The following is a 55718-nucleotide window of genomic DNA, read 5'->3' on the forward strand; positions in this document are numbered from 1 at the left end:
TTCGGCTGGATGGCGCTCGGCGTGTTCGGCGTCGTGCTTCAGCTGCTGATCAACATTCAGCGTCTGATCGGCAAGGAAGGCGTCGCCCTCCTGACCGAGTAATCCGAGACTTCGCCGCCCGCTTCGCGGCGGGCGGCGTCACAAAAAACCGGGAGAAACTCCTATGGTGATCGTCATGCTACTGCTGGCCGCGGCGCTGTCGCCGCTCTGTTTCCTATATGCCGCGCCGCATCGTATCCCGCAGCGCGCCCGCTGCGAGGTCGCGCCGTCGCGCCGCCGTCGCGAAAACTAATGTCTGATGAAAGGCTGGCCCGCCAGCGTCGCTGTGGAGGCGATGAAGGCGGCGTCCGCCGACCGCCGTTCGGTCTATTCATTCCGCCTCCGCCGTTCACCGGCGCATTGTCTTGCTTTTTTTACTGAACTAGATCGTCAATGGCGGCGCGCGAGATCCGCGCGCAGAACAGGAGAGGCCAATGAACGATCTTCTCGTGATTGCGTTTCCGTCGGAAGAAAAGGCCGAAGAAGTTCGGCAGAAGCTCTTCACCATGCAAAAGGAATATTTGATCGAACTCGGCGACGCGGTCGTCGCCGTAAAGAATGCCGATGGCGCGATAAAGCTCAATCAGCTTTTCAACACAACGGCCCTTGGCGGAGTCTCCGGCGCCTTTTGGGGCGCTCTGATCGGATTGATCTTCATGATGCCTCTTGCAGGCGCCGCGATCGGCGCCGGCGCCGGCGCCGTCTCCGGCGCGCTGACCGACTTCGGCATTGACGACAAATTCATGAAGGACGTGGCGGCCGCGGTTCCGCCCGGCGGCGCCGCACTGTTCCTGCTCGTGCGCAAGATGACGACCGACAAGGTTCTCGAAGGACTGAAAGGCGTCGGCGGCGTAGTGCTGCGGACGTCCTTCGACAAGTCTAAGGAAGACGCCATCCGCGCCGCGCTGGCGGCGCAGCCGACCTCCGCCTGATCGGACTGCGCGCCGAATGGCTCTTCGGCGCGCAATTCTTTGGAGCGCTTATCGGCACATGGACTCATGTGATCGATAAGGAATCGCTCAAAATCAAAATGTTGGAGCAGGTTCTCATCGAAAAAGTCCGGCAACTTTTTCGGAACCGGCTCTAGACGGTCTCCTCCGCCTCGCGAGCTTTTCGGCGATGGGAGTGCAGCGTGATGTAGATGCTGGCGGCGATGAAGGATATGCCGAGAACGGAAACCAAAATGAACAGCGACGAGCGCTGAACGATCGCCACCGCAGGGACGAAAATTCCGAGAATAATGCCGACGACGCAGATCTGCCATGCGGCCGCGTGAACGCCCGCGACGAAGGTTGCGACAGCGAGCAGCACCATCAGATTGAGCCCGGCCGCGTTGACGTCGATCAGCTTTCGCAGCGGCGGCGAATAGATCAGCCACATGCCGAAGAGAAACGCCGCCCAGTGCAGTATTTGGGTCCAGACCAGCCGCGTGCGTTCACGCGTCGTTTCGGTGTGCCGCCAACCGACATAAATGCAGATCGCACAATAGACCGGCGTCAGGAACTCCCAGTAGTAAGCGACCGGCTGTCCCGTGAACGTGACGATGCCGATGCCGAGCACGGCCGTCGACAGCATCACGATATAGGGCAGGTCGATCTTGATGACGTCGAGGAAGAGAACGCCGGCGGACTGGGTCCTGATTTCTTCGAAGCCGTGCTCGAGCGTCGTCGCCCAGCTCTCCGGCTCCGGCGAGACATCGGGCAATTTGGGTTCGGCCGGGTCGGAGCTATTGGACATGAGCAATCCTTACTGGTTCGGGCGCGAATGACGCTGCGGCGACTATCCCCGCTTGTCCCTCGCGCCTGTTGGCCGAATTAGAAGGTCAAGATAGTTCGTGCGCGGGGACCGAGCAACCGGTGAGATGGGAATTGGGCCGGCTCGTCCGGCTGCTGGTAAACTCGGGCTCCAGGCTCGCGTGAGGCGGTTGAAGTCACGGGGAAAGACGATAAGCGCGTGATGCGGGACGTCGGCCGAATGTCATCCTCGCGTCACAAGGGCGCCGGCAAAGGCTAAACTTGACGAAACATCCGGCGTGGTTCGATTTGATATTGGCGGGCAGGAAGCCGGGTTAGGAGCGCTCATGGCCAAAGCCGACGAAGCGGCGGCGATCATCACGGTCGAGGGCCTGCAAGCCTTGCTGCGGGCGATCCGGGCGGGCGGCTATCGCGCCATCGGCCCCACCGTGCAAAATCAGGCGATCGTTTACGACGATATCGAATCCGTCGATGATCTGCCCCGCGGGTTGACGGATGAGCAGGACGGCGGTCGCTACAGATTGGCCCGTCGCGATGACGGAGCGCTCTTTGGATATTCCGTCGGGCCGCAGTCGTGGAAGGCGTATCTGCACGCGCCGAAGCTGCGGCTGTGGACGGCCGAGCGCGATGGCGCGAACGCCAGCGTTACGCCCGAAGCGCCGCCGACCGATCGTCTCGCCTTTATCGGCGTGCGGGCGTGTGAAATTCGCGCGATCGAGATCCAGGACAGGGTTCTCGTCAGCGACATGTACGTCGACCCGCACTACCAGGCCTTGCGCGAGCGCGCGCTGATCGTGGCCGTCAATTGCGGCAAGGCGGGAGGCACGTGCTTCTGCGTTTCGATGCGCGCGGGTCCGCGCGTCGAGCAGGGGTTCGACATCGCCCTGACCGAGCTTCTCGACGGGACCGAGCACATCTTTCTCGTCGAGACCGGCAGCGACGAGGGGCGCGCGCTCCTGGCGCAGGTTCCGCATCGGCTTGCGTCGAGCCGCGACCTCGAAGCCGGTGAGGCTGTCATCGAAGGCGCCGCATCCTCGATGGGACGGCACATGCGTTCGGACGATCTCAACGAACTGCTGATGAGCAATCTCGAACATCCGCGCTGGGACGAGGTGGCGACGCGCTGTCTGAGCTGTACAAATTGCACCTTGGTTTGTCCGACCTGCTTCTGCACGTCGGTGGAAGACACATCCGATCTTACCGGAGCGCGCGCCGAACGCTGGCGCCGCTGGGATTCCTGCTTCACCATGGATTTTTCCTACATTCACGGTGGCAGCGTGCGCGCCAGCGCAAAATCGCGCTACCGCCAATGGATGACTCACAAGCTTGCGACCTGGATCGACCAGTTCGGCTCATCGGGGTGCGTGGGGTGCGGGCGCTGCATCACCTGGTGTCCGGTGGGCATCGACATCACCGAGGAGGTGCGCGCCATCCGTGGCGGCGACGCCTGCGCCGAGGAATCGCGATGAAGGATATTGCCGATCTGCTGCGTCATCATCCCTTCGCTGAGGGGCTCGATGAAGAGACATTGGCGCTTGTCGCCGGATGCGCCAAAAATGTCGTCCTGCAGCCAGGCGATTATCTGCATCGCGAGGGCGCCGCGGCGGATTCCTTTTATCTCGTGCGACACGGCGCCGTGGCGCTGGAGACTTTCGTGCCGGGGCGCGGGGCTTTCACCTTTCTCACCGTCAAGAGCGGAGAAATCCTCGGCGCCGACTGGCTCATTCCGCCCTATCGGTCGTCCTTCGACGCGCGCGCCATCGAACTGACGCGCGCTATCGTTTTCGACGGGAAGTGTCTGCGCGGCAAATGCGAGGCGGATCCGCGCGTCGGCTATGAAATGATGAAGCGCTTCATTCCGCCGCTCGTCAGACGTCTGCAGTCGGCGCGCATGCAGGCGCTCGGGATGTATGATGCCGCAAACGCTTAAAGCCTGCGCGTCGCCGCCCTATCCGATGGCGCCGACGATGACGCCTGTGACCCGCTTCATACGCGAGTCGGCGGAGGTGTTCACCTTCGATCTCGCCCCCGAACGCCCCGCGCCGTTCACGCCGGGACAGTTCAATATGCTTTACGCATTCGGCGTCGGCGAAATACCGATCAGCATCAGCGGCGACTCGCACGCGCCAGAGCGGCTCACCCATACGATCCGCGCCGTCGGGCCGGTGAGCGCGGCGCTCGGCAGATTGAAGGCTGGCGATCAGGTCGGCTTGCGCGGCCCCTTCGGGGTCGGCTGGCCGGTCGAAGAAGCCAAAGGCTCCGATGTTTTGCTGATTGGCGGCGGCATTGGTCTGGCGCCGCTTCGGCCGGCGATCTACTGGCTGTTGCGCCATCGCGCCGCCTACGGCCGCGTCGGCGTTCTCTATGGCGCGCGCACGCCGGACGACCTCATCTTCAGCGGCGAACTTGAAGAATGGCGGCGGACGCCCGATTTCCAGCTGCGCGTCGCTGTGGAGCGCGCCGGACCAGATTGGACCGGGGACGTCGGCTATGTGACGCCTTTGCTGTCCAAGCTCCGCTACGATCCGGCGGACGCCATCGCCATGATCTGCGGACCGGAAGTGATGATCCGGGCGACGGCGCTCGCGCTCGAAGACGCGGGCGTCGCAGATTCGCGCATTTTCGTCTCGATGGAGCGCAATATGAAATGCGCCATCGGCCATTGCGGCCACTGCCAATTCGGTCCGCTGTTCATCTGCAAGGACGGACCGGTGCATCGCTACGATCGCGTGCGCGACCTTCTCGCCTATCGGGAGCTTTGACGTGGAGCGTATTCGACCAAAGCTCGCTGTCTGGAAATTCGCCTCATGCGACGGTTGCCAGCTCAGCCTCCTCGATTGCGAGGACGAATTGCTAGAGATCGCCGGTGAAATCGAGGTCGCGCATTTTCTCGAAGCGACGCGCGCCACGGTCGAAGGCCCGTACGATCTCTCGCTCGTCGAAGGTTCGGTGACGACGGCGCATGATGCGGCGCGCATCCAGGAGGTCCGTAAACAGTCGCGGTTCCTCGTAACGATTGGCGCCTGCGCCACCGCAGGCGGCATACAGGCGCTGCGCAACTTCGCCGACGTGCGCGAATATGCGGCGATCGTCTATGCGCGGCCGGATTATATCCAAACGCTGGCGACGTCGACCGCCATCGCCGATCACGTGAAGGTCGACTTCGAACTGCGCGGCTGTCCGATCAGCACGCGGCAACTCGTCGAAACAATTTCGGCGTTCCTCGCCGGGCGCAAGCCGCAAACGCCGCCGCATAGCGTCTGCGTCGAGTGCAAGATCGCCGGCAATCTCTGCGTCATGGTCGGTCACGGAACGCCGTGTCTGGGACCTGTCACCCATGCGGGCTGCGGCGCGCTCTGTCCCTCCTATAATCGCGGCTGCTATGGCTGCTACGGCCCGATGGAGACGCCCAACGCGCCGTCGCTGTCGGCATGGTTGGGCAAGCTCGGCATGGATGAGGATGCGCTGAAGCGCGTCTATCGTACTTTCAACGCCAATGCCGACGCCTTCCGCGAGGAAAGCGAACGTCATGAGCGTTAAGACGATCAAGGTCGAGCAGCTTGCCCGCGTGGAAGGCGAGGGCGCGCTCAAGGTCGTCGCGCGCGACGGCGTCGTGCAATCGGCGGAACTCAATATTTTCGAACCGCCGCGCTTCTTCGAGGCCTTCCTGCGCGACCGCATGTATAGCGAGGCGCCCGATATCACCGCGCGCATTTGCGGCATTTGTCCGGTCGCCTATCAGATGAGCGCGATACACGCGATGGAGAACGCGCTCGGCGTCGTCGTCGATGGACCCTTACGCGACCTGCGACGGCTCCTCTATTGCGGCGAGTGGATCGAGAGCCACACGCTGCACGTATACATGCTGCACGCGCCGGATTTCCTCGGCTATGCGGGCGCAATCGAGATGGCGCGCGACCACGCCGACATCGTTCGCCGCGGGCTCGATCTCAAAAAGGCCGGCAATGCGATCATCGCGCTACTCGGTGGCCGCGAGATTCATCCGATCAATGTCCGCGTCGGCGGCTTTTATCGTGCGCCGCGCCGGCGCGAACTTCAGCCGCTCGCTGAAGAGTTAAAGCGTGCGCGAGACGGGGCGCTCGCGACCGTGCGCTGGACGGCTGGCTTCGATTTCCCGGATGTTGAACGCGATTATGAATTCGTCGCCTTGCGTGGCGACGGCGAATATCCCTTCAACCAGGGCCGCATTGTCTCAAGCTGCGGGCTCGACATCGCCGCCGCGGAATATGATGAACATTTCGAAGAGAGCCACGTCGAACATTCGACCGCGCTGCACGCGCACCTCAAGGCGCGCGGGCCCTATCTCACCGGGCCCTTGGCGCGTTACGCGCTGAACGCCGCGTCGCTCTCGCCGATCGCGCGCGAGGCGGCGCGCGAAGCGGGACTTGGGCCCGTCTGCGCCAATCCTTTCCGCAGCATTATCGTTCGCGCCGTCGAAGTTCTTTACGCCTGCGACGAGGCGCTACGGATCATCGAACAATATGAAGAGCCTGACCGCCCGGCGGTCGATATCGAGGCACGCGCGGGAATCGGCTTTGCCGCGACCGAGGCGCCGCGCGGCATGCTGTATCATCGCTACAGCCTCAATGCCGATGGAAAGATCGCCGACGCCCGCATCGTGCCGCCGACGTCGCAGAACCAGCCGAGCATCGAACAGGATCTGAAGATTTTCGCGAACGCTTGGCTCGATCTGCCGGACGATGCTTTGCGCCATCGATGCGAACAGACCATTCGCAATCACGACCCCTGCATTTCCTGCGCGACGCATTTTCTGCGGCTCGATGTCGACCGGGGCGGATAGCGCGCGCGAAGCGCCGCGCATCATTGTGCTCTGTATCGGCAATCCCGATCGCGGCGACGACGCGGCGGGCCGCGCGGTCGCGCGAGCGCTGAGAGCGTTGCTGGCCGACTCCGAAATCATCGAGGAGGAGGGCGAGGCGACGCGCGTGCTGGCGCGGCTCGACGGCGCGGACGCCGCCTACATTGTCGACGCCTGCGTTTGCGGGGCGGAGCCTGGCGAAGTCCGCCGCTTTGACGCCAGCGCAGGCCCGCTTCCGCGAGCGGCTTTTGGCGCATCGACGCATGGCTTCGGTCTCGTCGAAGCTCTGGAGCTCGCCCGCGCGCTGGGCGTATTGCCCGCGCGCTGCATTGTTTATGCGATCGAAGGCGGAACCTTCGATATCGGCGCGCCGATGTCGCCGGCGGTCGCGGCGGCGGTCGATATCGTCGCCGGCCGATTGCGGACGGACATTCTCGGCAAATAACCGAAGCGGGGCGGTGCGCCGCACAAATTCGCCCCAAGCCCGAAACAACCGGCAACATTGCGGCAACCCGGCCGAAACGCTGGCATGTTTAAAGTATGCGCTCGCAATACCTCAGGATCGCACGCTCAGCGCCGCCGAACGCCTCCCCGCATCGCAGCGCCGCGCAGACCAAGTATGGAGAGCCGAATGCAGCGTCTCGTTTCCGCGTCGAAAGTCATCGCCACCGTCTCGACCGTTCGGATGCTCGTCCAACTGCCGATGCTTATCGTTCGACGCATTGCCGCTTCGCCGGAGGCGTTTATCAACGCCATAGAGCGTCTTGCAAAACATTAAGCTTTGCGATTGCCTCGGCCGCGCAAGCTTAGGGTTGAAGTATAAGCTGCGTCGGATACGTTTGACTGCGTAGCGTTCGCCGGCAGGTTGAATGATCTTGCGCCTGTCCCAGTTGAACTGGCTAACAGCCAATCAATCTGGAGGAAAAAATGCGCAAGCTCGTGCTATTGATCATCGGGGCGACTTTGGCTTTCGCTCCGTTGGCTCAAGCGCAGCGATCTTACCCTGATGGCAACGTCCAGTCCTACGGGGGGCTCTGGCGCTATCAGAAGAGGGATTGGAGCACGCCCTGGCGGCCTCTTAACCCTGGCGTGTGCTGGCAATGGAGCGATTACGTCGGCAACTGGGTATGGGTGTGCTGAGAAACACGCCAGTTCGTTGAGATGCAGGAAACGCCCCGCTGCGACGCCTCAGTCGGGCGTTTCTTTTGTACGCTCATGACCTCGCGCCGCCACCACGTCCAAGATCGCCGGAATTCGCGATCTGGCTTTCGAGCAAAACAAACTTAGAAATCCTCCAACGCCGCTTTGAGCGGCTTTTGAGCGGCAGGGACCGGGAGCGCTCGTCGTTCGATCACGCCTTGTGCCTAGGTGGGGCCGCATGTCGGCCATATTGGCGTTCCCAATTCAAGGTAGAGGAACGACACCTCCACCTATGAAGGGCAGGCATGGGCTTTCCACGGGCGCCTTCATCTGTCGGGCTGTCGCCCGGAAAAAAAGAGATCGCCTTCTCTTCGGCGAATGCAATTGCTGCTCGGACGGCTCGTCCGCTCGGCAAGTTGGTCTGCATGGCTAGAGCAAACCGCATTTTTGCCGTCTCGGAAATCTGCAAGGGACTCGCGATACTCACAATCGGCGACATGGTGATCGCAGATGGTGTCGGCGAATTTGTGTGCATCGCGGCGCTGACGATCGAGGCGCCGCCTTTCTTACGATGGCGTGCATCGGAATATGCCAATTCAATCGTGTTGCCGTCTCTATGATCCAAGGCCACTGACAGCACTCCGAGACGATTGGGTGAATGAAGCCGCGCTAAACGCCGCCAAACAGTTTATTAGAACAAGCGTTCTAACGACATTTAAGCTCAAATTGCTCAAGCATATGAGTGCGCGGTTTGCCTATCATTCATGACGTCGGAGCTGGCGCGGGCTCTCAGCCTTTAAGCGAATGATCGACCTTGGCGGAACGATGATGCGGATTGGCGCGCAAGTGACTTTGACGATGCGCCGCTCAGGGGTCCGAGCGGCTGCGCTGCTGTTTTTGCTTCTTGCGGGCGCAGAAGCGCATGCGCGGGGCGCCAAGGTGGCGGCTGAACCAATTCCGGATGCGGTATGGGCTTACATGCAGGGAAGATCGTGGCGGGCGGAGCTTCGATGTCCGGGACGCGACGAACTTATTCTGTTGAGGGTTCCTTACCGGGATTTCGACGGTAACGCGCAGACCGGCTCGCTGATCGTCGCAAGAAGGGTCGCAAAAGCGGTCGCAGCCGCCTTTCAGGACATTTACGACAGCGGGAAATTTCGAATCTATCGAATGTCGCTGATCGATGAATTCGGCGGCGACGACGCGCGATCGATGGCGGCGAATAATACGAGCGCCTTTAACTGCCGAACGACCGATCGAGGCGCGATGTCGCGACACGCCTATGGCATGGCCGTCGACATCAATCCCGTTCAAAATCCCTACCGGGAAGGAAACCTAACCGAGCCTGAAGCCGGGCGCGCCTATGACGAGCCCTCCAAGCGTAGGAGAGATATCGTCGGGATCATCGTCGACGGCGACGTCGTCACCAGGGCTTTCGCGCGACAGGGCTGGCGCTGGGGCGGACATTGGAAAAGAAGCATCGACTATCAGCACTTTTCCAACGACGGACACTGAGGCGTCAAGGTCGGGGCGGCGTGAGCGGTGCGCCGGCCTTCTGTCGATCATTTCCGATCGGTGAGAGTCCCGCCGAAGCCATCTCCTCCGTCACGACGAGCTGCTTTTATATCGGCAATGTGCGCGGCGACCATTGACGCGTCGGGTCGGGGAGCCAAATGACGCCTCATCCAAAACTGCGCGAGCGCAGCACGCGGCCCTCCGATGGGCTGAGGGCAACTCGCAAAAATGGAGGATCCGCTATGACTGATCAAAGGCCATCTGGGGAAAAGGAGTGGGAAATCACGCCCAACACTTACATTTTCGCCGGCGTCGGCGCGGTCATTTTGGGAGGCCTCGCCTATGCAGCCCTCGGCGGCATTCCGAACACCATCGCTGCAGCCGTTGTGGGCGCGCTAGCGGGCGGCAGTTTGGGACTTTTCTTCTAATCAGCGATCGAATCGGCGCGGGCCGGACTTGGGCTCGGCTCGCGCCCCACTCGCCGACGCTCAGCGTGTCGACCGGCCACGGCGGGTTCGATAAACGTCGATCTGCCGACAGCGCTGTCATCGTGATGAAAGCGGCTCACCAGGCGTCCCATTTACGGAGCCACAGAGACCTCGACCGATGATCCATCGGCCGGGCGTTTTTTTGCGGATCTCTGCGCTGTGGCGCCCCCGCCACAGTCGCCCGGAAAGCGTATGGGGAGGGCCGAATAGCCTATTAATTGCTTTGACTGTGCAAGGGTTTGCGATTTCCTTGCCTTCTATCGCCTTAGGCGCAAGGGATTCGGCCCAAGGCGTCTTTAACCTTTAGGAGAAGGTATAATGAATAAGGCAACTTTTGCCGCTTTGGCCCTCGCGCTGACGGCAGGGTCGGCGATGGCCGCCGACCTTCCGTCCTATAAGGCGCCGCCGCCACCGCCCCCGCCGCCGATCATGACCTGGACGGGCTTTTATGCCGGTCTCAACTTCGGCGTCGGCTTTTACGCCCAAAATTCGTCCAACGCTTGGGGGTGGGGCGTAAACAATCACGGCGGTAGCCGGGCGGGCGTCGTCGGCGGCGGTCAAATTGGCTATAATTACCAGATCACGCCCATGTTCGTCGTCGGCGTCGAGACCGATTTCCAGGGCACCAGCATCGGCTCTGGCGCCGGCGGCAACAGCTTCGCCTGGCTCTTTGGCCTCCCTCCGGTAACCACCGCGACTCTGAACTGGTTCGGCACCGTGCGTGGCCGCGTCGGCATCAACCTGCTGAGCCCGCAACTGCTGGTCTATGGCACAGGCGGATTCGCTTACGGCGAGGTGAAACGCAACGGCTGGTTGAACCAGAACAGCACGGTGCAGACGGGCTGGACCGCCGGCGGCGGCGCCGAGTATATGTTCGTTGCGCTGCCGAACTGGTCGGTCAAGGCCGAGTATCTCTATACGCAGCTCAGCGGCAACAACAACAACAACGGCTTCAATTTCGGCTTGGGGTTGAACAACGTCAACAACCGCACCCGCTTCCATACGATCCGCTTTGGCGTGAACTACCACTTCCACTTCGGCTCTTCGGCGCCGGTGTTGGCGAAATACTGATCGATCGTTCGAGCCAGATGCATCCAGGAAAGCCCAGCCCTCGTGGCTGGGCTTTCTTTTTCTCAGCGCGTGGATTGGCGGCGGCAGTCCGCGACGCAATCGGACGTCGGCCCGGCCCGAGCGACGGGCAATTGTAAGACTAATTGTAAGTCCGCCTGCGAGATGTCGCCGCAAACTGATTTGTGAAAGTCTGAGTAATGGTCGGAGTGAGAGGATTCGAACCTCCGACCCCCTCGTCCCGAACGAGGTGCGCTACCAGGCTGCGCTACACTCCGACAGAAATGGCCGAAGCCGCTTTCGAGGCGTTTTATATCGATAGCCGCATTGCGCCGCAACTGGTTTCAGGCGCCTTGGCCACGGCGCCGTTCAAGCGTGACAAAAGCGAAGTCCGCTTCGTCCTTCGGCCCCCGCGGCGGCGTTTCGCGCGCGATCTCACGCCAGTCTTTGGGGTCGAGCGCCGGGAAATGCGCGTCGCCAGCGATATCGAGCGCGACCTCCGTCAGTTCAATCACGTCGGTGAGATCGAGAAAAGCGCGATAGATGTCCTCGCCGCCCGCGATGATGATCTCGTCGACGCTAAGCAGCGCCGCCAGCCGACGCGCCATCGCCAAGGCTTCCGGCGGACTCGCCGCGACATGCACGCCCTCGGCCCTGAAATGGGGATCACGCGTAAGCACGACGCTTTCGCGCCCCGGCAGCGGCCGTCCGATCGATTCGTAAGTGCGCCGTCCCATGATCATCGGCTTGCCCCAGGTGCGCGCCTTGTAGCGCTTGAGATCGCTCGAGAGCCGCCAGGGAAGGCCGTTGGCGACGCCGATCACGCCATTGCGTCCGCGTGCGACGACGGCCACGATTTTGGGCTCCATCGCCGTCTACACCGCGATCGGCGCGGCGATCGCCGGCCAGGGATCGTAATTCTCGACGTTCACGTCGTCGTATCTGAAGTCGAAGAGCGAGCGCACCGAAGGATTGAGTTTCAGGCGGGGCAGGAGTTTTGGCTCGCGCGAGAGCTGAAGTCGCGCCTGCTCGACATGGTTCAAGTAAAGATGCACGTCGCCGAAACTGTGCACGAAATCGCCCGGAACGCAGTCCGTGACCTGCGCGACCATATGCGTTAGCAGCGCATAGCTCGCGATATTGAACGGCACGCCGAGGAAAACATCAGCCGAGCGCTGATAGAGCTGGCAGGAGAGACGTTTCCGCCCGTCGATTTCGGCGACATGAAACTGGAACAGGCAATGGCAGGGCGGCAGCGCCATCTCGTCGACTTGCGCCGGGTTCCATGCCGAGACGATCAGCCGGCGCGAGAAAGGATTGCGCCTGATCTCCTCGACGACATGGGCGAGTTGGTCGATATCCCTGTCGCCGTCGGGCCAGCGCCGCCATTGCATGCCGTAGATCGGACCAAGGTCGCCGTCTTCATTCGCCCATTCGTCCCAGATGGTGACGCCGTTGTCGCGCAGATATTTGACGTTGGTGTCGCCCTGCAGGAACCACAGCAATTCGTGAATGATTGATTTCAGATGCACGCGCTTGGTCGTGACCAGCGGAAAGCCTTGCGAAAGGTCGAAACGCATCTGGTGGCCGAAAAGCGATAGCGTTCCGACGCCGGTGCGATCGTCCTTGCGCACGCCTTCGCGGAGGATTTTATCCAAAAGGTCGAGATACTGACGCATGTCGCCGGTTTAGTCTTTCGGGTTTCCGATGTCTTGCACGTTTCGCGAAAGGATGGGGACGGTTTATTGCTGCGCCATGCGGCCCTCCCCCTCGGAGCGGAGGGTGATGCGCCGCGGCCTCGCTCCACCCTCTCCCTTTGGGAGAGGGCTTGCGCGCCGATTCCCGCGCCCGAGCCTTTGCGGACGCGTCACGCGGCCCTTATATATTGCCTCGCTGGGGGAGCGTCGCTTCCCAACAGATGGGGGATGCACATGACGCGTTTCTTCGCGCTGAGGCGCGGATCGCTGTTTTCTCTCGCGCTCGCCGCTTTGCTGGCGCTCGCGCCGGCCATCGCCGAGGCGCGTATGGGCGGCGGCGGCAGCTTTGGCAGCCGCGGCTCGCGCAGCTGGTCGGCCCCGCCGTCGACCCGAACGATGCCGGGCCAGGCCTCGCCCTTCGGGCGCAGCGCCGCGCCGCGCGCCATCCCGGGCGCGGCTGGGCCGATGTCGCAGCAAGGCGCCTTTGGCGGCGCTTTCGGTCGCGGCATGCTCGGCGGTCTCGCCGGCGGCCTGCTGGGCGCCGGCCTCTTCGGCCTGTTGACGGGCCATGGCCTTTTCGGCGGCATGATGGGCTTCATGTCGGTCATCGGCCTGCTGTTGCAGATCGCGTTGATCGTCTTCCTGGCCCGCATGGCCTTCAACTGGTGGACGCGTCGCAATGCGAACGCCATGGCTGGGGCGGGTCACCGTCCGAGCCCGGGCTTCACCTCGCCCTTTACCGCGCGCGCGCCCTTTGGCGCGGCCGGTTTCGGCTCCGGCGCTTCTCCGGAAGCGGCGATGGCGACGCCGATCAAGATTGCGGCGGAGGACTTCAACGCCTTCGAACGCCTGCTCGGAGAAACGCAGGGCGCCTATAGCCGCGAGGATCTTGGCGCGCTGCGCGGCATGTCGACGCCGGAAATGGCCTCCTATTTCGACGACGAATTGGAGGAAAACCGCCGCAGGGGCGTCATCAACCGCGTCTCGGACGTGAAATTGCTTCAGGGCGATCTGTCGGAGGCGTGGCGCGAAGGCGTCGACGAATACGCCACCGTCGCCATGCGCTTCGCGCTCAATGACGTGATCGAGGATCGCGCCACCGGCAAGCCCGCGCCCGGTTCGCCGGGGCCAACGGAGACGTCCGAGGCCTGGACTTTCCGTCGACCGGCGGGCGCCGGGCCGCAGGAGTGGAAGCTCTCGGCGATCCAGCAGGCGGCGTAAGTTCACCATTGGCTGCAATCTTTTGCCCCTCCCGCAAGGGAGGGGCTTTTTTCATTGCCGGTCCGGCGCGACGCAGCGCCTTGACCCTTTGATCGACGTCCGCAATGTGCGTCGCGCTATGGAATTTGGAACTTTTGAAGCGCGCGCCTCCGATGCTGCATGATCTTTCTGCGCTGCCGATCGACGATGTGCTGCCGGCGATCTGCGCGGCGCTTGAGGCGTCGTGCAACCTTGTCGTCGTCGCCCCGCCCGGCGCCGGTAAAACCACGCGCGCGCCGCTGGCGCTGCTCGGCGCCGACTGGGTGAAGGGCGGCAAGCTCATTTTGCTGGAGCCGCGACGTCTCGCCGCCCGCGCGGCGGCGAGCCGCATGGCGGCGACGCTCGGCGAGACCGTCGGCCAAACGATCGGCCTGCGGATGCGCCTCGAGTCGAAAATCTCAGCGCGAACGCGCGTCGAGGTCGTCACCGAAGGCGTGTTTGCGCGGATGATCCTCGACGATGCGGCGCTGGAGGGCGTGGCCGGCGTCCTGTTCGACGAATATCACGAACGCTCGCTCGACGCGGATCTCGGCCTCGCGCTGGCGCTCGACGCCCAGGCAGGACTGCGGGAGGATCTGCGGCTCATCGCCATGTCCGCGACGCTCGACGGCGCCCGCGTCGCCGCGCTGATGGGCGCCAAGACGATAGAGAGCCAGGGGCGCGCATTTGGCGTGGAGACGCGTTATCTCGGCCGCGACGCCAATGCCCGCATCGAAGAGTCGATGACGCGCGCGATCATGCTGGCGCTGCGCGAAGAGCGGGGTTCGATCCTGGCGTTTCTGCCAGGGCAGGGGGAGATCGCGCGCGTCGCCTCACGCCTCGCCGAGTCGCGCCTGCCGGACGACATCGACGTCGCGCCGCTCTATGGCGCGCTCGATCGCGGCGAGCAGGACCTCGCCATCGCGCCGGCGCGGCCCGGCCGTCGCAAGATCGTGCTCGCCACATCGATCGCGGAAACCTCGCTGACGATCGAAGGCGTGCGCATCGTCGTCGACAGCGGGCTGGCGCGTGTGCAGCGCTTCGAGCCGGATCTCGGATTGTCGCGGCTCGAGACCGTGCGCGCCGCGCGGGCCAGCGTCGATCAGCGCCGCGGCCGCGCCGGCCGCACCGAGCCGGGCGTCTGCTATCGCCTGTGGGATGAGCCGCAGACGGCGGCGCTGCCGGCCTTCGCCGCGCCCGAAATTCTGGACGCCGATCTGTCAGGACTGGCTCTTGATCTCGCGGCCTGGGGGGTGAGCGATCCGGGGCGACTCAAATGGCTCGATCCGCCGCCGGCGCCCGCCTGGAAGGAGGCGGTCGCGCTCGATCGCGAACTCGGGGCGCTCGACGACGACGGGCGACTTACCGAGATGGGCCGCGCCGTACGGGCGCTGCCGCTCGCGCCCAGGTTGGCGCGAATGGTGGTCGAGGCGGCGGGTCACGCCGAGGCGAAGCGCGCCGCCGAACTCGCCATGCTGCTCTCGGAGCGGGGGATCGGCGGCGCCGACGCCGACCTTTCGCATCGGCTCGAGCGCATGCGGAGCGAAAACTCCAAGCGCGCGCGCGATGCGCTGCGCCTCGCGGCGCAATGGGCGCGGCAGGCGAATGGGGCTGCTGGTGGATCGCCCCCACCCCAGCCCTCCCCCGCTGGCACGGGAGAGGGAGCGGACCCGGGGCGTCCTGTCGCAAATCGCCGATCGTTAGCGTCCCCTCTCCCGCGCAGCAGGGGAGGGACAGGGAGGGGGCAGCTATCAGACGGCGCGCTGATCGCGCTCGCCTATCCCGATCGCATCGCCAAATCGCGCGCCGCGCGCGGCGAGTTCCTGATGGCGAACGGCCGCGCCGCGATATTGCCGCTCGAAGATCCTCTGTCACGCGCGCCATTTCTCGCCGTCGCCGAACTCACCGGCCGAGCGGCGCAGGCGCGCATCCTCGCGGCTTGCGCGCTCACCGCCGAGGACGTCGAGGCGATCGCCGGCGATCGCATCGAGACTCGCGACGAAACGAATTTCGACGCGGCGAGCGCCAGCCTGCGGCGCCGCGCGTTTCGGCGTCTCGGCGCGATACGTCTCACCGAGCGCAATCTGGCGGTCGAGGCGTCGGAAGAAAATGCAAGGACGCTCGCGCGCGGCGTCGCCGCCCTTGGCGTCGCGCGCCTGCCATGGACGAAATCGCAGATGCAGCGGCGCGACCGCGTCGCCTTTCTGCGCCGCGCCGAGGGCGACGAATGGCCGGACCTCTCCGACGCCGCTCTGGCGGCAAGCGTCGACGACTGGCTTGCGCCGTTCATTGAGGGGCGCACGTCGCTCGCGGACATTGCGACCGACGACCTCGAGGCGGCGCTCGCTCAGCTTCTCCCCTATGAGTTGTCGCGCAGGCTCGATGCGGAAGCGCCGGCCTATTTCGAAACGCCCGCCGGATCGCGCCATGCGCTCGATTATTCGACCGAGAACGGACCGATCCTCGCCGTGCGCGTGCAGGAGCTTTACGGCCTCTCGAGTCACCCGACGCTTGCGCGCGGACGCGCGCCGCTCACGCTCGAACTGCTCTCGCCGGCGCATCGGCCGATACAGACGACGCGCGATCTCCCGAGCTTTTGGAAAGGCTCCTGGAGCGAGGTGAAGAAAGAGATGAGAGGACGCTACCCGCGCCATCTCTGGCCGGACGATCCGGCGGCCGCGCAGCCGACGACCCGCGCCAAGCCGCGGGGCTCGTGAGCCTTCCGGCCGAGCGGAGCGTGGAACGTTATGGCGCGCTTGCGGTCGCCGCGGGCGCTTCCGCACGCGGGAGCCGTTCGATCGAGACGGTCGCGGAGCCGGTGTTGTTTCGATAGGAAATCTGATCGCGCGCCGGCCAGGCGATGTGCACGGCGTCGTTGACGAAGAGGAAAAATTCCCCCGTGTCGCTTGCGACGAATTCAGACACGAAGGTTTTGCGCGGGAATGTCGTCGTGCAGCTTCTCCCGTCATAGACGAAGCTGTCCTGCGTCCATGCCTTCTTCGCCGCCTCCAGTTCTTCGCGCGGCAAGGGATCGCTCACTCGAAGCGAAAGGTCGCCGCCGATGCAGGATTTAAAATCCTTATGAGTCGCACAAAAGTCGGCGTGCTCGGGCGACTTTGCGTAATTGGACGGCAGCGACGAGCATTTCTCGCCATAGGGCGACAAGGCGCCGCCGCCGTCGAGCGGGACCAGCGGCCATTCGACGTCTCCACGCTTGCCAATTCGGCCGATGGGTTGGAACCAGGCGGCCGAAGGCCACCGACGCAGGGCGACGCCGGCGCTGTAAACGAAACCTCTTCCATCAAACCCGTAAGGATCGGTGAGCATCAGCTGATCGAGCCAAGGGTCGTCCTTTTCCGGGTCAATGCTGATCGTGAGGCGATACGCTCCACCGCGCTCCAGCATCCAGCCGCTCGCCCAGCAGGGATCGCTGGTCGTAAATTTTCCGGTTGCGCGAGACACCCACTTGGGTGGACGAGAGCCTTCACAGACGCGCCCAGAGCCCTCGAGATAGTTGAAGCCGATTCGGTTGATCGCAATGAAGACGGGGGCGATCACGAAGACGAGCGCATAAGCGATAGGCGTCAATGCGCGGCCGGCCTTAAGGACGGACCTTGCCCTAGGCGAATTTCTCACCGCGCGCACTTTTTTCGATAATCCGCTCGGCTCGGGCTTAATGTCCTTATTGAGTTTGTCGTTCTGGATGTTCCACGCCAAGCGCGCATGATAGCGCGTGGCGTCCTCGTAAGCGTCGCTCTTGAGGCGCAGAAAGAAATAGCCAATCACCAGCGCGATGCTGAAAAATGGATGATTCAGCGCCGCTTTGACATGGGCATAAAGAAAGGAAGGCGTGAAGGACAGGATGGTGTCGCCCATGCCGCGCAGCACATTTTCGAAGCCTGACATGAATCGCGATAGAGTGTCGCCAATGGGGCCGAGCACATGCAAAAGCCACTGGAACGGGACCTCAATTCCCGAAATCTGGCTCCAAACGCCTTTATTAAAATCCTCAATCGCCGGAGCAATCACCGGTAGGGCGAGCGCCGTGACGAACAGCGCCACGAAGAAGTAATAAGCAATTCGGTTCAGCCACACATAGTCACGAGCGATTTCCATCTCGTTCCGGTCGGGGGCGTCGAGTTTCTTCATCGCCCCCTTAGCGATGTAGAGCTCGTTGCCGTCGCTGTGCAGGTTCTCCGGCTCCGAGGCGCGATCCGCCTTGCGAATGAGCGCATAATCCGGGCCGGTCTCGGCGCGCGTGATGGAGCCGTCCGGCATGAGCACGTCGGCGCCTTTGGCTCCGCGCGCGGCTACGTCGGCGCTGATTTCGCCGAGCGCCAGCGGCGCGTAATCGTCGCTGCCGTCAACGAGCCGTTCAACGACCGTATGGTGGACGGTTGGCCGGCAGTAGGGGTGCTTGTCTGGATCCTCCAGCTCCACTTGTCGTGGATCGTAGCGATACAACACCGCCGCGCCGGCTCGAGAGTTATGCAGTGGTCCGTATGGCGTCGCTGTCCTTCTGAATTCGGCCAGCGCCGTTGCGTGGAAATTGAGCGCTCTGTCGGCCTCAGCGTTCTCAACTTCTCGAATCAGCCACACCAGCGGGCAATGCGCCGTCATGTCGTCTGGATAACCGCCGCCGACGTCGGAATGCACGCCGGCGAACCAAACTTCCTCAATGCGTTTGGGCTTTGGCGTTTTTAAATCGTCCTCGGGTTCCTTCAGATCATCCTCGAGAAGCGATACGCGGATTGGATGAAAGGTTAGGCGTTCGTCATCAAGGCTCAAGGCCTGACGAACCCGATTTACTTGTTTCCAGATCGTATGATCGCCGCCGAATTTAATCGGGAAGACGAAGCGATGGATGACATCGCGCATCTCTTCGATCGGCACGCCATAGGCTTCGACCGTGTCGAACAGTCCAACAAAGTCGATCGATAATTCGCAAGGTTGGCGGTCCGAAGCCGCCTTTTTTACTTCAGCATAGCTCGGCTTCCCCCAAAACCACTTCCAAGCGCCCAGGACGGCGTCTCGCAGCTTGGGCAAACGCAATAGAACCCAGATATTCTTTTTCCGTTCCTCGTCCTGCGCGCAGAACGCCCGCCACGCGTCGTTTGAATTTCGAACCATCTCCTGGTGGGTTACCCGCTTTCCGTCGAATTCCGTCGGCAGCAGTCCTTGCTTGTGAATCAGGTCGATCAGCATTCGAATGGTGAATGCGCCGCGGCTAAAGCCGAACATATAGATCGCAGCGTCAGGCTCCCAATTCCAGGACAGGAAGCGATAAAGCTTGCGCACGTTCGACGGCACGCCCAAGCCCGTGGCCCCGTCCAGCATCGCGAGCGGCTTGAAGCCCTCGGTGCCGACGCCCGGAATGTAGTAAACGACCTGGTCTTTGTCGGAGAGACAAAGCGCCTCAGAAAGCCGACAGATGTTTGAAATTTGCACCAGCCTTCCGTTTCCGGTGCCATCCGCCAAAATAACAATTTTCTTGACCATAGCGAAACCTCAAAAAGATAAAAGCAATTCGTCCCAGCAACGGAAAACCCTACGAGCGCCTTCGGCGTCCGGCAAGTCCGAAACCGACGGCCTTTCGGACCCAAATTTGGCGCGGCGCGGATTTTCGCTTATGCCAAGGCCGCTAAGGCGACGCTCGTCCAAAGCGAAGGATCGTTGATGTTTCCCAAGCCCGTCCCCAATCTGCGCCCCAATACGTTCGAATATGAAGAGGCGCCGCTCATTAAGTCGACCGGCTTTCGCGAATATGACGCGCGCTGGCTCTTTGGCGCCGACCTCAATTTGATGGGCGTGCAGGCGCTCGGCATGGGCCTTGGCGCGCTGCTGCGCGAACTGGGCGTCGCGCCCGAAATCGTCGTCGGCCACGATTATCGCAGCTATTCTTCATCGATCAAACTGGCGCTGGTGAGCGGCCTCATGGCCGCCGGCGTGCGCGTGCGCGACATCGGTCTCGCTTTGTCGCCGATGGCCTATTTCGCCCAGTTCGATCTCGATGTCGCGGCGGTGGCGATGGTGACGGCCTCGCATAACGACAATGGCTGGACGGGCGTGAAAATGGGCGCGCGTCGGCCCGTGACCTTCGGGCCAGAGGAAATGGGCCGCCTGAAGGAAATCGTTCTCGCCGGCGAGTTCCATGAGGCCGAAGGCGGCTCCTACCGCTACATCGAAAATTTCGGCGCGCGTTATATCGACGATCTCACCCGCCGGCCGCCGTTCGCCCGCAAGATGAAGGTCGTCGCCGCCTGCGGCAATGGCACCGCCGGCGCCTTCGCGCCGCGGATGCTGGAGCGCCTCGGCTGTGACGTGATCCCGCTCGATGTCGCGCCCGACTACACTTTCCCGCGCTACAATCCCAATCCCGAAGATTTGCACATGCTGCACGCCATCGCCGACAAGGTGCGCGAGACGGGCGCCTGCGTCGGTCTCGGCTTCGACGGCGACGGCGATCGCTGCGGCGTCGTCGACAATCATGGCGAGGAGATCTTCGCAGACAAGATCGGCGTCATGCTCGCGCGCGATCTCTCCAAGGTCCATCCGAACGCATCATTCGTCGTCGACGTGAAGTCGACCGGGCTTTTCGCGACCGACCCCGAGCTCGTCGCGCGCGGCGTCGTCACCGAATATTGGAAGACCGGGCATTCCTACATCAAGCGCCGCGTCAGCGATCGCAAGGCGCTCGCCGGCTTCGAAAAGTCGGGGCACTTCTTTTTCAACGAGCCGATCGGACGCGGCTATGACGACGGGCTGCTCACCGCCGTCCACGTCCTCGAAATGCTCGATCGCAATCCGACGAAGTCAATGGCCGAGCTCTATGCCGAACTGCCGAAGACTTGGGGCTCGCCGACGATGTCGCCGCATTGCGACGACGAAAAGAAATATGGCGTCATCGACAAGGTCACGGCGCGCATCGAGGCGATGCGCGCGCAGGGCGACCAGATCATCGGGCAGCCGATCCGCGACGTCGTCACCATCAATGGCGTGCGCGTAACTGTCGCCGACGGCACCTGGGGCCTCGTGCGCGCGTCGTCCAACAAGCCGGAGCTCGTCGTCGTCGTCGAAAGTCCTGTGTCGCAGTCGCGCATGAAGGACATGTTTACGGCGATCGACGGCGTGCTGCGCGAGAATCCCGAGGTCGGCGCCTACAATCAGACGATATAGAGCCGTTGGAGGCGATCGGTTTCTCGACAAATCGGACGCGGCGCCGAAAATAGAACCGATGCAGCGCGCGCTCCTCGCCGACGTCCTGACCTTTTTGCGGTTCTATTCGCGTCTTCCGATCGGCGAGGGCGCTCCTTCGCCGCTTGATTTCGCGCGCATGGCGCCGGCGCTGCCGATCGCCGGGGCCGTGATCGGGGCCACGGGCGCGGCGGGTCTGTTGGTGGCGCGCATGTGCCATTTTCCTGCGCTCGTCTGCGCGCTCGTCGCTGTCGCGGTCCTCGTGCTCGCCACAGGCGCGCTGCACGAGGACGGACTCGCGGATGTCGCGGACGGGTTCGGCGGCGGCGCGACGCGAGAGTCGAAGCTCGCCATTATGCGCGACAGCCGCGTTGGGACCTATGGCGCGCTGGCGCTGTGTTTCTCGATCCTGCTGCGCGTCGCGGCGCTCGCGTCACTCTCTGAGCGAAGCGTCGCGCTCGCGGCGCTCGCGCTCGTCTTCGCCGGCGCTCTATCGCGCGTCGCCGGACTGGCGCCGATGATGTGGCTTTTGCCAGCGCGCGCTGATGGTCTGGGCGCGACCGTCTCTGCGCCCTCGCGCGATGTCTGGGCGCGCGCCTGCTTCGCCGCCGCCGGCATTGGCCTCGCGCCCTGGCTTGCCGGCGTCGGCGTCAGCCAGATCGCCGTTGCGATCGTCGCCGCCTTCGCCGTCGCCGCTCTCATCGCCAATCTCGCCAAAAAACAGATCGGCGGCTACACGGGCGATGTGCTCGGCGCCGCGCAGCAGCTCGCCGAGATCGCCATTCTGGCGGCGCTTTCGGCCGCGTGATCCGTCAATTTGTTTCGGCCGGTTCCGCGAGTTTCGCCGCTTCGGCAACGCGCGCGATCGCAGCGCGCACTTCGCCGACGGCCTCGAGCAGCGTTTCGACTCCGGCGCCAGGCGCAACGGCCTCGAGCGCCAGCCGTCGACGGAACGATCGCGCGCCCGGCATTCCAACAAAAAGCCCGAGAAGATGGCGCGTCATGGCGGCAAGCCGTTCGCCTCTCGCCAACTGTCGCTCGACATAGGGAAGAAAGGCGTCGACGGCCTCGAAGAGGTCTGCCGCCGGCGCCGGCTGTCCAAACAAGTGTGGGTCGACATCAAGAAGCAACGCAGGATCGTGATAGGCCGCGCGCCCGATCATCACGCCATCGACGAATTGCAACTGCTCCTGCATCTCAGCGATCCGCGTCAGGCCGCCATTGATGGCGATGGGAACGTCGGGCAGGGCGTGCTTGAGACGATGCACCAGCCGGTAGTCCAGCGGCGGGACGTCCCTGTTTTCCTTTGGCGAGAGGCCCTTGAGCCAAGCTTTTCGCGCATGCACGAACAGCGCGTCCGCGCCGCTAGCGACGCACGCCTCCGCAAGCGCGAACAGCGCATGTTCTTCCTGATTGTCGACGCCGATGCGGCATTTCACCGTAACAGGAATTGAGACGGCGTCCTTCATCGCCTTGACGCAGTCGCCGACGAGCGCAGGCTCGCGCATGAGACAGGCGCCGAACGCGCCGTTCTGCACGCGATCCGACGGGCAACCGACGTTGAGATTGACCTCCGCATAGCCGAACTTTTCGACGATGCTCGCGGCCTTCGCCAGCGCAGCCGGCTCGGCGCCGCCGAGCTGCATGGCGACGGGCTGTTCAAACGGATCGAACGCCATCAGTCGCGCCCGATCGCCATGGATCACCGCGCCCGTCGTGAGCATTTCCGTGTACAGGCGCGCGCGGCGCGACAAGAGACGATGGAAGTATCGGCAGTGCCGATCCGTCCAATCCATCATCGGCGCCACGGAGAATCTAATCTCTTGATTTGTAAGCATCATGTCTTTATTTTCAACGGCATAGGTTGCGTCGTATGCACGCCGTTCTACGCCTCGATACGACAGTTTTCGCGACTTTTCGACTTCTCAGTGCACGCAGAGCGCAGACGAAATGGCGAGGTTCACGAACTCAAGTCGGGGTCCTGGCGCGCTCAGGTTCGGCGCAAAGGAAAATATGTCAACGAGTCGTTTCTCTGCCGCCGCGACGCGGAGGAATGGGCGCTGGACGTCGAGCGCTGGACGTCGAGCGCTGGAATGATCGTGGTGAATTCTCCAACCAATCGTGCGCGAAAGAACGCCAAGACGTTCGGCGATCTCAAGACGTTCGGCGATCTCGTGCGTCTCCATCGGGAGAACCTTCAGGCTCGTCGCTGCATTCGAAAGTAACACAGGACAAGATATTTCGGAAAAGGCAGGGGCAAATTTTCCCTACGATGGAAAGTCGGTTGGAGCCGCCTTTCGAAGGCAATGTCTTGAACTAAAGACAGAGGATTCGCATTTCCAAGCTTTGCGACAGGAGGGTAGGAGCCGTCTCTTTGAGGCAGGGTTTACTATAGAGCAGGTCGCGTTGGTTACAGGTCACAAAGACTGGAAAATGTTGCGGAGGCGCACTCATGAGCTTCTGAGCTTCGTCACCGCGTCAAGCCTCGCCGCATAGGTGATCGAAAGGCGTTACAAAAACTAACGTCAATCCTGGACCGCTTTCGCGGGGGCGCTTCAAGCGCCTTTCCGAATATTTCGTTGCAATGCTTACGACTGTTTGCATTATTTCCCTTGCGGCAAAATGCCCTATTGGATTATGCTTATCGTTATGCGCCGCGCGCCCGCGCCGAAAGCCGCTAGGTATATAATATATAAAGAAAAATTGGCTTGTCCGGGCATGAGAACCTCCTAAGTGTAGTTGCGCGTCGACATCTTTGGGTAGATGCCCATGGGTTTCAAAAAAAATAGCATTGACACGCAGCACGCTATGATTCTGCTGATCGACGATGACCCGGATATGCGCTGGGCCATGCGAAATATTTTGGCGGACGCCGGGTTCAGCGTGGCGGAAGCAGAAGCCGGAGGAGTCGGCCTTGAGATTGCCAGTCGCCGAACGCCGGATACGGTTCTTCTCGACATTCGGATGCCCGGCCTCGGCGGCGAAGAGGTCTTGCGACGGCTGCGCCGACTCGACTCCACTCTACCGGTCATAGTCATCACTGCCCACGGAACGATCTCCGGAGCGGTGAGCGCGGTGCGCGATGGCGCTTTTGATTACCTCACCAAGCCGTTCCGCAACGAGCATTTGCTGGACACTGTGCAGCGGGCGGTCGCGCGCAGAAACGCCGCTCATTCCGTGGCCACTGGCGTCCGCGCCGCCGTCACCGCGACGATGGGGCAAGGTCCTGCCATCCAGAAGTTGGCCGCGCAGATCGAGGCCGTCATCTCGACCGATTATTCCGTCGTCATCCAAGGGGAGACCGGCACCGGCAAGGAGCTCGTCGCCTGCAGCCTGCATCGCTACGGCCGTCGCGCAGCCCACCCATTCGTGGTGGTCGATTGCGGCGCCATCTCCGAGGGCTTGACCGACAGCGAATTTTTCGGCCACGAGAAAGGAGCGTTCACCGGCGCCGGCGACCGGCGCCGCGGTTGGTTCGAGGCGGCCGCCAACGGCGGAACTGTCTTCCTAGACGAAATTGGAAATCTCGCTTCGACGGGGCAGAAAGCTTTGCTGCGAACCCTCGAGGAGCGCAAGATTCGCAGAGTAGGCGGAGGCGAGCTGATCGACCTGGACGTGCGCGTCATTGCGGCCAGCAACGACGACCTCAAGGAACACGCCAAGACAGGAGCCTTTCGCGAAGATCTCTTCTTTCGCTTGGCCGAATATGTCATCACCGTTCCGCCCTTGCGCTCGCGTCAGGAGGACATCGTATTCCTCACGCAGCGCTTTCTGACGCAAGCGCGCGAGGCCTTGGGGCGGCCGCCGGTTGAAGTCACGTCGTCGGCCCTGGATATGCTCCGAGCCTATCATTGGCCGGGAAATGTTCGAGAGTTGCGCAACGTCATGCGGCGGGCCGCCCTTACCGTGTCAGACACACTCGACCCTTCCCAGTTCGCGGACAGTCTCGGCCACGGCGTCGCGCCTGCCGTCCCTGCTCGAGAGACGCTGGACGCTTCTACATCGTTACGTCATCGCGTTCAGCGCCATGTTCGCGCGGTCGAGCGCGACGCCATCGTTGGCGCGCTCGAGCAAGCAAAAGGCAACAAAGCCAAGGCGGCTCGTCTCCTCGGCATAGACTACAAGACCTATCGCATGAAGCTAAAGTTGTTTGAGGGACGCGAGGGAGCAGTCCCCGATGGCCGAAGTTGAATCGTTCCCACTCACTGGTAGCGACGCCGATTTGCCTTTGGCGGCTGCCGAAGAAGTGATCTGCCTCTTCGCCTTCATCGAGTGCGCCGACTCTCTCGAGCCGCCCGATGAACCGCCGGAGCGGCGGCTCATGCTGCATCGTGTAGGAGCAGTTGTGGCCTTGATTGGCGTCGCACCGACGGCGGATTATTGCGGCGCTGACGCCGAACGTCGTTTGGCCGATGTCGCCTGGCTCGCGCCTCGCGTTCGTCGCCATGCCGAGATCATGGATTGGGCGATGCGACGATCGCCGGTCTTCCCCGTCCCCTTCGGAACCCTCTATTCGAACATTGCCAGTCTGACGACGTTCATGCGTGCTCACGAAGCGACGATCGCTGATTTCTTCGAGGCTGTCGCGGACAAGGAGGAGTGGGAATTGCGGGCGGTCGCCCAGTTTGACCGCCCAGATATCCTTGACAAATTAGCTTGTAGCGCATGGCCGGACTGGCGGGAGCTGCCGAAGGGCGCCCGCTATATGCGTCTTTGCCGGGATCGCGCCGCGCTGGTCGATTTCGGCTGCGCCGACGCCGCCGCCTTCGTACGCGACTTCGTCGTGGAGCTTCGGCCGTTGACGGCAGGCATTCGCCTCCAAGACGTCCATCGCCTGCCCGACTCCGAAGGGAGCCGGCCTATCGCCCGTTATGCCCTTCTTGTGCCGCTATCAAATGTCGCCGCGATGCGGACGCGCATAGAAAAGATTGCCGCGGACGCTGCGCGCCGAGATATCACGATCACATTGTCTGGCCCCTGGCCACCGTTCAGTTTTCGACCCGATCTCAAATCACCCCATTAAATGATCATGATTTTTCGAGAGGTATTATGTTCCTCGCCACGCTCGATTACGAAAGCTTTTTTCATGCCGTGATGGCGACGATCCCCTCGTCGATTCTGATCCTCGACGAACGCCTCGCCGTCTTGTCCGTCAACAACAATTTCCTGGAAAAATCTCGAGGCGTCTTGAGCTCGACGCTCGGCCGCCGCTTGCACGAAATTTTTCCCGCCGCGTTCCAAGACACGGCGCTGGATCACCAGATCCGAGATGTTATCGCCACCGGCAGGACATTGCATCGCCAGCGCATGACCTATCGAGCGCCTGGCGTATCGCTTCGAACATATTCCTATAGCATCTGTCCGCTGCAGCTACAGAGAAGTCGGCGCGGCGCTATCTTAGTAATGGACGACGTGACGGATCTGCTGCAACTCGGAGAGGAAGTGCGGCGGATGCAGCTGCATCTTGCCAGCGTCGTCGAGAGCGCAGGGGACCTCATTGTCTCCACGGACCCGCAAGGGGCGATCATGACCTGGAATACTGCGGCGGAGAAATCCACCGGCTACACCCATGTCGACGTGCGCAACTCCAAGCTCGCGGACCATATAGAAGAACCCCTAAATCAAGATGTTGAAGCTTGCTACCGTCGAATTGCCGAGATCGATGATCGTCGTTCGGTCGAATGGCCGATGCGATGCCGCAATGGAGAAAGCATACCTGTGTCCTGGCGGCTGTCGCGGATGACCGATGACACCGGCAAGGTTACGGGGGTCGTGGTCGTCGGACGCAATCTCGTCGAGCAACGCGCCATGGAAGCGCAGATTCACCAAGGCGAGAAGCTTGCCGCGCTTGGCATGGTCATCGGCGGCATCGCCCATGAGATCCGAAATCCATTAGGAGTCAGCTCCGCCGCTGCGCAGCTCATGAAAGGTAGAATCGCCACGCCGGTTCTACTCGGAGAGTGCATCGACAAGGTTATCGGCGGCATCGATCGGGCGTCTCTCGTCGTTGAAAGCCTCTTGCGTTTCGCGCGGCCGGGACCGATCAGCGAGACAACCAAGATCAATGTGCTCGATATGCTAAAGAACGCGTTGATGTTCGCTTCGGGCGAGGCCGCGGCGGGAACCGCAATCGAGTGGAAGCTGCCGTTCATAACGGACTCTCTTTATGCCGAGGGCGTGCAGAACCTTCTCGAACTGGTCATTATCAATTTCGTTCTGAACGCCTTCCAAGCGATGCCCAGCGGCGGCAGGTTGACCATCGCCGTTGGGCGCGAAGGGGCCGAGATCATCATCGAAATCAGTGATACGGGCCCGGGGATACCAGAGGCTCATGTTTCGAAAATTTTCGATCCTTTCTTCACGACGCGGTCTGACAGCCGCCGATCCGGGCTCGGCCTTTCCGTGTCTCATTCGATCGTGCGCCAGCACGGTGGCAGCGTGACCGTCCGCAGCTCGCCGCACGATGAGGAGTGATCCTGATTTGACGGCGTTCGTGACTCCAACCGTGCCTGAAAAGGTCCTCGTCGTCGATGACGACCAAGACATGTGCTGGATTCTCGAGGTCGCGCTAACCGGTTTGGGTTGCGCTGTGACAACTGTCTGCTCGGCGCAAGAGGCTATCGCGTCGGTTGCAGTCAATGCCTATCCGATCGCCTTTGTCGACGCCCGGCTGCCGGATATGGATGGCCTGCGTCTAATCGAGGAACTGCATAGTTTACGGCCGGCAATGCGAATAATCATGATCTCCGGTTATTATTTCGAAGACGACGTACGCATATTGGAAGCTGTGCAGGCGTCTGCGATCGACGGTTTCCTCGCCAAGCCGTTTCAGATCGACGCGATCGTGGCGGCGCTCACGGGAAAGAGCAACGGGAAACATCGCCCATGATACCGGGCGCGCTCGCCCGCATTCTGCACACGCCGCTGCGAGCCGGCATTGGCGTTGAATTCTCAATCATCTGATTTCGCACAGCTACTTTATGACTTGCGGAAGTGCGTCCGAATGGCATTGCGTTTGCTCTGCACATAGCGGTCGGAAGAGTATCGATTCATTCCGGCAAGTTCGCGAAGAGCTCAAAGACGTCATCAAGGAGTAACTTCATGGCACGCGTTCAAAAATCCACTGACTCGTCGAGCCTCGCCGAAGTCGTCGATCGGATCCTCGACAAAGGCATCGTCATCGATGCGTGGGTCAAGGTTTCGCTTGTGGGAATTGAGCTGATCACGATCGAAGCTCGCGTCGTGGTGGCCTCCGTCGAGACCTACCTCAAATACGCCGAAGCGGTCGGCCTCACAGCCTCCGCCGCAGCGCCCGCGTAACGATACAGCCAATGCTTGCCGGGAGGGTGAGCAGTCCTTGGCTCACGCTTCCGGCGGCGACAGGCCTGAAACGGAGGATTCGACATGGCGACAGTGGCGGAAGGCTTGGCGCGCGTGACGGACGGCATCACGTCGGGTCGGCAGCAGCGCAAGACACTGGCGATAGAGATTAAGAATGCGACGAGAAATCGTCGGAGCGAAGTCCGCTCATTGCTGCAGCGGTTTAATGCGTCGCGCGTCAGCGCGAGCCGCGAGCATGCGGCGGAACTCAAGCAGGCGACGCGTGCGCGCCGCGGCGAAGTCCGGTCATTGATGCAAGGATTGAAGACGGCGCGGGACAGAGCCACGCGCGAATATAGAAGAGAGGCGATTGTCGTAATCAACGGACGGCGCAGCGAGGTGAAGGCGCTTATGGGGCAATTCCGGCGCGTGCGGGTCGCGCGTCGTCAGCGCTTCCAGGAACTCGCGGTGGCGCAGCGTGACAAGGCGGCGGTCTTCATGCGCGATCTGACCAATAGCGTCGCCGCCCTTCTCGACAATTTCGCCAAAGATGGTCGTGATCGCGCCGCGGCGATCCGCGAACGTCTCGCAGCTTACGCGTCGGATCGTCGTGAAGCGGTCGCCATCTGGCGTGGAAGCCGGCGACAGGACGTCGCCCAAGCCGCCCATCGGTCGGCGCCCGAGTCCCACCCTGCTCAAACAGAATCGTCTGCTCCGCAGAGTCCATCCGCTCCGGCGCATGATGTCGCCGCTGCGCAAGCGCCGGACACGGCTCCTCGGTCAGGAAAGCGTCCGTTCGGCGGTTGGGGCCATAAAGGCTCGAGCGATCGTCATGGAAAGGATGACAAATGAGCGCTGTCGCCGCCTTTCCAAGCCGTGATCCGATCGCCGATGAATTTTCTGATGGCGATCAGGGCTCCATCGCTCTGGGCCCGAGCAATGCATTCGTGACCTCTCCGGCTGTCCAGGAGATCACGGAACGGGCCCTCGCTTATCTCGAAGCGGGCTATGCCGTTCATTTCTCTGGGCCGGCCGGCACAGGGAAGACGACTCTCGCTTTCCACGTCGCCGCGCAGCTTGGTCGACCGGCCATCTTGCTTCATGGCGATCACGAGTTCGGTAGCTCCGACCTGATCGGGCGCGAGAGCGGCTATCACAAGTCGCGCGTCGTGGACAACTACATCGCGTCCGTCGTCAAGCTCGAAGAGGAAGGGCGCGCGCTCTGGATCGACAACCGCATCACGACGGCTTGCCGGCTCGGCCATTCGATCATTTACGATGAATTCAACCGCAGCAAGCCGGAAGCCAACAATCCCTTCCTGAGCATTTTGTCGGAAGGCGTCCTCAATGTTCCTGGCTTACATGGTCGAGGCGAAGGTTACGTCAACGTCCATCCCCGGTTTCGAGCTATATTTACCTCGAACCCAGCCGAGTATGCGGGCGTTTACCGTACCCAAGACGCGCTGTTGGATCGTATGATCACGCTCCCTCTCGACCATTATGACCGCGAGACAGAGATCGCCATCGCGGCCAGTAAATCCGGCCTTGATATGGCTCGCGCCGCGCGGGTGGTCGATTTGGTGAGGCTGTGCCGCTCGGAGGGCGAGGATCCTCATCATCCAACTCTGCGGGCCTCGATCGCCATTGCACGGGTGCTCGCCGCGCGTGGCGGCGAAGCGAGCTTGCGCAACGCCGTCTTTGTTTGGTCGAGCCGGGACATCCTCAGCCAGACGTCGAAGCCTGGAAAGAGCGAAGGCGCGATCTCGTCTGCTTTCGTCGATTTTCTGCTCCGGCGATTGGAGAGCGTGGGCGACGCGGCGCCGCTCAACTAGGGGACGATGACAATGGCGCTTGAAAGACGGCCATCACGGGGACTTGCCGAGCTACGAACGCTGACTGGGCGTTCGGATACGCAGGTTCCCGCACACAAAGCTTATCTGCGTATCAGCTTTCTCGAGCTCGAGCGCGCGCGGCGAGCGCAAGAATTGCGGACTTGCAGAGATCGCTCCGACATGATCCGCGACCGGTTTCGTGAGATCGACGCTGAAATCGCCAGCATTCGCGCGAGTCTGGACGGGACTGCTCCTCGAGCACAGGCAATCCAGGCGCCGCATCGGTCGCCCGTCGGACGTCGGCCGGCGACGCGACATTTTCAAATCAACTACTGAGACGCCTGTGATCCCGCTTACGCCAGGCGAATTTTGGCGAGCCGAACGACCTGAATGCCGGGGACGAGACAAATGGTGCAGAAAAGTGAAAAAGACGAACATGCGGCGCCTCATCAAAAGACGCCGATCATCAAGACGCCGCCTCCTTTAACGCCGGAGTCTGCGGTGGCGCCCATTGGCAGGCTGTCGGCGGCTCGCGCCGCGGTGCAGCGGTTTCTTGCGACCGAACTGGGCGCGCAGGAAGTCCGCATCACCAAGATCGTCCCCGTCGACCGCGGCTCGGAGGGATGGTCCGCTGAAGCCGAAATCCTCGTGCCGAATCTAGAGGTCAAGATGCTCGGCCTCCCGCTGACCCAAGAAGTTCTCGAACGGGAGCACTACACGCTCGAACTCGACGCAGATTTGACTGTCTGGTCGTACGAGAACGTCAGGCCGGAGGACGGCTAAGGCATGACCATCTCCAGTCGGATCGAACATACAAACTATCCGTTCATATCCAGCATGATCCTGGTTGAACAGTCCGCAACCTTTCGAAGGTCATGGTCTTAGAAAACCGACAGGCGGGTCCGGCCCGCGGGAGGATGGTTCATGGGCCTTTACGTCTATGCGGTCGGCAGATCCGACGATGGCGAGTTGCCGCCGCTGCGCGGCGTCTTCGACCGGCCCGCCTATCGGCTCGATGTGGGCTCCCTCTACGCGGTCGTGAGCGAGTGCCCCGTCGGGGCGGTGCGCGCCGAACGCCGTAACATCGCCGCGACGCAACGTGTGCTCGCTGCTCTCAACGCGAATTTCGATCTCTTGCCGATGGCGTTTGGCACCATAACGAAATCGAAAAACGATCTCCGCCTTTTCCTCGATGAACATCGCGAGACTCTTACAGCGCAGCTGCAACGCATCTCTGGCGCAATTGAAATGAGTCTGCGTTTGAGCCTTGAGGTTCCCGATCCGATCGCCTACGTCGTCGAACGCACGCCGGCGCTGAAGGCCGCGCGGGAACGAACTTTTCACAGCCGCCGAACGCCCTCGTACGACGACAGAATCCGCCTTGGCCAGATGGTCGACGAGGCGCTGCGTCAGTACCGCGATGCGCGAACCTCGCAGGTCATGGCGGTGGTCGGAGCGTCCTGCGCCGAACTCATCGCATTGCCGGTTCGCGGCGAGAAGGAGATTGCGAACCTTGCGGCGCTCGTGTCTCGCTCCGATCTCGATCGGTTCGAAGCGGCGGTCCATGAATCGGCGGCGCAGACTGACGAAGACATCGCCTTCAATATCGGCGGTCCATGGCTGCCGCATAATTTCGTGCAGTTCGATCCAAGCGGCCGATAGATCGAGCATCGCGGTCTATCTGGGAGAACGAGGCAATGTTCATCCTCGATGATCTGTTAGCGGCGACGTCGAATGTTGTGGTCTCGATTCTGCGGAAAATTCTGACCGTCAGACACGGCAGCGCTGTTCGAAAAGCACGACTGAGAAAGCATACATCGGCGCCATCGCTCGGCGGAGGACAAGATCATGATCATCATCGACAGCCTGTTGGCGGCGCCGCTACGCGGTCTAATGTTCGTTCTCGAGAAGATCGATGACGCTGTCCAGAAGGAGATCGAGGCGGAGGAGCAGGCGGTCATGGCTGATCTATCGGCGCTCCACCGCGCGCTCGACAGCGGAGCGATGACAGAAGCGGAATTCGACGTGCGCGAACAGAAATTGCTGGACCGGCTCGATCGTCTGCATTCGGAGGGTGGAAGCGATGCCCACGGCGATGCCAGTTCCTGACTTTGGCCCGTCCAACGCGGCGCCGCCATATCGCGAGCATTTGTCGCTGGCGGATGCGCTCGATCGAATCCTCCAACGCGGCGTGTCGGTGCAAGGCAACCTGACCATCGGGCTGGCGGACGTCGACCTGTTGTTCCTCGATCTGCGACTGCTGTTGGGCTCGGTTGACGTGATCTGGCCAGATGGCGCTCCGCCCGTCCCCGCGGTCTGTCCCCAGACGCCTTTGTCGCCTTCGTCGCCCCCATCGCCCCCGCCGTCGGAGACACCCGCTGCTCGGCCCGAGATCGGATCGCGCGACGTCGCGTTCGGGAGAATCGATGGCGGCCCGCCGATCGCCCCGAATGACCGCCGAAGCGCGGACAGGCCATCGCCGGCGCAAGGCCTCGTCCGACTCGTGCTGACCCTCGTGAAATTGCTTCATGAGGTGCTCGAACGGCAGGCCGTGCGGCGTATGGAGGCAGGGCGGCTCACGGACGCGCAGATCGATAATGTCGGAATGGCGCTCATCGCTCAAGCCGAGGAAATCTTGCGCTTGCAGCGGCAGTTCGGCTTTTCCGACCGGGATGTCTCCCTCGATCTCGGCGTTCCCGACGGCGCGCTATGAAAGGTATCGCTATGCCCGCCACCAAGTCCATGACGCATTCTGTCGAGAGCACGAACCTCGCCGATTTGCTCGAGCGCATCCTCGACAAGGGGGTCGTCGTCGCCGGCGATATATCGATCAAGCTCGTCGAGGTCGAACTGTTGACGATTCAACTGCGCCTGGTGATCTGCTCGGTCGATAAGGCGCGCGAACTCGGCCTCGATTGGTGGAACCATACCGGACGTCCAGACCGCCTGGCGCCCGAGCGCAATGCGGCGCTGGAGGCGATGGATGAACGATTGGGACGGATCGAGCAGGCGCTAGGCGCCGTCGTCGCGGCGCCATCCGAACGTGGGAGTACGGCTCATGAGTAAGAAAGACCCGAGTGATAAGGATGACGTCACTGGCGTCGCAGGCTTCGAAAAGATAGCGCGCGGGCTTTCCGACCTTTTCAATGTCCTCGCCGATTTCGACCAGCTTCCACGCCGCGGCCGGCACGAGAAGGATGGGCGGGTGATGGAATATTCCTTTGGAACGCGCACGCTAGGCGAAGCGGCGGCGGAGAAGCGGACCTCGGAGGAGAGGCCGACGCGCTCGGAAACGCCGCCGCAAAGAGCGGCCAAGCGAAGCTCGCTCGAGGTCCTCGAGCCTGTCACGGACATATTCGACGAACCAGGCGAAATGGTGCTGCTCTTTGAATTGCCTGGCGTTGAACGCAAAGATGTTCGCTGTGTCCTCGATGGCGATATCCTGCTGCTCGAGGCGAAGGCGGGCGAAAGACTTTACCGCAAGGAAACGCTCATTGAAGAAAAACTCGCCGCGGGTTCGCCACATCTCAATCTGCGCAACGGCGTTCTCGAGGTTCGGTTGAACAAGCAAACGTAGCGTCCCCCGGTCGCGGTGTGGCTGGGAACGGAGCAACCTGCGAGATGGCGCGATTGATATATGTTCCGGTGGTTCACAGCGCGGCGGAGATGGGCTCCGCCGCGCCAGGTTACAAGGCGGCGTTCGTCGCTCGCTATGGCGAGGGCAAATGGGTGGAGCGATCCGCTGAATTCGACGCCATTTGGGGCGCTATCGCCGACGCGATCAAGACGCTCGGGTTCGATCTCAAGCACGTCAAACTCTATCAGGACAGCCTGCCGGTCTGCGGCCGAGAGAATGATTTGGTGCGGGACTTGGCGTCCCAGGGTAGTCGCAATCACCAGCTCCTCGAGAGTCTGGTGCGCGAAGGCGCCACACTCGTCGGCACCGAGTCGCCGGCTCTGCTTCTCGATGAATATAAGCTGTTGCAGTCGCCCGAGCGTACGGAGGCGCAGGCCGCGGCTCTCCTGGAGGCGCGCGACCGTTTCATCGCCGAGAAAATCGACGCAACGCTTCGCGATGACGAGGACGCCATACTGTTCATAGGCGCTCTGCATAAAGTCACGAAGTTTCTACCTCAGCGCATCAAGGTCGAATATTTGGCGGTGCGAGGCCAGTAGCGACGGTCGATGACCACAAGTGGAGAGATCGATGTCCGACGAAGCACCCGACAATGGCGAGAAGTTGCGGCTGACGGTCGTCGAGGCGCGGCGCGACGACATAGGACGCGGGATCGTTCGGATCGATCCCGAAACTTTGCGGAAGATCGGCGCTTCGCCTGGCGACGTGCTGGAGATCGAAGGTCGCGCGAAGACCGTCGCGAAGGCGATGCCGACCTTTAAGGATCAAAGGGGTCAACAGATCATTCAGCTCGACGGCGTCGGCCGCACCAATGCAGGCGTGGCGCTTGGCCAGAAGGCTCTGATCAAAAAGGTTTCTTATGCCGTCGCTCGGCGCGTGGTCGTGGCTCCGTTGGGCGCCGGCGCCTTGCATGAGGACGAAATCGAACACACGGCGCGCCGCCTCGATGGGCTCGCCGTCAGAACCGGCGACCGTGTGCGAATCGCCTTGTTCGGTGGAAATCATCGAGATTTTAATGTGATGCGGACAGAACCCGACGGGCCGGTCATGATCCATCCCGACACCCTGCTCGCGGTCGAAGGCGCCCGTGGCGGCGAGCAGAAACGAGCGGCTTCCGAGGCCGAGGACATCGTCACCTATGACGATCTCGGCGGAATGGAGCGTGAAGTCGCGAAGGTTCGCGAAATGATCGAGCTGCCGCTGTCGCATCCGGAGATTTTCGAGCGTCTGGGCATGACGCCGCCGAAAGGGGTCCTGCTGCATGGGCTGCCCGGCTGCGGCAAGACGCTGCTCGCGCGCGCGGTGGCGCATGAGTCCAATGCTGCGTTCATCTACGTCAGCGGACCCGAGATCATTCAGAAATTCTATGGCGAGAGCGAAGCTCAATTGCGCAAGATTTTCGACGATGCGCGGCGGCGCGCGCCCTGCATCATCTTCTTTGACGAGATCGACTCGCTCGCTCCCAAGCGCGAACGCGTCGAAGGCGAGGTCGAAAAGCGCGTCGTCGCACAGCTTCTCGCCTCGATGGACGGCCTCAAGAGCCGTGGCGACGTGATCGTGATGGCGGCGACCAACCGTTTAAACAGCATCGACCCGGCCTTGCGGCGCCCCGGTCGTTTCGACCGCGAGATCGCCATCGGCATCCCCAACGAGCATGCTCGGCGGGAGATATTGGAGATCTATGCGCGCGGCATGCCGCTCGCCGAAGGCATTGACCTCGCTGACCTGGCGGAGACGACACATGGATTCACCGGCGCTGATCTGAACGCGCTTTGCCGCGAGGCCGCCATGGCGGCGCTGCGTCGCCAACTTCCAGAGCTGTCGCTCGACTTGGGGCCGGTTCCCTATGAGGCGCTGATGGCTATGGACGTCAAAATGTCGGACTTCACAGAGGGGCTGAGCGAGGTGACGCCGTCGGGGCTACGCGAAGTCTCCGTCGAAGTGCCAAACGTGCGATGGGAGGACGTGGGCGGCCTCGAGCCGATCAAGGCCACCCTGCGGGAAGCGATCGCGTGGCCATTGAGCCAACCGCTCCTGTTTGAAAAAATCGGGCTGCAGCCGCCGCGCGGGATCTTGCTCTATGGCCCGCCAGGAAATGGCAAGACGCTTCTGGTGAAGGCATTGTCCTCCCAGAGCAATCTCAACTTCATTTCGGTAAAGGGCCCAGAGCTCTTGTCGAAATATGTCGGCGAATCCGAGCAGGGCGTGCGCGAGCTCTTCGCGCGGGCGCGCCATGCGGCGCCATGCATCATCTTCCTGGACGAAGTCGACGCCCTGGCGCCGAAGCGGGGCTTTGACGGCCGCTCGCCGGTAACCGATCGGGTCGTGAGCCAATTGTTGACTGAGCTCGACGGCGTTGAAGCGCTGGGGAACGTCTGGGTGATCGCCGCCACGAACCGGCTGGATATGATCGACGATGCGCTCCTGCGTCCAGGTCGGCTCGACTTTCACCTTGAGGTGACGCGGCCGGATCGCGATGCGCGCGCCGCGATTCTGCGGGTCCATCTGCGAAAGAGACCCGTGGACGAGCGGATCGATCTCGCGGCCTTAGCCGACCTGACGGAGGGAATGTCCGCCGCCGAGATTCGCTTCCTTTGCGATCGCGCCGCCTTGAACGCGATCCGCCGCATCTTTCCCGCAACGCACGGAGGAGTGGTCGACATTGGCTCGTTGCTCATCGAACAACGCGACTTCGATGACGCGCTCGCAGCGCAGGCCGGCGCTTCGGAACGGCCGTCGCAGCCAAAGGCAGTTGTTATGTAGCGCCGTGTGACTTCGGCGGCTCGACCGAAGTCCTGACAAAGGAGAACGATATGCAATCTGAACAATCCGTATCGTATGGAGCCCTTTGGCAAGAACGCCGATTGGACACCGTTCGCCAAAGCCTCGATCATCTATTGGCTATGGCGCACCGCTACCGCAGCGAAGGAAGTCTGTGGCAAGCGATGGAGATGTATTGGCTGTTGTCGGAAGACCATTCCGAGACGGCGCAAGCGTTGGAGGCGCAAGAGAGCCTGCTGGAACTGGCCGAGGCCTATGAACGCGACGACGCACGACATGCCGCGCGCGCTGTTTATGAGCGTCTAAGCGACTTGGTTGACGTAGCGTACTGCCGCGAAGTGAGGTCTTTGCGGCCGAATGCTCATTCCCTGGAGTGATGGCGTCAGAGACGGAGTCGGACGTTCGTGCGGCCAAGTATCGTCGAGGGATGACCATGCGCGCTCGGCCGCGCAATGGCGGGAGGCATCGATGGGCTCGGTCGATCTGAATCACGTCATGGACGAAATCATTCCCCGGGGGGATTCAGGAGCACAGGCGTTAACGCCGGCGCGCCAGTCTGCGCGCGGCAGCGATGACGCCGCCGCCGCGCTGGAGCTGGTGTTAGAAACAGCGGCGGCGATCAGAGAACTTGAGAAGCAATCGGCTCAAGCGGTGGCGCGCGCTCACGCCGTCGCCAATGCGCTGAAGGAAAAGTTGGAACGCGCTGAGACCCGCTCCGAGCGCGCCGAGGCGGCGCTCCGCCAAGCCGAGGCCGAAGTCGAAGACCTCATTGCCGCCATTGTGCAGACGCGCAGTGATCTTGAGATGCTGCAATCACAAACTGCCGCCAAGGAAGCAGAGTTGGCGGCATCCGAACAGCGCATGAAAGATGCCGAGTGTCGCGCGGAAAACGCCGATGCTGCTATTCAAAGAATCATGGACGCGATCCGCACCCAGCTTCCTGTCTAATTGGAGGTCGCCGCAGCGCAAGCTGTGGTTGCTTCCAGAGATCTTATTGGGTTCGGAAATGCCCCCAGCGCGCGTGTAGCGACGGGCCGAGTGTCGTGCGGTCGTAAGGGCCGTCGGCGAACAGATGCTTGATCCACGACCTGCGCTTGCGGATGGCGTCGAGGTTGGGCGCTGTGGACCACGAAGGCGGGCTTTGAGTCGTGGTGGGGCCCGGAAAAGGCTTTCGCGTTGAGGTTCATGTCCTGGAGGCGCGCAAGGGCGGCGCGCTCGAGTACGACATGATCGCCGACGCGCCCGAGGCGATCGCCGCGATGAAAGGCATGGGCGCAATTTTGCCTCACCCGATATCCAGACGAGCTTTGGCACAGCCTGGGGGACCTCCCCGCGGAAGCGGTCGGCCGAGACCTCAAGCCGCGCCGTCCAATCGCCGTTCGATCCGCCTTGACGCTCTCTACGCACGCCACCCGGAAACGCTTCGCGTTTCCTCGCACGGCGAGGTGGATGACGTGGCCAAGAGGAGCGTGGACACGAGAAAATCCCATTAACTTAGCTTGGCGTCGCCCGTAGGGTTGCGGGCCTTCCCCTCCTTCGCCATATCGGGCGAAGGAGGAGAGGACATGGAACCACCCAATCGGCCTTGTGAGCTCGCCTTGCGCCTGCACGCGCTCGACAGCGAAGATCTTTCGCTGCTCTCGGCGCATCTGCAGGACGCCCTGGTGCGCGTCGGCGACATCGCCTTTCTTGCCGACAAGCGCCGGTTCGCCCTGGTTGGGTCGCGTTTCGACTGGGCCGCAGAACTGGACGGCCGGCTGGAGCGCTGCCGCTGCGGCCTGCATTTCGAGGGCGTGCAGCGCGTGCGCTGCCAGCGTATTTGCCGCGACCAGCCCGACGCGATCCTCGAACTTCTGGCGGTCACCTTCGAGCCCGACCCCGAACCCCCGTCAGGAGTCATCCGGCTCTTTTTCGCCGGGGGCGCGTCGATCGCGCTCGACGTCGAATGCGTCGAGGCGCAACTTTGCGACGTGGGACCGCGCTGGAAGGTCGCCGCCCGGCCGAACCATGATTTCAACGGCGAACTTGACGAGCACGCTCCCCGAGGGCCATGACAGCCGGACTTCCCGGCTGGAGAGGATCATGACCTTGCGTTTGGACGCCGCGGCGCCCGATTTCGAACAGCGTTTCGCGTCGCTGCTCGCCATGAAGCGTGAGGCGTCGCAGGATGTCGACGACACAGTGCGCGGCATCATCGAGGACGTCGTCGCCCGCGGCGACGCGGCGCTTGTCGACTATTCCAAGCGCTTCGACCGCATTGACCTTGAGGCGACCGGCATCGCCGTCTCCCGCGAGGAGGTCGCGGCGGCGGAAGCCAAATGTTCCGCCGAGCAGCTCGCGGCCCTCGATCTGGCGCTCGAGCGCATCACCGCCTTCCACGAGCGGCAGAAGCCGCAGGATCTGCGCTTTCGGGACGCCGCCGGCGTCGAGCTCGGCTGGCGTTGGACCCCGCTCGACTCGGTGGGCCTCTACGTGCCCGGCGGCACCGCCGCCTATCCGTCTTCCGTGCTGATGAATGTCGTTCCGGCGAAGGTCGCCGGTGTGAAGCGTATCGTCATGGTGGTCCCGACGCCCGGCGGCCATGTGGAGCCGCTGGTGCTCGCCGCCGCCAAACGTTCCGGCATTGACGAGATCTACCGCGTCGGCGGCGCGCAAGCCGTGGCGGCGCTGGCCTATGGCACGAAGACGATTGCGCCCGTCGTCAAGATCGTCGGGCCGGGCAACGCCTGGGTGGCGGCGGCAAAGCGCCGCGTCTTCGGCCAGGTCGGCATCGACATGATCGCCGGCCCCTCTGAAGTCCTGATCCTCGCCGACGCGAGCGCCAATCCCGACTGGATCGCCGCCGATCTGCTTGCGCAGGCCGAGCATGACGAATCCGCTCAGTCGATTCTCATCACCGACGACGCCTCGCTGGCCGACGCGGTGGTCGCCGCCGTCGAAAGGCATCTCTCGACGCTTTCGCGCAAGGAGATCGCCGGCGCCTCCTGGCGCGACTATGGCGCGACGATCGTCGTGAAGACGCTCGCCGACGCGCTTCCGCTCGCCGACCGCATCGCCGCCGAACATCTCGAGATTATCAGTGAAGACGCGGAGGACCTCGCCGCGCGCGTCTCGAACGCCGGCGCCATCTTCATCGGCGCCTATACGCCCGAAGCCGTCGGCGATTATGTCGGCGGCTCGAACCATGTGCTGCCGACGGCGCGCTCGGCGCGCTTCTCGTCGGGTCTGAGCGTGCTCGACTTCGTCAAGCGCACGTCGATCCTGAAGTGCGACGCGGACTCGCTGCGCGCCATCGGCGCCGCCGCCGTCACGCTTGGCGAGGCCGAAGGCTTGCAGGCCCATGCGCGTTCGGTGTCGATCCGCCTTAATCAGCTCGAGGCGTGAGGGTGGAGTCAAACGAGTCGAAGCGGCTAATCTCCGTCACGCTCGACGAAAACTCGATCGGCCGCGGCTCGGCGGATCAGGAGCATGAGCGCGCCATCGCGATCTACGATCTTATCGAGGAAAACAGTTTCGCGCTGATTGGCCATCATGGCGGACCTTATGATCTGCTAATTTCGCTCGTCGACGCCAAACTCGTTTTTAAGATTTGCGACGCGGAGGGCGTCTGCCTCGTCACGCACATTCTCTCGCTGACGCCTTTCAGGCGCATTCTCAAAGATTATTTCATGGTTTGCGAAAGCTATTACGCGGCGATCCGCCATGCGACCCCAAGCAGGATCGAGGCGATCGACATGGGGCGTCGCGGCCTCCATAACGAAGGCGCGCAGCTTCTCCTCGAACGCTTGAAAGGCAAGATCGACACGGATCAGGATACGGCGCGCCGCATCTTCACGCTGATCACGGCGCTGCACTGGAAGGGCTGAGCGCCGCGCTCGGTCGCCAATGATGAGAGCGCTGCGCGGCGCAGCGCTCGGCGCTGTCACATTGTCGTCATGGAATAATCGGCATGGGCAAAAGTAATTCGGATCATTTCGCCGAGCTGCGGCTGTCGATGGAAGCGGAAGGGAGCGAGTTGCTCCGCGCTTTCGTTCGCGAAGCGTCGCTGGTCGAAGGGGTTCCGCCGATGACCGCGAGCCTGATCGCCGCCGACGCCGCGCAAACATGGCAGATTCTTTGCGAGTCGCGCACGAACGCCGAGCGCGCGGCGGTTCTTCTGTCCTCTTCCAAAGGCGAGGCGCGCGCACGGATTCTGCTCAACGGCCATTCCCGGTTTTCCGCGGTCGTTGGTTCGCTCAGCGCGCAGGTGCGGCGAGATGCGGGATTATCCTATCGGGAACGCGGCGTCGACGGATGGGAGATCACGATCCATCGCGGTTTCGCCCCGTCTCGCGAAGCGGCGGAACATAACCAAGAGCCGATCGCCGAAGTCGCGGAGACGACGGAAACGGTGCAGATCGACGTGCCTCAGCAGAGCGACTCGGCGGCGATCGCGCGCTGCTTCCTGGCGGTCTACGGACACAATTACGTTCACCGGGAAGTCTTTTCCCCGCACCGCTATTGGCGGAAGGTCGAAAGCGGAGAGCTCATTCCGGTCGTGACACGCGACGCGCGCGGCGAGGTCATCGGGCATGTCGCGCTCGAGCGCGAGCCCGGCGCGGCGATCGCCGAACGCGGCGAAGCGGTCGTGCTTCCGTCCTACCGGGGACGTCATCTGCTCGAGCGCATGACCGAGCGGCTGACTGACGAAGCGGCGAAACTCGGGCTCGTCGGGATCTACGCCGAGCCGGTTACGACTCATACATTCTCACAACGCAACGACGAGCGGGCCGGCATGCCGACATGCGCGATCCTGCTCGGCGCCGCGCCCGAAACCTCTCATTCGAAGGATTTGCCTGTGCCGACGGCCGGACAGCGCCAGAGTTTTCTGCTGACGTTCCGCTTCCTGGAAGCCGGGCGGGCATGCGAGATCGTCGCGCCTGCGGCGTATCGCGACGTCATGACGGCGACATACAGCCGTCTCGGCATCGGCGTTTCTCTACGCGAGAGCGGAACGCCAACAGAGACCCGGTCGATGACGAGCGTCATGGTCAACCCATGGGGCTACGGCAGGATTCGCTTCGAGACGATCGGATCGAACGCCGGCATCGAATTGAGCCAGGCGGTGAGCGACGTCAGCGGGCTCGGCGCGCGCGCCGTGCAGCTTTCCGCGCATGTCGACGACCCGGGCTTGCCGCTCCTGGTTGAGAGCGCGCGCCGCCAGGGATTTTTCTATTGCGGGCTGGCGCCGGCCTTCTCCGAAGGCCGAGATCTGCTGCTGATGCAGCATGTGAGCGAGCCGCTCGACATCAATGAACTGCAACTGTTCACGGAGCAGACGAAGGAGCTTGCGGCGTTCATTGAACGAGACCGTCAGTCGGCGCAGAGCCAGCGATGAGATCGCGTGAGCAACGTGGCGCGCCCCCAATCCATTCTTTTCGCCTGCACGCTGAACACTGTGCGATCGCCGATGGCGGAGGCGATCGCGCGGTATTATTTTGGCCGCGAAACCTATTTCGCTTCCGCTGGTCTGAAGCGCGGCGCCCCTGACCCCTTCGCCATCGCGGCGATGGACGAGATCGGCGTCGACATTTCAGCGCATAAGCCGCACACGTTCGAAGATCTCGAAGATTCCAATTTCGATCTGATCGTGACGCTGTCGCCCGAGGCGCATCACAAGGCGCTGGAGTTTACGCGCACGATGGCCGTCGAGGTCGTCTATTGGCCGACGCCCGACGCGACCGCCGCCCAGGGCTCGCGCGAGGCCATTCTCGACGCCTATCGCGACGTGCGCGAGCGGCTGACGGGGCGGATCAAGGATCTGCTCGGACACGGTCCGCCGCTGAGCGGATGAGTAAAGCCGCGTCTTATTGACCGCCCGCACGCCGTTCCCGACGCGCGGCTGCCGAACAGCGCACCCGGATCAACTCTTAAGGAGACTTCTTCATCTGCGCGCAGAAGCGCTGCGCAAGGGCGATCAGCGCGTGGTCCGAGCCGCGCCGGCCGATGAAAGAGAGCGCAACGGGCGCATCGCTGGTCGGAAGGGGAATGCTGATCTGCGGCAGGCCAAAGAAGCTCGCGATGAGAAACAGGCGCATCATCTGATAGCGCTTGGCGTCAAGCGTTTCCTCGCTTTCGGTGAGCAGCGGCGCGCGAAACGGCGCCGTCGGCGACACGAGGAAGCCTTGCGAACCGAGGAGCGCGTCGATTTTCTTGCGCGCCTCCTCGCGGAAACTTTCAGCGGCTTTCTTTTGGTCGGCCGTGACCTTCGCCGCATAGGCGAAACGCTGCTCGACGCCCTTGCCGAAAGTCGGGCTGTTCGCCGAAATCCACGCGCCATGCGAGGCCCAGGCCTCGAAAGCCTGCATGTTTCGGAAATGTCCGAGCGCCGCCTTGAAGAAGTCGTCGCCGAGGGTCGCTTCGCGCCAGGGACCGGACGCCTTCAGAGCGTCGACGGGATCCGCCGCCGCCGAAGCGAAATCCATTCCGACTCCCGAGAAGGCGTCGGTGAGCAGCACCGCTTCTTTGAGCTCGGCGTTATCCGCGTTTTCCGGCAACAAAGCCTCGCCGACAGAGGCCATGACGCCGATGTCGCGGGCGAACCAGCCGATGGCGTCGAAGGACGGCGCAAGCGGAATGATTCCATCCATCGCAACTGCGCCATGCGACGCGCGGAAGCCAAAAACCCCGCAAAACGCCGCCGGCGCGCGGCAGGAGCCGGCGGTGTCGGTGCCGATGGCGAAATTGACGAGGCCGGCGGCGACAGCGACCGCCGAGCCTGAAGACGAGCCGCCGGGGTGGCGATTTTGCGCGGCCGGATTGATCGGCGTGCCGTAATGCGGATTGGCGCCGAGCAGGCTATAGGCCATCTCGTCCATTTGCGTCTTGCCGACGAGCCGCGCGCCGGCATCGAGCAATCGATCGACGACAGGGGCGTCGCGCTCGGCGGGGGCGTGGGTCGCCGCCCATTTTGGATGGCCGTTGGTCGAGACGTTTCCCGCGACGTCGATGTTCTCCTTGACGACGAAGCTCGCGCCGGACAGGCGTCCCGGCGTTTCCGTGCTCCGGTTGAGAACGACGGACAGCGCGCCGAGATCGTCCTTCATCGCGGCATCCTTCCTTCCAGCGGGTCTAGCATAGGCGGGCGCGGCGGGAATCCAAATAGCGCCTGAGGAGCGCGACTATACTGAAGAATGCGGCGAGACAAAATGCCGACGCCGCGGGGAGACTGCTGTTGCGCCATTCGCAGGCTTACGCCAGATTGTCCGCTGCGGCGCGCGACAATTGGAGACGCAACATGGATGAGTTCGGCGGGGGCTTTATACGCAATGTCATGATTGGCTTTGCGCTGGCTTTGGCCTTTTCCATCATCTACGTCTGGTACACGCGATAGGGGAACCGTCGCGCGCTTGGGGACGGTCGCGCGGCGTCAGAATATCAGCGGCTTGGCGATCATCAGCCATATGATCGTCATAACGGCGCCGAACGCCGGAAAGCCGAAAGCGAACCACCACCAGAAAAATCGATGGTAGATCTGCGGTAGCGGCTGGTTCGCCGCTACCGAGGCTTGCGCGATATCGCGGATGCGCATCTGCATCCACACGACAGGCAACCAGAAGGCGCCGGTCAAAAGATACAGCGCGATTGAGAGCGCGATCCAGCCTTCGGTGAGCGAATAGCCGGCCAGCCAGGCGAGCGCAACGCCGGTGACGGGCTGCACCACCACGGCGGAAGCGGTAAAGACGAAGTCCGCGATCACAACGATGCGCGCCACCCCGGCGATGACCGGTACGGAGCGGGAGAAATGCGCCATCAGCATGAAGAACGCGATTCCGGCGCCGGTGCCCAGCAAAACCGCGGCGCCGATGATGTGAATGTATTTGAGGAGGAGATAAATCACCGGTCGTCGACGATCGCCAGAGAAACGACGTTGAGCACCATCACAGACCAAATTTTGAGCATTGGTCCCAGCGGCTCCATCCAGAGGCGTGGCACGAGGATGGTGCCGAGGATGAGGTAAATGAACGACAGGATGAGCGCCGCGACAAGCGCAATTTTCGATGTGCGGCGAAAGGCGATGGCTATCCCGATGATGAGATCGGAAGACGCGCCGGCGATCACGGCCATCGGCACGATTGGGCCCGACAGTCCGCCCTCGTACAAAAGACCGAGCCCAATCTCCCATCCCGGCCCGAAAGAAACCAAGGCGGTCGAAATCCAGAACAGCGCCGTGACGGCGAAAATGAGCGGCTTGAGCGCGTAGATGCGCGCGAACCATTTTTCGCGCACGTCGGCGGGCTCGGCCATAAGCGCCGCTTCAAGAGCTTGCGGCTTGATGGCCGTCATGTTTGTCCATGGCGTGGGATCGCCGATGGCGCCGCGGACCATTTCCTGTTTTGCGATGCTGCGGATCGGCGTGCGCCAGCCCAGCCAGGCGAGGAAATCTCCGAGGCGGTACATCCCGTCGATCAGCCAGTCGGGGAGGTCGACGAGCTGGGCAGGACGCCATCCGAGCCATCTGCGATAGATCGCGACAACCTCGTTGAAGGTCAGGCGCCGCGGTCCGACGATCTCCAGCTCCACACGCGCGGGCGCCGAGGGCGCGAGAAAAAAAAGCGCGGTCGCCACGACGTCGTCGAGTTGGACGATCTGCAGTTCTCCCGCGTCCTTGAAGCGTGGAAGCATCGGCAACGCCGCCAGCCCGCGAAATAACGCGCTTCCGCCGTAAGCGCGGCGTCCGACAACGACCGAGGGACGAAGAATGACCCAATCGAGAGCCGTCGCTTTTAAGGCGGCGTCGCCCTCCGCCTTGCTCCTCGAGAATTCGCTCGGCGTCTGCCGGTCGACGCCGACGGCGGAGAAGTGAACGACGCGCTTGACGCCAGCCATTTCGCAAGCGGCGAACAGCGTCGCCGGACCTCGGCTATGCGCGGCGTCGGTGGAATCGGCAGCGCTTTCGCCAAGCACGCCGGCGCAATTGACGACAGCGTCGACGCCTTCAAGATGCGAAAGCCATTGTTGTGGCGAGTCTACAACTCTCAAATCCAGCGACACCCATTGCGCCTGAGGAAATTGCCGTCGGACATTGGCGCGTCGCGTAATGGCGACCACCGAATGACCGGCTGACAGGAGCTTGGCAAGGATGCTCGATCCGATGAGGCCCGTCGCGCCGAGGACAAGAATTTTCATGGGTAGGCCTCGACTATTGCGCGGACGATCTTGCGGCGAGCGGAACGAAGCGGCCGTGATTTGCGCGCAAGCCGCGCAAGAGTTCTTCCATATACGGCAAAATCGCGAACAGCAGCGCTGCGACAACAGCGCCTATGATATAGGCCAAGGGCAGCGGATTGGCTTTAAGCGCGATATCAAAGCGCGGCGCTTCATCTCCGAGTCCAAAAAGGGCCAGGAACTGCGGCCAATGCCTGGCCGAGATCATCAGCACGGCTGTCAGCGGCAACAGTTCGAGGTAACTGTGAACGTGCTGCTCAATGGGCGTGATTTTCCGCAACGTAACCGCATAGCTCAAATCCCAAAGCGTCGTCGCCTCGTGAACGAAGAACATCACGATCATAAAGGCGATCACGAGCGCGTTGACCTCCAGCAAGAGGACCGCGAGAAAAGGACCGCCGACTTCAGCAAAGAGCAGCAGATGAATGACCGATTCCTTTGCGCCTGAGGTTATTTCGATGTTGGTGGCGCGGTGACACAGCCAATCGGCGAAACCCGCCATCAGCCAGACAGGCACGACAAAATACATCAGCAAGAGTAATGTCGGATCCTGTTCCATCCTCATCCGCTCTCAAGGCTTGTATTCCTGCAGCGGCGCGAAAGCGGGGCCATTGAGCGCTTCGCCGTCCGGCGCAAATTGAGATCCATGACAGGGGCAGTCCCAGCATCGCTCGAAGGCGTTCCAATGCACGAGACAGCCAAGGTGAGAGCAGACAGCTGAACGCAGGAACAGTTTCCCGTCTTCATTGCAGAAGGCGGCGACCTTGCTCAAGCCGCTGCGAACGATCGCGCCTTCGCCGGGCTTCAACTGATCCCATGAATCGATCTCGCCGCGCGTGACATATTCGGCGAAGTTTTTGGGCGCGGCAAGATTCTCGCTCAAATATTCGCCGATCGCGCTGATTGGCTTGCGAGCCGGGTCATAGGTCTCGGTCCAGCGATTTGCGCCAGTCAGGATCAGGTCCTTGATGATCAATCCGGCGAGCGCGCCATGGGTCATCCCTTGCCCTGAATCACCCGTCGCGACGAAAAGGCGTTCGCTTCCGGGATCGCGACCAATGAAAGCGACGCCGTCGACAGGTTCGAGCACCTGGCCGGACCAGCGGCGCAGCTCCTTGCCCAGCGGCGGCAACAGTCGGCGCATCCAATCTTCAAGCGCCGCAAAGCGGCGATCTGCGTCGTTCGCTTCGCCCGAGCGATGATCCTCGCCCCCCACGATCAAGATGTCGAGGCGGTCGTCGCCGGGCTGCAATCGCACATAATGATAAGGATCGAGCGTGTCCCAATAGAGAGCGTCAGGAAGCGCGCCCGAGGGCAATTCGAACGCCATGGCGTATGTGCGGTAAGGCGCCTGCTTCGTATGAATGGCGAAGCGATCGCTGATTGGCGCGTTCGTGGCGACGACGGCGTAATCGGCGCGCACAGCCCGGCCGTCAGAGGTCGCCACACGGACCCCGCCATCTTCGTCCTCGACAGCAACTGCCGTCGTGTTCGCGTAAAAATGGCCGCCAGCCTTGGCAATTGCCCGCGCAAGACCATGCAAATATTTGAGCGGATGCACGCGCGCCTGGTTGGGATAGCGGAGCGCTGGCGCGCATTCATGACCGACAAAAGGCGCGCCCATCTGCTTGATAATAGGCAGTCCCGCCCTTTTTGCCGCTTTGAATTCGCGCTCGAGCGATGCTGTGTCTTCTTCCTTCGCCGCAAAGAGATAGCCGTCGACCCGCCGAAAGTCGCAGTCGAAGTTGAGCGTTTGTTGCAGGCTCTCGATGCGATCGATGGCGGCTTGCTGGCTTTCGCGCCAGGCGCTTGCGATTTCTTCGCCGCGCAAGCGGATAAGTTCGTCAAATCCGTCGTCGCTTCCCGAAGCGAGATGCGCAGTGGTGCGCGCCGTCATTCCCTTACCGATCGGTCCGCGATCGAGAACAACGACCTTTTTGCCTGCGGCCGCGAGTTCATATGCGACTGACATGCCCGCGATGCCGGAGCCAATAACGACAACGTCGGCGCGTTCGTCATTGAGGAGAGCGCCGGCGCCCTCGACGACCGGCTGGTCCGTCCAAAAGGACCGACTTCTTTCGAAAGCGACCTTCATCGGATATTCGACGCTCTTCAATGGGTGTGAACGGCGGCTGCAGATTGAAACGAACGCGCAGGCTCTGTGTTCCCTCATGCCCTTAGTCGCTGGGGACGGGCATGCGACTCAACAGCCAGGAAGACGCGCAGCCTTCCCTCTAACGCACCATCCGATAGATCACGCCGAATAAGGTGGCGTTGACTGTCGCCAGCATAAAGACGATCAGTAACGTCTCAGCTACTCGACTATGCCGCGACGACATTGACGCCTCACCACAGATTGCAAAGCGGCAAACTAGTTAGAGCGGCTGCGTGAAGCGACAATGCAAAATGCGCTTCTTAATTCGAGTGGCGCCGTCCACAGCCCCAAGCTCAACGATTGTTCTCACACACTTGCGATAGGCGCACGATGCCTATGCGCTGTCGGAACATGCGGACGGGCGGCTGGTTATCGCCATAGGCGGGCGTCGGAGCGTCCTTCAGCTTCAAAAGAGAGCGAGTCGGCCATGAGCGGCACCGTTGGCGATTTCTTTGTCCGCCGGCTGCACGAATGGGGCGTGCGGCGCATTTTCGGCTATCCGGGCGATGGCATCAACGGCGTGCTCGGGGCATTGCAGCGCGCCAAAGGCAAGATCGAGTTCATTCAGGTGCGGCACGAAGAGATGGCCGCTTTCATGGCCAGCGCGCACGCCAAATTCACTGGAGAGTTGGGCGTGTGCCTTTCGACCGGCGGACCCGGCGCCGCTCATCTCATCACCGGACTCTATGACGCCAAATGCGATCACATGCCCGTTCTCGCGATCTCCGGCCAAGCGCCGCGAACGGCGCGCGGTTCTCACTACCAGCAAGAGCTCAACCTCGATCGCATGTTTTCCGACGTCGCCGCCTTCGTGCAGGAAGCGGAGACGCCTTCGCAAGTCAGGATGCTGACCGACCGCGCCATTCGCATCGCCAAATCCCAACATGCGGTTTCTGTCGTCATTTTCCCCGCCGATCTGCAAGACCTCGAATATGAGGAACCGCCGCGCGAGCATGGATCCGTGCGAACCGGCGTGGGTTATTCGCGGCCGCTGATTGTGCCGCGGCACAAGGATCTGCGGCTCGCCGCCGAGGTCTTGAACGCGGGCCGCAAGGTCGCTGTTCTCATCGGCGCGGGAGCGCTCGGGGCATCGAAGCAGGTCGTCGAAGTGGCCGAAAAGCTGAAGGCGGGCGTGGCGAAGGCGCTGCTCGGCAAAGCCGCTTTGCCGGACACTTTGCCATGGGTCACGGGCTCCATTGGACTGCTTGGCACAAAACCAAGCTACGATCTGATGATGGAGTGCGACACATTGCTGATGATCGGCTCCGGCTTTCCATATTCGGAATTTCTTCCGCACGAGGGTCAGGCGCGGGGCGTACAGATCGACATTGATCCATCCATGCTCAGCATTCGCTTCCCGATGGAGGTCAATCTCCATGGGGACGCCGCGGCGACGCTCGACGCGCTCCTACCGCTCATCGAAGAAAAGAGCCATTTCGGCTGGCGCGACCGCATCGAGAAAGGCGTGCGGGACTGGTGGGAATTGATGGAGCAGCGGGCGATGGCGCCTGCACACCCCATCAATCCGCAGCTCGTCGCGTGGGACTTGTCGCCGCGTCTTCCGGACGGCGCCATCATCACGTCCGACTCGGGCTCTTGCGCCAATTGGTATGCGCGCGATCTCAAGATCAGGCCCGGCATGATGTGCTCGCTTTCGGGCGGGCTCGCGTCAATGGGCGCGGCCGTGCCTTACGCGATCGCCGCAAAATTCGCGCATCCGGGGCGCCCTGTGATCGCGCTCATCGGCGACGGCGCGATGCAGATGAACAACATGGCCGAGTTGATCACCGTCGCCAAATATTGGCGGGAATGGAGCAGCCCGAACTGGATCTGCTGCGTATTCAACAACGAAGATCTCAATCAGGTCACGTGGGAACAGCGTGTCATGGAAGGCAATCCTAAGTTCGAGGCGACCCAGAATATCCCTGACGTCCCTTACCACCGCTTCGCGGAATTGATCGGGTTGAAGGGCATTTTCGTCGACGATCCAGACCGGCTTGCGGCGGCGTGGGACGAAGCGCTGTCCTGCGACCGTCCGGTCGTGCTGGAGGTCAAGACAGATCCTGAAGTGCCCCCGCTGCCGGCTCATATCTCGCTCGAACAGGCGCGAAATTTTGCGACGACGCTTTTCAAGGGAGATCCCGAGCAGAGCCGTCTCATAAAGGGAACGGCGAGGCAGGTTCTCGCGTCCGTTCTTCCCGGCCGGGAAGAATGATTCCGCAGCCGCGCACGGCGACGCCGAAACTGGCCGGCGCATTCGTTCTAGGAGTCGTTTGCGCCGAAGCGGCGCGCCTCGCCGGCGTGCTTCCACGGCAGCGCGCGCCGGCAGCTGGACCTTCGCGAGCGCGTAGACTGCCCAAGAGGGCGCGCGCGTTAGAGGGCTCGGCCGCGCTGCTCGCCGCCTCGGTCCTCGCTGACAGCGCCGTCGAGCACTATCGAGGGTCGTTTGAAAATCCAGGAATGTTCGCGCCTATGGTCAGCTCGGCGCTGACGCTACTTGCCGGCGGTGAAGGCGCGACGTTCGGCGCGGCGCGGGCGCGCGCCTTTCGGAAAAGCGCTTTCGCCATGGCCGTTGCGGTTGGCGCGATTGGCGCCGGGTTTCACGTCTATGACGTCTTTCGCCGACCGGGAGGGATGAGCTGGTTGAATCTCTTCTATGGCGCGCCGCTCGGCGCGCCGGCGGCGCTTTCCGTCGCGGGCGTTCTCGGCCTATGCGCGGAGCGCCTCGGCGCTGGCGCGACGCGGCTCTTTGGCCTTCCCGCGGGGCGCGCGCTGGCGGCGCTCAGCAGCTTCGCGCTTGCGGGAACAGTGGCGGAGGCGGCGCTCCTGCATTTCAGGGGCGCCTTCCATAATCCCTTCATGTGGATTCCGGTGACGCTGCCGCCGGTGGCGTCAGGGTTGATGGCCAAGGCTGCCCTTCAACGACCGTCCAAACCGCGCCATCCGCTGACGCGCGCCTGGCTGTGGGTCACCGCGACTGCCGGCTTTATTGGCGTCGGATTTCACGCCTATGGGGTTTCGCGCGCGATGGGCGGCTGGCGCAACTGGAGCCAGAACGTCGTCGACGGACCGCCCTTGCCAGCGCCGCCTGCCTTTTCCTCGCTCGCGCTTTCCGCGCTCACAGCGTTATCGCTTTTGGAAGAGAGCGGCGCCTGAGGCAAGCGCCGCAGAGGCCGACGCATGGATACGCCGTATCGAGATTATGACGTCCTCGCCAAATGGGACACAGTTTCGTTCGACGATCGAACACGCGAGGAGCTGACCCGGCGACTGCACGGCGGTCTCGAACGGCGCTTCCTGACAAAAGAGGAGTTCGAGCTTCTCGCCGCGATCGTCGAGCGACTGGTTCCCGTCTTTTCCGATGGCGTTCGCCCGCCGATTGCGCATTGGATCGACGGTCGCTTGTTCCAAAACTTCGGCGAAGGTTTTCGATATGCGGGCGAGCCGCCGATGCGCGAGAGTTGGCGCAAAGGCCTCGCGGCGATTGACGCGGAGGCGCGCCGTTTCTTCGCAGTGAGCTTCACCATGCTCGACGCCTCGCGAAAGGACGCGACGTTGCGCGCCATTCAAAAGGGCGACGTCGACGCCGCCCTCTGGCGCGGTCTACGCCCAGTTCTGTTCTTCTCCCATACGCTGCTGAAAACCATCGCGGGGCTTGCTTATGCGCATCCGTCGGCGTGGAGCGACATCGGCTTTGGCGGTCCGGCCAGTCCGCGCGGCTATGTGCGTCTCGGCTTCAACCAGCGCGATCCATGGGAAGCGGAAGAATCTCGATGAACGTCGAGCGTCCGCGCGCAAAGGATGGACGCGCGCCAGACGTTTTCAGGCCGGGCGGCTGGACGCCGATGCGGCAATACGCCGAACGCGAGCCCGTCGATTTCCTCATTGTCGGCGCGGGAGCCGGCGGCGCGACGCTCGCATGCAAGCTCGCTGAAAAAGGCTTCTCGGTTGTCGTGCTCGACGCCGGACCGTTCTGGCGACCTCTCGACGATTTCGCCTCCGACGAGCTGGCGCAGCAGACGCTCTATTGGACCGACGACCGCATCACCGGCGGAGAAGATCCGATCGCATTAGGCGGAAACAACTCCGGTCGCGGCGTCGGCGGCTCGACGATCCACTTCAGCATGATCTCGCTTCGGTTCCGACCGGAATGGTTCAAGTCGAAGAGCGAACTCGGCTACGGGTTCGACTGGCCGATCTCGTACGAGGAGATCGCGCTTTATTACGAAGAAGTGGAGGAGGCGTTGCAGGTCGCTGGCCCGGTGAACTATCCTTGGGGTCCGGCGCGCCGACGCTATCCCTATAGGCCGCACGAGGTGAACGCGGCGGGGCTCGTTCTGGCTCGGGGCGCAGAGAAGCTCGGGGTGAAGTGGGCCGCGACGCCGCTTGCGACGGTTTCGGCGCCGCGCGGCAAATCTCCCCCATGCGTCTACCGTGGCTTCTGCAACTTCGGCTGTTCGACGAACGCCAAACAGAGCGCGCTCATCGTCTGGATCCCGCGCGCGCTTCACGCCGGCGCGGAGGTGCGCGATCTTGCGATGGCGGGGCGCATCGAGCTGGACCAACAGGGGCGGGTGTCCGGCGTCGAATATTTTCGCGAGGGCGATTGGCGTTTTCAGAAGGCGCGCAACGTCGTCGTCGCCGGCTATGCGATCGAAACGCCGAGGCTGCTGCTCAACTCGGCTTGTCCGCAGTTCCCACAGGGGCTCGCGAACAGCTCCGGCATGGTCGGCACGCATCTTCTCACGCACGCGGGGCCGGGCGCCTGGGCGACATTCGACGACGAGATTCGCTGGTACAAGGGGCCGCCCAACATGGCGGTCACCGAACATTGGAACTACACGGATGAGGGCAAGGACTTCCACGGCGCCTACGCTTTCATGAGCCAGGGACCCTTGCCGATGGCCTGGGCGCAAGTCCTTGCGACCTCGCGCGGCCTGTGGGGCGACGAGCTGCGGCGAGAGATGCAGAAATACAATCACACAGCCGGATTCGTTCCCGTCGCCGAGACTGAGGCGCGGCAAGAGAACCGGGTCGAGCTTGCGGAGGACACGGATCAGTTCGGCCTGAGGATTCCGCGCGTCACATTCTCCTATTCGGAAAATGATCTCCGCTTGCAGCGCCATGCGGTTCGCTTCATGAGCGAGATGCTTGAGGCTGCGGGCGGCTACGACATCTGGATCAACAGCGACACCAGCCATATCCTCGGCACATGCCGCATGGGCGACGATCCGCGAACGAGCGTCGTCGACGCGGACGGCCGCTGTTGGGATATTCCCAATCTGTGGATTTGCGACGGCTCGGTTTTTCCAACCTGCGGCGGCGTCAACCCGTCTTTGACGATTCAGGCGCTCGCCTGCAGGATATCTGACCGCATCGCTAGCCTCGCGGCGTCGGGACAGATCTAGCGCCATTTGGCCGGCGCAAGGCCCGCGCTTGGACGCCTCCGCGCGAACGGCCGAGAAGGAATGCGCCCGCAAGCAAGCCCAAGCCCGCGAGCAACGCTCCGCTGCGCAGATGGAAGGGATCGACGGCGATGAGGTCATTCTTGGCGCCCTCCGTGAAGCGGCCGCGCGCCCCATGGTCCTCGCTCGCCGGCCCCAGCAGTTCGTCGGGGTCGCCGGGCAGGACAGGATCGTCGGAAATCTGCTGTTCGTATGAGTGACGCGCGAGATAGCGATCGGTAAATCCCGGGGCAGCTATTGCTCCCGCAATCGCCTGCAGAGTCGGCAAGCCGAGCCACAGCTCACGCGGGATGTGGGACGACAGCGCAATGTTTACGACCGCCTGCGCCACGGCCTCCGGTTCGTAGCAGGCGCCGATCGGTTGGTGGCGATGCGCGAAGTGCATGTGCGACCAGTCGAATTGCGGCGTATTGACGCCTGGCAGCTGAACCATCGTCAGTCGAATGGGACTACGATCATGGATCAATTCGGTGCGCAGCGAATCCGTAAATCCACGAATGGCGAATTTCGACGCGCAATAGGCGGATTGCAGCGGTATCGCGCGGTAGGCGAGCGCGGAGCCGATCTGAATGATGGTTCCTGCGCCGCGCGGGCGCATATGGCGAAGCGCCGCCAGCGTCCCATGCACATATCCGAGATAGGTGACTTCCGTCACCCGCTTGAACTCTTCAGCGGATATGGTGTCGACAGGCCCGACCACGGTCTCCATGGCGGCGTTCACCCAAACGTCGATCCGGCCCCATCGATCGGCGACATGTCGCGCGGCGGCGTCAACCTGCTTGGGATCGGCGACGTCGGTCGTTATCGCGAGTGGCTCGCCGCCAAGCCGCTCGACATCCTCGCGCGCGCCGTCAAGACCGGCTTGACCCCGCGCAAGAAGGGCGACTCGGAATCCTCGCTGAGCGAAAGCCGCGGCGATCGCGCGTCCAACGCCCGCAGACCCGCCGGTGACGACGGCGACGGGGGCGTCATTGCTTGATGTATCTCGTTCAGTCTGGTCTGCGGCGTTTTCCATCGAATTTTCCTTGGCTTTGTTCGCGCTTGGCTCAGCGGGTCAGAAACTCCGGCCCGAGCGCGCTTATGGAAGGAGCCCCCAAGAGGCCAAGATCGCGATCGATCTCCTCGCGCAAAATGTCGATCGCGCGTTCGACGCCGGGTTCGCCCGCCGCCGACAAGCCGTAAAGCGTCGCGCGGCCAAGCAGCACGGCGTCGGCTCCGAGCGCCAGCGCCTTCACCACGTCCGTTCCACGGCGAATGCCGCCGTCCACGATCAGCGCGTTGCCTTTGCGAATAACGCCGCGCGCCGCAGGCAGCGCGTCCAATCCGGAGATCGTCCAATCCAATTGCCGTCCGCCGTGATTGGAGAGAATGACGCCATCGGCGCCGATCGCCATGGCACGCTCGACGTCATGAATATTGAGCAAGCCCTTGATCAGCAGCTTGCGTGGCCAGAGGGCGCGAATCCGCGCCATCTCGTTCCAGTCAAGCGCACGATCCATATTCGCGCGAATCCAGAAGGCGCTCTCGAAAAAGCCCCTATGATCCTTGGGAACGTAATCGATCAGATTGGCGAAAGAGGGCATCCCTTGCCGCAATGTGGTCGCGATCCATTGCGGATGCAGCGCGGCTTCAAGGAGCGAAGCCAGCGAGAGCCGTCCAGGATGCGCGAAACGGCGTTCTTCCCATTCTCGATCGCCGTAAAACTGCGCGTCGATCGTCACGACGAGGGCTTCGCAGCCGGCCTTATCCGCGCGGTTGATCAGATCGTCGCGTATCCAGCGGTCGCCAAAGACGTAGAGCTGCCACCAATGCCGCAGTCCCGGAATCGCGGAGATGTCTTCCATCGGGTCGTTCGACATGCTGCTTTGTATGAAGGGAATGCCGGCCTTTGCCGCGGCGCAGGCCAAGAGCACATCCGCCTTGCTCCAAAATAGTCCGTTCAGGCCGGTCGGCGCGATTGCAAACGGAAGCGGCATGGAGCGGTTCAGCAAGGATACGCTCAGATCGCGATGCGAGACATCGACCAAAGCTCGAGGCAACAGGCGGTAGCTGGCAAGCGCCGCAAGATTGCGCGAGAGGGTCGCCTCTTCTTCCGCCCCGCCTTCCAGATACTCGAGGGCAAAATCCGGCAAGCGGCGATGAGCCATCGCCCTGAGATCATCGATGGTGCGCGCGTGCTCAAGAGCGTGGCCAGCGTAGAACTTGCGTCGTGGCGTCGCCTTCACCGTCGCGGGGCTTGCGTCGAGCCGGGCCGCCGCGGCGCCCGCTTCCACTTGAGATGATGCGCCATTCTCGCGGCGCAGAGCGCGCAACAACGGCTTCATGACGGCGCCTCGTCCGCGAAGAG

At 62.5% G+C, this 55718-nt stretch carries 58 protein-coding genes, 1 tRNA gene and 1 pseudogene (1 of these 60 running past the window's edge); 46 read left to right on the top strand and 14 right to left on the bottom strand.

Annotated features, from left to right (window positions below; translation table 11 throughout):
- The 3 genes and pseudogenes from ACR65W_RS20395 to ACR65W_RS20405 all read left to right on the top strand — a co-directional run.
- Positions 1–102 (top strand): annotated as a pseudogene (locus ACR65W_RS20395) (methane monooxygenase/ammonia monooxygenase subunit C); the annotation flags it as partial.
- A gap of 61 nt (positions 103–163) precedes the next feature.
- The gene (locus tag ACR65W_RS20400) at positions 164–292 is read left to right on the top strand and encodes a hypothetical protein (RefSeq protein ID WP_434503068.1); all 129 of its coding nucleotides are present in this window, start codon (positions 164–166) and stop codon (positions 290–292) included.
- Positions 293–473: 181 nt separating this feature from the next.
- On the top strand, positions 474–971 hold the full coding sequence (locus tag ACR65W_RS20405) for a DUF1269 domain-containing protein (RefSeq protein WP_175095840.1): 498 nt from the start codon (positions 474–476) through the stop codon (positions 969–971).
- Between the two features lie 151 nt (positions 972–1122).
- On the opposite strand, the gene ACR65W_RS20410 is transcribed toward ACR65W_RS20405, so the two are convergent.
- Positions 1123–1776 (bottom strand): hypothetical protein, encoded by a 654-nt coding sequence (locus ACR65W_RS20410; protein WP_434503071.1) that lies wholly within the window; start codon positions 1774–1776, stop codon positions 1123–1125.
- 343 nt (positions 1777–2119) lie between these two features.
- Between ACR65W_RS20410 and ACR65W_RS20415 the strand changes: the two genes are divergently transcribed.
- The 11 genes from ACR65W_RS20415 to ACR65W_RS20465 all read left to right on the top strand — a co-directional run bounded on the left by ACR65W_RS20415 (position 2120) and on the right by ACR65W_RS20465 (position 10847).
- Complete coding sequence (locus ACR65W_RS20415; protein WP_434503073.1) at positions 2120–3262, top strand: 4Fe-4S dicluster domain-containing protein; 1143 nt, start codon at positions 2120–2122, stop codon at positions 3260–3262.
- Positions 3259–3723, top strand: a complete 465-nt coding sequence (locus ACR65W_RS20420; RefSeq protein WP_434503075.1) for a cyclic nucleotide-binding domain-containing protein — start codon at positions 3259–3261, stop codon at positions 3721–3723. The genes ACR65W_RS20415 and ACR65W_RS20420 overlap by 4 nt, the downstream gene beginning before the upstream one ends.
- On the top strand, positions 3704–4555 hold the full coding sequence (locus ACR65W_RS20425; RefSeq protein WP_434503077.1) for an FAD/NAD(P)-binding protein: 852 nt from the start codon (positions 3704–3706) through the stop codon (positions 4553–4555). Before ACR65W_RS20420 ends, ACR65W_RS20425 begins: the two co-directional genes overlap by 20 nt.
- 1 nt (position 4556) lies before the next feature.
- Positions 4557–5333, top strand: a complete 777-nt coding sequence (locus ACR65W_RS20430; RefSeq protein ID WP_434503079.1) for an oxidoreductase — start codon at positions 4557–4559, stop codon at positions 5331–5333.
- The gene (locus tag ACR65W_RS20435) at positions 5323–6615 is read left to right on the top strand and encodes a Ni/Fe hydrogenase subunit alpha (protein ID WP_434503081.1); all 1293 of its coding nucleotides are present in this window, start codon (positions 5323–5325) and stop codon (positions 6613–6615) included. Before ACR65W_RS20430 ends, ACR65W_RS20435 begins: the two co-directional genes overlap by 11 nt.
- Complete coding sequence (locus tag ACR65W_RS20440; RefSeq protein WP_434503083.1) at positions 6596–7078, top strand: hydrogenase maturation protease; 483 nt, start codon at positions 6596–6598, stop codon at positions 7076–7078. Before ACR65W_RS20435 ends, ACR65W_RS20440 begins: the two co-directional genes overlap by 20 nt.
- A 186-nt stretch (positions 7079–7264) precedes the next feature.
- Positions 7265–7411, top strand: coding sequence for a hypothetical protein (locus ACR65W_RS20445; RefSeq protein WP_434503085.1), 147 nt, complete (start codon positions 7265–7267; stop codon positions 7409–7411).
- 667 nt (positions 7412–8078) lie between these two features.
- Positions 8079–8393, top strand: coding sequence for a hypothetical protein (locus ACR65W_RS20450; protein ID WP_434503087.1), 315 nt, complete (start codon positions 8079–8081; stop codon positions 8391–8393).
- A 205-nt stretch (positions 8394–8598) separates the two neighbouring features.
- Positions 8599–9288 (top strand): M15 family metallopeptidase, encoded by a 690-nt coding sequence (locus tag ACR65W_RS20455; protein ID WP_434503089.1) that lies wholly within the window; start codon positions 8599–8601, stop codon positions 9286–9288.
- A gap of 242 nt (positions 9289–9530) precedes the next feature.
- A complete protein-coding gene (locus ACR65W_RS20460; protein ID WP_175095851.1) occupies positions 9531–9716 on the top strand; it encodes a hypothetical protein in 186 nt (61 codons plus the stop codon).
- Positions 9717–10094: 378 nt separating this feature from the next.
- Complete coding sequence (locus ACR65W_RS20465; protein ID WP_434503091.1) at positions 10095–10847, top strand: outer membrane protein; 753 nt, start codon at positions 10095–10097, stop codon at positions 10845–10847.
- 198 nt (positions 10848–11045) lie between these two features.
- Here ACR65W_RS20465 and ACR65W_RS20470 read toward each other — a convergent pair.
- From ACR65W_RS20470 to ACR65W_RS20480, 3 genes are all read right to left on the bottom strand, one after another.
- Positions 11046–11122, bottom strand: a tRNA-Pro gene (locus ACR65W_RS20470).
- A 66-nt stretch (positions 11123–11188) separates the two neighbouring features.
- Complete coding sequence (locus ACR65W_RS20475) at positions 11189–11713, bottom strand: dihydrofolate reductase (RefSeq protein WP_434500624.1); 525 nt, start codon at positions 11711–11713, stop codon at positions 11189–11191.
- Positions 11714–11719: 6 nt separating this feature from the next.
- Complete coding sequence (locus ACR65W_RS20480) at positions 11720–12523, bottom strand: thymidylate synthase (protein ID WP_434500623.1); 804 nt, start codon at positions 12521–12523, stop codon at positions 11720–11722.
- A 252-nt stretch (positions 12524–12775) separates the two neighbouring features.
- Here ACR65W_RS20480 and ACR65W_RS20485 point away from each other — a divergent pair, with 252 nt between their 5' ends.
- Both ACR65W_RS20485 and hrpB read left to right on the top strand, forming a co-directional pair.
- The gene (locus ACR65W_RS20485) at positions 12776–13762 is read left to right on the top strand and encodes a TIM44-like domain-containing protein (protein ID WP_434500622.1); all 987 of its coding nucleotides are present in this window, start codon (positions 12776–12778) and stop codon (positions 13760–13762) included.
- Positions 13763–13914: 152 nt separating this feature from the next.
- Complete coding sequence (hrpB, locus tag ACR65W_RS20490) at positions 13915–16497, top strand: ATP-dependent helicase HrpB (RefSeq protein ID WP_434500635.1); 2583 nt, start codon at positions 13915–13917, stop codon at positions 16495–16497.
- A 28-nt stretch (positions 16498–16525) separates the two neighbouring features.
- On the opposite strand, the gene ACR65W_RS20495 is transcribed toward hrpB, so the two are convergent.
- Positions 16526–19279 (bottom strand): DUF2235 domain-containing protein, encoded by a 2754-nt coding sequence (locus tag ACR65W_RS20495; RefSeq protein ID WP_434500621.1) that lies wholly within the window; start codon positions 19277–19279, stop codon positions 16526–16528.
- Positions 19280–19456: 177 nt separating this feature from the next.
- Between ACR65W_RS20495 and ACR65W_RS20500 the strand changes: the two genes are divergently transcribed.
- The gene (locus tag ACR65W_RS20500; protein ID WP_434500620.1) at positions 19457–20956 is read left to right on the top strand and encodes a phosphomannomutase/phosphoglucomutase; all 1500 of its coding nucleotides are present in this window, start codon (positions 19457–19459) and stop codon (positions 20954–20956) included.
- A gap of 58 nt (positions 20957–21014) precedes the next feature.
- The gene (gene cobS, locus ACR65W_RS20505) at positions 21015–21782 is read left to right on the top strand and encodes an adenosylcobinamide-GDP ribazoletransferase (RefSeq protein ID WP_434500619.1); all 768 of its coding nucleotides are present in this window, start codon (positions 21015–21017) and stop codon (positions 21780–21782) included.
- 4 nt (positions 21783–21786) lie between these two features.
- On the opposite strand, the gene dusA is transcribed toward cobS, so the two are convergent.
- Entirely contained in the window at positions 21787–22812 is a 1026-nt protein-coding gene (gene dusA, locus ACR65W_RS20510; RefSeq protein WP_434500634.1) for a tRNA dihydrouridine(20/20a) synthase DusA, read from the bottom strand.
- A 931-nt stretch (positions 22813–23743) separates the two neighbouring features.
- Here dusA and ACR65W_RS20515 point away from each other — a divergent pair.
- The 23 genes from ACR65W_RS20515 (at position 23744) to ACR65W_RS20625 (ending at position 42377) form a co-directional block, all read left to right on the top strand.
- On the top strand, positions 23744–25165 hold the full coding sequence (locus tag ACR65W_RS20515; protein ID WP_434500618.1) for a sigma-54-dependent transcriptional regulator: 1422 nt from the start codon (positions 23744–23746) through the stop codon (positions 25163–25165).
- Complete coding sequence (locus tag ACR65W_RS20520) at positions 25152–25997, top strand: GvpL/GvpF family gas vesicle protein (RefSeq protein WP_434500617.1); 846 nt, start codon at positions 25152–25154, stop codon at positions 25995–25997. Before ACR65W_RS20515 ends, ACR65W_RS20520 begins: the two co-directional genes overlap by 14 nt.
- Before the next feature lie 26 nt (positions 25998–26023).
- On the top strand, positions 26024–27448 hold the full coding sequence (locus tag ACR65W_RS20525) for an ATP-binding protein (protein ID WP_434500616.1): 1425 nt from the start codon (positions 26024–26026) through the stop codon (positions 27446–27448).
- Positions 27449–27455: 7 nt separating this feature from the next.
- Complete coding sequence (locus tag ACR65W_RS20530; RefSeq protein ID WP_434500615.1) at positions 27456–27863, top strand: response regulator; 408 nt, start codon at positions 27456–27458, stop codon at positions 27861–27863.
- 212 nt (positions 27864–28075) lie between these two features.
- Positions 28076–28294: a gas vesicle structural protein GvpA gene (gene gvpA, locus ACR65W_RS20535; protein ID WP_123176516.1), complete on the top strand. Its 219-nt coding sequence runs from the start codon at positions 28076–28078 to the stop codon at positions 28292–28294.
- A gap of 84 nt (positions 28295–28378) precedes the next feature.
- Positions 28379–29146, top strand: coding sequence for a hypothetical protein (locus ACR65W_RS20540; RefSeq protein ID WP_434500614.1), 768 nt, complete (start codon positions 28379–28381; stop codon positions 29144–29146).
- Positions 29143–30126, top strand: coding sequence for a gas vesicle protein GvpN (gene gvpN / locus ACR65W_RS20545; protein ID WP_434500613.1), 984 nt, complete (start codon positions 29143–29145; stop codon positions 30124–30126). Before ACR65W_RS20540 ends, gvpN begins: the two co-directional genes overlap by 4 nt.
- A gap of 408 nt (positions 30127–30534) precedes the next feature.
- Positions 30535–30909, top strand: coding sequence for a hypothetical protein (locus tag ACR65W_RS20550; RefSeq protein ID WP_434500612.1), 375 nt, complete (start codon positions 30535–30537; stop codon positions 30907–30909).
- Positions 30910–31050: 141 nt separating this feature from the next.
- Entirely contained in the window at positions 31051–31788 is a 738-nt protein-coding gene (locus ACR65W_RS20555) for a GvpL/GvpF family gas vesicle protein (protein WP_434500611.1), read from the top strand.
- Positions 31789–31974: 186 nt separating this feature from the next.
- Positions 31975–32235 carry a gas vesicle protein GvpG gene (locus ACR65W_RS20560; RefSeq protein ID WP_434500610.1) on the top strand — a complete coding sequence of 87 codons (261 nt, stop codon included), beginning with the start codon at positions 31975–31977 and terminating at the stop codon, positions 32233–32235.
- Complete coding sequence (locus tag ACR65W_RS20565; protein ID WP_434500609.1) at positions 32210–32839, top strand: gas vesicle protein K; 630 nt, start codon at positions 32210–32212, stop codon at positions 32837–32839. The genes ACR65W_RS20560 and ACR65W_RS20565 overlap by 26 nt, the downstream gene beginning before the upstream one ends.
- Positions 32836–33192, top strand: a complete 357-nt coding sequence (locus tag ACR65W_RS20570) for a gas vesicle protein (RefSeq protein ID WP_434500608.1) — start codon at positions 32836–32838, stop codon at positions 33190–33192. Before ACR65W_RS20565 ends, ACR65W_RS20570 begins: the two co-directional genes overlap by 4 nt.
- Complete coding sequence (locus ACR65W_RS20575; RefSeq protein ID WP_434496385.1) at positions 33185–33703, top strand: Hsp20/alpha crystallin family protein; 519 nt, start codon at positions 33185–33187, stop codon at positions 33701–33703. Before ACR65W_RS20570 ends, ACR65W_RS20575 begins: the two co-directional genes overlap by 8 nt.
- Positions 33704–33747: 44 nt before the next feature.
- On the top strand, positions 33748–34302 hold the full coding sequence (locus ACR65W_RS20580; RefSeq protein ID WP_434500607.1) for a hypothetical protein: 555 nt from the start codon (positions 33748–33750) through the stop codon (positions 34300–34302).
- A gap of 31 nt (positions 34303–34333) precedes the next feature.
- Positions 34334–36526 carry a CDC48 family AAA ATPase gene (locus ACR65W_RS20585; RefSeq protein ID WP_434500606.1) on the top strand — a complete coding sequence of 731 codons (2193 nt, stop codon included), beginning with the start codon at positions 34334–34336 and terminating at the stop codon, positions 36524–36526.
- 50 nt (positions 36527–36576) lie between these two features.
- A complete protein-coding gene (locus ACR65W_RS20590) occupies positions 36577–36921 on the top strand; it encodes a hypothetical protein (protein WP_434496387.1) in 345 nt (114 codons plus the stop codon).
- A 91-nt stretch (positions 36922–37012) separates the two neighbouring features.
- The gene (locus ACR65W_RS20595; RefSeq protein WP_434500605.1) at positions 37013–37492 is read left to right on the top strand and encodes an ABC transporter permease; all 480 of its coding nucleotides are present in this window, start codon (positions 37013–37015) and stop codon (positions 37490–37492) included.
- A 200-nt stretch (positions 37493–37692) separates the two neighbouring features.
- Positions 37693–38037, top strand: coding sequence for a hypothetical protein (locus ACR65W_RS20600; RefSeq protein WP_434503093.1), 345 nt, complete (start codon positions 37693–37695; stop codon positions 38035–38037).
- Between the two features lie 72 nt (positions 38038–38109).
- On the top strand, positions 38110–38598 hold the full coding sequence (locus ACR65W_RS20605) for a DUF2948 family protein (RefSeq protein WP_434500604.1): 489 nt from the start codon (positions 38110–38112) through the stop codon (positions 38596–38598).
- A gap of 28 nt (positions 38599–38626) precedes the next feature.
- Positions 38627–39928: a histidinol dehydrogenase gene (hisD, locus tag ACR65W_RS20610; RefSeq protein WP_434500603.1), complete on the top strand. Its 1302-nt coding sequence runs from the start codon at positions 38627–38629 to the stop codon at positions 39926–39928.
- 2 nt (positions 39929–39930) lie between these two features.
- Positions 39931–40410, top strand: coding sequence for a UPF0262 family protein (locus ACR65W_RS20615; RefSeq protein ID WP_434500602.1), 480 nt, complete (start codon positions 39931–39933; stop codon positions 40408–40410).
- An 83-nt stretch (positions 40411–40493) separates the two neighbouring features.
- Positions 40494–41921, top strand: coding sequence for a hypothetical protein (locus ACR65W_RS20620; RefSeq protein WP_434500601.1), 1428 nt, complete (start codon positions 40494–40496; stop codon positions 41919–41921).
- Between the two features lie 6 nt (positions 41922–41927).
- Positions 41928–42377, top strand: a complete 450-nt coding sequence (locus ACR65W_RS20625; RefSeq protein ID WP_434500600.1) for a low molecular weight phosphatase family protein — start codon at positions 41928–41930, stop codon at positions 42375–42377.
- Positions 42378–42453: 76 nt separating this feature from the next.
- Here ACR65W_RS20625 and ACR65W_RS20630 read toward each other — a convergent pair whose 3' ends face one another.
- Positions 42454–43629 carry an amidase gene (locus ACR65W_RS20630; RefSeq protein ID WP_434500599.1) on the bottom strand — a complete coding sequence of 392 codons (1176 nt, stop codon included), beginning with the start codon at positions 43627–43629 and terminating at the stop codon, positions 42454–42456.
- Between the two features lie 128 nt (positions 43630–43757).
- On the opposite strand from ACR65W_RS20630, the gene ACR65W_RS20635 reads away from it, so the two are divergent.
- Positions 43758–43916, top strand: a complete 159-nt coding sequence (locus tag ACR65W_RS20635) for a hypothetical protein (RefSeq protein WP_434503095.1) — start codon at positions 43758–43760, stop codon at positions 43914–43916.
- Positions 43917–43952: 36 nt separating this feature from the next.
- Here ACR65W_RS20635 and ACR65W_RS20640 read toward each other — a convergent pair whose 3' ends face one another.
- From ACR65W_RS20640 to ACR65W_RS20655, 4 genes are read right to left on the bottom strand one after another with little or no spacing between them, the layout of a single operon-like run.
- A complete protein-coding gene (locus tag ACR65W_RS20640; RefSeq protein ID WP_434500598.1) occupies positions 43953–44423 on the bottom strand; it encodes a DUF2269 family protein in 471 nt (156 codons plus the stop codon).
- On the bottom strand, positions 44420–45712 hold the full coding sequence (locus ACR65W_RS20645; RefSeq protein WP_434500597.1) for an SDR family oxidoreductase: 1293 nt from the start codon (positions 45710–45712) through the stop codon (positions 44420–44422). The genes ACR65W_RS20640 and ACR65W_RS20645 overlap by 4 nt, the downstream gene beginning before the upstream one ends.
- 13 nt (positions 45713–45725) lie before the next feature.
- The gene (locus tag ACR65W_RS20650; protein ID WP_434500596.1) at positions 45726–46310 is read right to left on the bottom strand and encodes a diguanylate cyclase; all 585 of its coding nucleotides are present in this window, start codon (positions 46308–46310) and stop codon (positions 45726–45728) included.
- 12 nt (positions 46311–46322) lie between these two features.
- Entirely contained in the window at positions 46323–47846 is a 1524-nt protein-coding gene (locus ACR65W_RS20655) for an FAD-dependent oxidoreductase (protein ID WP_434500595.1), read from the bottom strand.
- A 487-nt stretch (positions 47847–48333) separates the two neighbouring features.
- Between ACR65W_RS20655 and ACR65W_RS20660 the strand changes: the two genes are divergently transcribed.
- From ACR65W_RS20660 to ACR65W_RS20675, 4 genes are read left to right on the top strand one after another with little or no spacing between them, the layout of a single operon-like run.
- On the top strand, positions 48334–50121 hold the full coding sequence (locus ACR65W_RS20660) for a thiamine pyrophosphate-requiring protein (protein ID WP_434500594.1): 1788 nt from the start codon (positions 48334–48336) through the stop codon (positions 50119–50121).
- Positions 50118–51062 carry a hypothetical protein gene (locus ACR65W_RS20665; protein WP_434500593.1) on the top strand — a complete coding sequence of 315 codons (945 nt, stop codon included), beginning with the start codon at positions 50118–50120 and terminating at the stop codon, positions 51060–51062. Before ACR65W_RS20660 ends, ACR65W_RS20665 begins: the two co-directional genes overlap by 4 nt.
- 24 nt (positions 51063–51086) lie before the next feature.
- Positions 51087–51683, top strand: coding sequence for a gluconate 2-dehydrogenase subunit 3 family protein (locus tag ACR65W_RS20670; protein WP_434500592.1), 597 nt, complete (start codon positions 51087–51089; stop codon positions 51681–51683).
- The gene (locus tag ACR65W_RS20675; RefSeq protein WP_434500591.1) at positions 51680–53314 is read left to right on the top strand and encodes a GMC family oxidoreductase; all 1635 of its coding nucleotides are present in this window, start codon (positions 51680–51682) and stop codon (positions 53312–53314) included. The genes ACR65W_RS20670 and ACR65W_RS20675 overlap by 4 nt, the downstream gene beginning before the upstream one ends.
- Here the strand turns inward: ACR65W_RS20675 and ACR65W_RS20680 are convergent.
- The 3 genes in view from ACR65W_RS20680 to ACR65W_RS20690 are tightly spaced (at most 31 nt apart) and all read right to left on the bottom strand, a layout consistent with a single transcriptional unit that may run on beyond the window.
- Positions 53286–54386: an SDR family oxidoreductase gene (locus tag ACR65W_RS20680; protein ID WP_434500590.1), complete on the bottom strand. Its 1101-nt coding sequence runs from the start codon at positions 54384–54386 to the stop codon at positions 53286–53288. The two genes, ACR65W_RS20675 and ACR65W_RS20680, sit on opposite strands and share 29 nt — an antisense overlap.
- Positions 54387–54417: 31 nt before the next feature.
- Positions 54418–55695, bottom strand: a complete 1278-nt coding sequence (locus ACR65W_RS20685) for an alpha-hydroxy acid oxidase (RefSeq protein WP_434500589.1) — start codon at positions 55693–55695, stop codon at positions 54418–54420.
- A protein-coding gene (locus tag ACR65W_RS20690; protein WP_434503097.1) for an SMP-30/gluconolactonase/LRE family protein crosses the window boundary here: on the bottom strand, positions 55692–55718 show its 3' end. The gene runs 915 nt beyond the window's last position; 27 of the gene's 942 nt are visible here — the last part of the coding sequence; its start codon lies off the right edge, out of view; it ends in the stop codon at positions 55692–55694. The genes ACR65W_RS20685 and ACR65W_RS20690 overlap by 4 nt, the downstream gene beginning before the upstream one ends.

The organism is Methylocystis sp. (genome assembly GCF_051062815.1).
GTDB lineage: Bacteria > Pseudomonadota > Alphaproteobacteria > Rhizobiales > Beijerinckiaceae > Methylocystis.

Bases quoted from the DNA above. Each gene is read 5' to 3' on its own strand.
- ACR65W_RS20400 (WP_434503068.1), top strand. From the start codon at position 164: ATGGTGATCGTCATGCTACTGCTGGCCGCGGCGCTGTCGCCGCTCTGT.
- ACR65W_RS20405 (WP_175095840.1), top strand. From the start codon at position 474: ATGAACGATCTTCTCGTGATTGCGTTTCCGTCGGAAGAAAAGGCCGAA.
- ACR65W_RS20410 (WP_434503071.1), bottom strand. From the start codon at position 1,776: ATGTCCAATAGCTCCGACCCGGCCGAACCCAAATTGCCCGATGTCTCG.
- ACR65W_RS20415 (WP_434503073.1), top strand. From the start codon at position 2,120: ATGGCCAAAGCCGACGAAGCGGCGGCGATCATCACGGTCGAGGGCCTG.
- ACR65W_RS20420 (WP_434503075.1), top strand. From the start codon at position 3,259: ATGAAGGATATTGCCGATCTGCTGCGTCATCATCCCTTCGCTGAGGGG.
- ACR65W_RS20425 (WP_434503077.1), top strand. From the start codon at position 3,704: ATGATGCCGCAAACGCTTAAAGCCTGCGCGTCGCCGCCCTATCCGATG.
- ACR65W_RS20435 (WP_434503081.1), top strand. From the start codon at position 5,323: ATGAGCGTTAAGACGATCAAGGTCGAGCAGCTTGCCCGCGTGGAAGGC.
- ACR65W_RS20440 (WP_434503083.1), top strand. From the start codon at position 6,596: ATGTCGACCGGGGCGGATAGCGCGCGCGAAGCGCCGCGCATCATTGTG.
- ACR65W_RS20445 (WP_434503085.1), top strand. From the start codon at position 7,265: ATGCAGCGTCTCGTTTCCGCGTCGAAAGTCATCGCCACCGTCTCGACC.
- ACR65W_RS20450 (WP_434503087.1), top strand. From the start codon at position 8,079: ATGGGCTTTCCACGGGCGCCTTCATCTGTCGGGCTGTCGCCCGGAAAA.
- ACR65W_RS20455 (WP_434503089.1), top strand. From the start codon at position 8,599: ATGATGCGGATTGGCGCGCAAGTGACTTTGACGATGCGCCGCTCAGGG.
- ACR65W_RS20460 (WP_175095851.1), top strand. From the start codon at position 9,531: ATGACTGATCAAAGGCCATCTGGGGAAAAGGAGTGGGAAATCACGCCC.
- ACR65W_RS20465 (WP_434503091.1), top strand. From the start codon at position 10,095: ATGAATAAGGCAACTTTTGCCGCTTTGGCCCTCGCGCTGACGGCAGGG.
- ACR65W_RS20475 (WP_434500624.1), bottom strand. From the start codon at position 11,713: ATGGAGCCCAAAATCGTGGCCGTCGTCGCACGCGGACGCAATGGCGTG.
- ACR65W_RS20480 (WP_434500623.1), bottom strand. From the start codon at position 12,523: ATGCGTCAGTATCTCGACCTTTTGGATAAAATCCTCCGCGAAGGCGTG.
- ACR65W_RS20485 (WP_434500622.1), top strand. From the start codon at position 12,776: ATGACGCGTTTCTTCGCGCTGAGGCGCGGATCGCTGTTTTCTCTCGCG.
- hrpB (WP_434500635.1), top strand. From the start codon at position 13,915: ATGCTGCATGATCTTTCTGCGCTGCCGATCGACGATGTGCTGCCGGCG.
- ACR65W_RS20495 (WP_434500621.1), bottom strand. From the start codon at position 19,279: ATGGTCAAGAAAATTGTTATTTTGGCGGATGGCACCGGAAACGGAAGG.
- ACR65W_RS20500 (WP_434500620.1), top strand. From the start codon at position 19,457: ATGTTTCCCAAGCCCGTCCCCAATCTGCGCCCCAATACGTTCGAATAT.
- cobS (WP_434500619.1), top strand. From the start codon at position 21,015: ATGCAGCGCGCGCTCCTCGCCGACGTCCTGACCTTTTTGCGGTTCTAT.
- dusA (WP_434500634.1), bottom strand. From the start codon at position 22,812: ATGCTTACAAATCAAGAGATTAGATTCTCCGTGGCGCCGATGATGGAT.
- ACR65W_RS20515 (WP_434500618.1), top strand. From the start codon at position 23,744: ATGGGTTTCAAAAAAAATAGCATTGACACGCAGCACGCTATGATTCTG.
- ACR65W_RS20520 (WP_434500617.1), top strand. From the start codon at position 25,152: ATGGCCGAAGTTGAATCGTTCCCACTCACTGGTAGCGACGCCGATTTG.
- ACR65W_RS20525 (WP_434500616.1), top strand. From the start codon at position 26,024: ATGTTCCTCGCCACGCTCGATTACGAAAGCTTTTTTCATGCCGTGATG.
- gvpA (WP_123176516.1), top strand. From the start codon at position 28,076: ATGGCACGCGTTCAAAAATCCACTGACTCGTCGAGCCTCGCCGAAGTC.
- ACR65W_RS20540 (WP_434500614.1), top strand. From the start codon at position 28,379: ATGGCGACAGTGGCGGAAGGCTTGGCGCGCGTGACGGACGGCATCACG.
- gvpN (WP_434500613.1), top strand. From the start codon at position 29,143: ATGAGCGCTGTCGCCGCCTTTCCAAGCCGTGATCCGATCGCCGATGAA.
- ACR65W_RS20550 (WP_434500612.1), top strand. From the start codon at position 30,535: ATGGTGCAGAAAAGTGAAAAAGACGAACATGCGGCGCCTCATCAAAAG.
- ACR65W_RS20555 (WP_434500611.1), top strand. From the start codon at position 31,051: ATGGGCCTTTACGTCTATGCGGTCGGCAGATCCGACGATGGCGAGTTG.
- ACR65W_RS20560 (WP_434500610.1), top strand. From the start codon at position 31,975: ATGATCATCATCGACAGCCTGTTGGCGGCGCCGCTACGCGGTCTAATG.
- ACR65W_RS20565 (WP_434500609.1), top strand. From the start codon at position 32,210: ATGCCCACGGCGATGCCAGTTCCTGACTTTGGCCCGTCCAACGCGGCG.
- ACR65W_RS20570 (WP_434500608.1), top strand. From the start codon at position 32,836: ATGAAAGGTATCGCTATGCCCGCCACCAAGTCCATGACGCATTCTGTC.
- ACR65W_RS20575 (WP_434496385.1), top strand. From the start codon at position 33,185: ATGAGTAAGAAAGACCCGAGTGATAAGGATGACGTCACTGGCGTCGCA.
- ACR65W_RS20580 (WP_434500607.1), top strand. From the start codon at position 33,748: ATGGCGCGATTGATATATGTTCCGGTGGTTCACAGCGCGGCGGAGATG.
- ACR65W_RS20585 (WP_434500606.1), top strand. From the start codon at position 34,334: ATGTCCGACGAAGCACCCGACAATGGCGAGAAGTTGCGGCTGACGGTC.
- ACR65W_RS20590 (WP_434496387.1), top strand. From the start codon at position 36,577: ATGCAATCTGAACAATCCGTATCGTATGGAGCCCTTTGGCAAGAACGC.
- ACR65W_RS20595 (WP_434500605.1), top strand. From the start codon at position 37,013: ATGGGCTCGGTCGATCTGAATCACGTCATGGACGAAATCATTCCCCGG.
- ACR65W_RS20605 (WP_434500604.1), top strand. From the start codon at position 38,110: ATGGAACCACCCAATCGGCCTTGTGAGCTCGCCTTGCGCCTGCACGCG.
- hisD (WP_434500603.1), top strand. From the start codon at position 38,627: ATGACCTTGCGTTTGGACGCCGCGGCGCCCGATTTCGAACAGCGTTTC.
- ACR65W_RS20620 (WP_434500601.1), top strand. From the start codon at position 40,494: ATGGGCAAAAGTAATTCGGATCATTTCGCCGAGCTGCGGCTGTCGATG.
- ACR65W_RS20630 (WP_434500599.1), bottom strand. From the start codon at position 43,629: ATGAAGGACGATCTCGGCGCGCTGTCCGTCGTTCTCAACCGGAGCACG.
- ACR65W_RS20645 (WP_434500597.1), bottom strand. From the start codon at position 45,712: ATGAAAATTCTTGTCCTCGGCGCGACGGGCCTCATCGGATCGAGCATC.
- ACR65W_RS20650 (WP_434500596.1), bottom strand. From the start codon at position 46,310: ATGGAACAGGATCCGACATTACTCTTGCTGATGTATTTTGTCGTGCCT.
- ACR65W_RS20655 (WP_434500595.1), bottom strand. From the start codon at position 47,846: ATGAAGGTCGCTTTCGAAAGAAGTCGGTCCTTTTGGACGGACCAGCCG.
- ACR65W_RS20660 (WP_434500594.1), top strand. From the start codon at position 48,334: ATGAGCGGCACCGTTGGCGATTTCTTTGTCCGCCGGCTGCACGAATGG.
- ACR65W_RS20665 (WP_434500593.1), top strand. From the start codon at position 50,118: ATGATTCCGCAGCCGCGCACGGCGACGCCGAAACTGGCCGGCGCATTC.
- ACR65W_RS20670 (WP_434500592.1), top strand. From the start codon at position 51,087: ATGGATACGCCGTATCGAGATTATGACGTCCTCGCCAAATGGGACACA.
- ACR65W_RS20675 (WP_434500591.1), top strand. From the start codon at position 51,680: ATGAACGTCGAGCGTCCGCGCGCAAAGGATGGACGCGCGCCAGACGTT.
- ACR65W_RS20680 (WP_434500590.1), bottom strand. From the start codon at position 54,386: ATGGAAAACGCCGCAGACCAGACTGAACGAGATACATCAAGCAATGAC.
- ACR65W_RS20685 (WP_434500589.1), bottom strand. From the start codon at position 55,695: ATGAAGCCGTTGTTGCGCGCTCTGCGCCGCGAGAATGGCGCATCATCT.